The organism is Pseudoalteromonas sp. bablab_jr011 (assembly GCF_016464045.1).
GTDB lineage: Bacteria > Pseudomonadota > Gammaproteobacteria > Enterobacterales > Alteromonadaceae > Pseudoalteromonas > Pseudoalteromonas lipolytica.
Window position 1 is genome coordinate 57,672 of the sequence record NZ_JACDWU010000150.1, and the last position, 56,050, is coordinate 113,721.

Consider the following 56,050-nt stretch of genomic DNA (forward strand, 5'->3'; position numbering starts at 1 on the left):
GTCTTTGATAGCTACTCAATCCCCGAAAAGGTAGATGATGCCACCCACTTTACAACTCGCTATGAATACGGCGATTTTGAAGCGATAAGCCGCCGTAGTTCAATAGCAAAAAATAGCCTTAAAAGCACAGAAGATGATTACAGAGAATATTATCAAGACTCTTTCAAAGGTTTAAAAACAGCTAAACCCATGACCGTAGATACCCTTGATGACACAGGCCAACTAATTACAAATGAATACTACACAATTGATAATTTCTGGAAACCTGACAATAAAGGCTATCGCAACGATTTTTATGCCAGCGAAATTCAAAACAGCGTTTATAAACCAGAACAGCTAGAGCGTAATGCCCCCATGTGGTTTCGGTATCCAAATGATATTGAAACAACAATTCAAATCGCATTCTCAGAGCCTAATTGGGAATTTGAGGAAGAACAACTCAGTATCGACAATCCCTTTTTCCATCTGGAAAAACGCGTTACCTTCAAAGACTCTATACTTACCCTTTACTTTGATTACAGTGCGAAGCAAGACCATATTCCTGCAGACCAAATAGAGCAATACCTCAACGCGCGGAAAAAACTAATTAACGAAACACAATATGGCATTATCAAATATGGTACTAACACTGCGACTACCACGCAGGTAGATGAAGAAACCAATTGGTATAGCGTTTTTATTTTAAGCTACTTAGCGGCAATCATCTTTTTCATCGCGGCTTGGCGTTTTGAAGTTCGAAAACGTCCAGAATTTGAAGGTACGCAGTTCTACCCTGTCAGTAACAGTAAGTTTGTTATTTACAGCTTATTGAGCTTAGGAATATTCATTAACTACTGGAGCTATCGCAACTGGAAAGCGATAAAAGAGCAACAACAAAGCCATATAATGCCGATTGCCCGAGGTATATTTGCACCACTGTTTTTTATTCCGTTGTTACTTGAGCTTTGCAAGCACAGCGAACAAACCTTTGGCAAAAATAAGATCATGCCCGTTGCGGTTGGGTTCGTGTTATGGCTGGCGATTATCATTTCTGAAGTCGTAAGCTATAACTGGGAATATGGTACCTGGCTGTTTTTAGTTACGCCTATTTTATGGTTGCCTCTAGTTAATTACATTCAAAACCTCAAGCAACCTGAACAAGCTCTTGAGTACCATTCTCAATGGCGAGCGAGGCAGGTTATCATTTCGATATTCATGCTGCCTTGGCTATTTTATGGCTTAATTTATGAGCTATATTTGTTGCCAAATTCAACCATAGTAACCGGCGATAAGCTATGGTCGTATCAAGTTAACTTCTTAAAACGAAAAGAGATCATCCCAGCAAATGAGAATGTGCAATACTTTTATAGTGATGCCTTTGTTGATTTTAAAACTGATGGAAACGGCATAACTGAAAACACCATTTTTAGTTACTGGGAAAATGAGCACGGTGTGCTTGAGAAAGATCAGCGCCGCTTTAGTGACATTAAAAAGCTCAACGTTGATTATGCTAAAAGCGCCCTACTAACCACCACGCTAACGGTCATTGACCACAATGGTGATGAAATGCTGTTATTTTTGAGCCATGAAGATGACTTAGATAAGAAGTTTGTCGCTGAGGTAGAGCGCTTAATTAAAGCCAATACCCCAGCCACGGAGCAAAACGCAGATTAAGTCAGTCGCTTAATCATACGCTTTAATGCGGGCGCTTTCAGTGGCTTATAAAGCAACGGATAGCCCGCATCGAGCACTAACTCGCGTATACCCTCGTCATGGTTTGCGGTATTTACAATTGCAGGCAGTGTTGTTAAGCCTGCTTGCTCTATGACCTCAAGACCCGTAACACCATCATCAAGTTGATAATCAATGATCAGCAACTGCGGCAAGGGCTGCTCAGCTTTTAATTGTTCCAGCTCAGCTAAGTTAGTTGCCGTAGAGATTTCGCATCCCCAGTTTTCAAGTAACTGCTTTAATGCCTCTAATACATTGCTATCGTTATCCAGCAGCCAAATCCTTAATTGCCCAAGCTCTGTTTCTTGCGATATTTCAGCTCGTTGTGCCTGCTTTGGTGCAGCGCTAACCTTGCAAGGTAGGGTTAAAGTAAATTGTGTACCTTTGCCCAGCTCAGAGCCCATTACGAGCGGTATTTTTAATAAGTCGCAAATACGTTTTGTAATGGCAAGACCTAACCCAAGTCCTTCAGCACTCGGTTTAACACCCAACTGCTTAAACTCTTGGAATATGGTGTGTTGATCACCGGCAGCAATACCAATCCCTGTATCTTCAACAATAAACGATACATGGTCATCATCGTGATGCATTTTAAGGCGAACTTCGCCGTGCTCGGTGTAACGAATTGCATTGCTGAGTAAATTGCGAAGCACACGACGCAATAACGCTTTGTCTGTATGCAAACGGACATCACATGTTTCTAAAATGAACTTTAACCCTTTGTCACTTGCTAACGCTTCGTAATCATTGCGCAATGGTTCAACCAAACTACTGATGGCAAATTCACTCATTTGCACTTTAAATGATCCCGAATCAAGTTTAGTTAACTCTAAAATACTCGATAACAATTCTTCAGCACTGCCGAGCGAATTCTTAATATTCATTGCCAGTTCTTTAAGTTCTGTGTCTTGGGCTTTTTCATTCATTAAGGAACAAAATAAGCTCGCAGCATTAAATGGCTGTAATAAATCATGGCTGGCAGCTGCAAAAAAGCGCGTTTTACTGACGGTTGCTTGCTCAGCGACTTGTTTTGCCATTGATAGCTCTTGGTTCGCTTGAGTGAGTGCTAAGGTCCGTGCGGCCACTTTTTCTTCAAGGCTAACATTGGCCTCTGTGAGTGCTTTTTGTTGTTTTACAAATTCAGTAATATCTGTGTAAGTCGTTACAAAGCCACCACCTGGCAGCGGATTACCTTGCATTTCAAACACGCGGCCATCATTGTGTGAGCGCTGATATTTATACGCACTGCCTTGGCGCAAATACGCCAAGCGTTTTTCAACTTCACTGGTCATACTCTCACCGCTAAACAAGCCGCGCTCAGCATTAAAGCGAATAATATCGGCAACCGGACGACCGATATACAAGGCATCATCTGGGTAAGCAAACATGTTTTTGTAGCCTTGATTCCAAGCAACTAAACGCAGTTCACTGTCGACTACACTGATACCTTGTTGAATATTTTCTATGGTTGATTGCAACAGGTCACGATTAAATTTCAATACTTGGCTTGCTTCATCAACAAATTCAGCAACTTGCTCAAGAGGTTGGCGCTGCTCATTTTTGGCAACATCCAAAATAAGCCGTGCTGAAGCGCCCCCGATGACCGCCGACATTTCACGCTCTACGAGTAACTCAAGTTCAACATTTGCGGGCCGCTTCCATTTACTTTTATCTTCAGGAAAATAGTGATTTACCAGCGATTGCCCCGCTTCTTTTTCAGCAAAGCGCTGCAATAAAGCCCCTAAATCGTGATAACTTAAAGGCTGCAAATGGTTACTTACACGAGATTCATTTCCTTGAGCAACAAACTTATTACTTTGTAAACGCTCAGCCAGTGTTGCACGACTAAACAGAGGCACCAAAAAGTACACCAAACAATTCGCACCCAACGATAACAATAAAGCCTGACTGATACTTTCAAGACCCAGCGAAAATAAATCAGTCGGTGCAAGCCAGCTAATGTGCCAAGGGCCATCAACCAACCATTGGCTATCGTTACCTAATCCGCCCGCTAAATTGGGCAATAATAACGTGTAACCCCAAATAATAAAGCCACTCAAAATACCCAGTTGTGCACCCCGGCAAGACGCTTGTCGCCACCACAAACCAATGATCATGGCCGGTGAAAATTGGGCAACCAACGTAAACGACATCAAACCAACATTAGCTAAGGTAGTGCTTTCACCTAAAACCCGATGCGTGAAGTAACTTAATAATAAAATCAGTACGATAACGATTTTACGCGCATGCAAAAGGTTATTTTTATCCAAGCCTCGGCTACTCGACGTGAGTTGTGAGCGGCGTAAAATGAATTGGTTAATAAAGTCATTGGTGATCATCACCGAGAGTACAATTGCCGACACAATCACCATACTCGTCGCCGCTGAAAAGCCGCCTAAAAAGGCCAACAATGCAACAAAGGCATCGTCTGCGGCCATGGGTAATGCCAATACAAAGGTATCGTAGCCTACGTCTTGTCCTTGAAAATAAATAAGCCCGGCATACGCAATCGGCAAAATAAACAAGTTGATAAGTAATAAGTAAATAGGAAACAGCCAACGTGCTGAAGCCAGTTCTTTATCGTTATTTTTTTCAATAAAGCTCATATGAAACTGACGTGGTAAGCACAAGGTAGCCAAAATACCCAAGAGAGTATGTGCAACATACACATAGGTCGGACTCTTTGAAGCCGCAACTTGTTGGTCAATATTTAATTGTTGTGCCGTTTCAAAAAGAGCGATGGGACTGTCGAATAAAACGAAACATACGTATAAACCAACCGCTAAAAATGCCAGAAGTTTCACCACCGACTCAAAGGCAATACTGGCGATTAAACCGGGGTTATGTTCACTGGGTTTTAAGCGTCTTGCACCAAATAAAATTGCAAATAACGCCAACAAGAGCGTGATATAAAAAGTGCTGTCGGCCCATACCTCACTGCTTTGTGTCACTGCTCGGTCGGTTAGTAAATTAATACTTTGTGCGGTCGCACTGAGTTGCAACGAAATATACGGTACAATAGCAATCACAGAAATTAGCGATATTAAGCCCGACAAGCTTGATGATTGACCATAACGAGTCGCGATAAAGTCAGCCATGGAAGTGATTTTTTGCTGTCTACAAATATGGGCAATTCGGCAGTAAATCTGCCAGCCAAAAATAAACAGCAGAATCGTGCCAGCGTACGTTGGTGCTAACCACCAGCCGTTATAAGCTGCTTGCGCCGTAGTGCCAAAAAAAGCCCACGACGTACAATACACGCCCAACGACAAACCATAAGTTAAGCCTTTAAAAGGCAACACCTTTCTTTTATCAGCCCAGCCTGCAACAGCAAATAAAATTGCTAAATAAACAATCGCAAGTAGGCTTATTGACCAAATTGAAAACATCGCATGTGATTTTTTTAATTATTATGGCACCAGCATAGTTTTTATTGGCGCTAATTTACAGCCTAACTTTAGTGCTAATGCGTGTAATAGCTATACTTTGAAGAAAATAAAAATTAAATGAGAATTATTTGCAATAGAGTGTTGACAGACATCTAAATCTAATTGATAATCAATATCAACAAGACGAGAAAAGCATTACGGATTGTAATAGCTGTTCGCTTAATTACGTATTTTGGCGAATTGTTATCGGAATAAACTGATTTGTTTCTCGACCCTGAAACACGTGTGGCCCACGATAAAGCTAAGATCGCTTGTTGCTAACCGCAGCGCCCCTTGATGTTGGCAACAGGCGATCGCCCTACTTATTTTACTTGCTACATTGCTCATATCGGTGACGGTAGATATGAAACTAAAAAAGCCCTTACGGGCTTTTTTTATGTCTGCAAATAAAGTGTGATTAACGGCGGTTTTTACGAGCACGCGCTCGGCGCTGTTTTTTCTCTTCTTCTTTTGCTGCTTTTTTAGCTTCTGCCGCAGCGCGAAGCTCTGCCACCATGCGCTCTTCTTCTTCAAGCATTGCGGGGGTTTCCATGGTAATTCGACCAATAATGCCATCACGTAATTCATTTATCAGAATTTCTGACATTTTATAGGTATCAATTTGATTCCCACCACGGATACAGCCACGCTTTTTACCGGCCATTTCAACAAATTCCCAGTCAGACTCAGGTAATTCGTCAATCTTATAACGGCTTTTTAAAAGCTCAGGGTATGCGTGCAATAAATACTCCGCCGTGTAGCTTGCCACTTCCTCATAATCAATCGCAGTATCACGAATCGCACCTGTTGCACCTAAACGGTAACCTGAGTTTTCGTTTTCTACTTTTGGCCACAACATGCCTGGCGTGTCGTACAACATAATGCCATCATCAAGTTTAATGCGTTGCTGGGCTTTGGTTACAGCAGGCTCATTACCCGTTTTTGCAACAATTCGGCCAGCTAAAGTATTGATTAGCGTTGATTTACCTACGTTTGGAATGCCCATTATCATGGCTTTTATTTGCTTATCAGCACCCACTTTATGCGGCACTAACTTTTTACAAAGCTCATTAATACGATGCACTTCACCCGCTTTATCATTACCAAAATCAATTGCTTTAACACCGCTTTGTTGTTCAAAGTAGTCTTTCCACGCTTGCGTGAGTTTAGGATCAGCAAGGTCAGCTTTATTCATGATTTTAATAACGGGTTTATCACCGCGAAGCGCTGTAACCATCGGGTTTTCACTACTATAAGGAATACGGGCATCAAGCACCTCAATGATCACATCCATTTGTGGCATGATTTCTTTAATTTCGTTACGGGCTTTGTTCATGTGACCCGGGAACCACTGTATTCCTGCTCTACTCATTTGATTATTAAGCTCTTTAATTTTAAGGCAAATGCCATGGGGTACTTATGTAGGTACTAAAAGCAAAACGATGCAGTTGGTACTTCAGATATTTATCTAAGTTTACTAAAAATAGCGAATAAATTCTTGTTAATATAAATTCATACTTTCTTGACTCCAGCAAACCTGCTCACAGAAAGTAAAATAATTATAAAAATCATAAATACTGACCTTTCCCCAAAACTCTAAACACCTCGCTGGAGAGTTTAAATAACAACTCACACTCTTCAAGAGTTTGAGCGATAAACCTATAGATATCGGGTCCAAATCGGAGCATTGGCCTTCAAATGCCAGCCACTTACTGAACTACCAGCATCGCCAGAACCACAATCTTTCTGAAGTTGCCCTTGCGATAACGATTGTGTATTAACCTCTAAGCCTCCAGCACCTACAGATGTGATCGAGGGAATATTAGAACCGACAACTAACCCGCCATTGATGATCACTTTTGACCCTGCAGTTTTCACTGAACCACCAAGAGTTACATGACCTGTAATATTCCATCCTTCAACACCTAAATTGCTTTGTGACACTATCGATGAATTAGCAATTGGTAAACCAACCCCTTCATCACCCACTAGATCGCCTTCTAATGTACAAAGGTTTGTTGGCACGATATCACCTTGGCACAATGCTTCAGAATTAAAATTAGGAGCAATAAGCTCCCCATGCCCAGATGAGGTAAGCTCAACCCCCCCAATTGTTATAAATGTATTTAGTAGGTTTTTGTCGATACCATTAACTGCGTTATTACTTCCAACACCATTAATTTTTAAAGGACCATCAAACCATGCAACACCAGGCGGAAATGCAGAGATTCCATCTAATTCCCATAGTTGATTATTACGAAAGCAATGCCCGCTCCCCCAACCACATGAAAGAAAGCTTTTACCTCCTATAAAGCGAAGATCTTCTGTTAAAAGATCATAAACGCCATCAATTTGAGTTCCATCGGCTAGCTTTACATTTTGAATGGTTAATAGGCGTTGACCATCAACCACTTCAAAAATGTAATTAGCTGATGGTTTATAATCACTAGCGACCACTTTATTAACCCTGGTATCACAAAAGGGAATTCCCGGTAAACCAGGGCTCAGACCCGGTTTTTTTTGAGTTAGATTTTTTAAAGGAGGTGTTCCTGAATATCCATTGATGTAAAACTCACCAGCAATTTGGCTTGGGTTAAGTAGACTAGGCAAATTCGAACAATTTGAGTTACTGCTGCATCCCCCTTTATTCGCTATTAAGTTACTGCCTCCAATCAAAGAACCTATATTCCCTGTACCAATGCTGAAATTTCCATTTGAAAGAACCGTCGTATAATTAGCATCGTAGCCATCACTTAAAATTTCATGACCCCACAATTGCCCTACATTCAACGTATATATATCTATATTTCCACCTGTGACACCTGTGGCCACAAATTGTAATACTCTTGGTAGAGTAACATTCCCTTCTAGCGAGTCAGCTGCATAAGCTTCCACAAAGCCATTTGATTCATTGATAACAGCATCACTTAAATCAACAAGTACACGTCCACCGGAACTCGTTTCAATTACAAACGGAATATCCTTTGTTGGTACTAAAGTGCCTGTCGTCCATGGAATAGAAGAACCTGTTGTATCTTTAATCAGTTCACCACCCACATTTCCTGTCCCCACTACTCCACCGCTTTCATCTAATACCACTGTGGTAAATGCACCTGCTCTTAGAAAATCGTATGTTCCTTGCCCAGAATTGCCAATATTTATATCACGTGCCCAAACCCCAACATTAGTAGGTTTAGCCATACTCTCAACTTTAAAATTCCCACCCACATATAGACTGGAATGACTTTTTATTCCGCCGCCGTTCATATAAACATCACCACTAACACAACCGGAAATACCACTTTTGGAAGAGTTAGTAAGTTTCAAGCTCCCTTCAACAGCTATGTCCGTTAGCGCATCACCAGATAGAAAGTCAGTCCCGCCTCCCGTCAATTCAGTCGCCCCTCTGAGCACAACCGTTCTATCGATTGCACATGATTTAACGGGTTGCTTTCCTGTTTGTTGCAGTTCAAAAACAGCCTCTATCGCTGAAGTAGCATGCGCTTTCGTACCTTTAACCGCTTCTGCAGTAATTTCAGCATAAAGATATGTTTTATTTGTTAAGTCTTCTTTGTAAAACGAAAGCTGAAGTTCTGGATCACTGATGGTTGGGTTAAGCGTTTGTTGTGTTTTACCAGCTTCGGCTTCAACTTTAACTGGAATTGATTCTAAGAGCTCTGTTAACTCAGAGCTATCAAGAGCACTTAAGTATTTTTTTGTAATATCGACCCCAACCCACGCTTTGCGCTGTGCTTGAGTTTGAGCATGCATAGTCATAGTTTGGTTTTGTGAGCCTTGTATATATCTAAGGGATCCTAAAACTGCAATTGATATAGACACGCCAACAAAGAGCAAAATTGTAATGGTCGCAGCACCATACTGACGTGATTTTATGGTAATTCCGCTCATATAATCCTCTTTATAACGATGCAAAGTTCAGCAAACAAGTTGAGCTTTCAATTTGCCTTAAAACTGAATTTTGAACTCTTACTGTCAGCCTGATCTCGCCTGACACGTCGATGCCAAATGGTTGGCAAGAGGCTCTTGTGGCAATAAATTTAATGGCATCCACATTATCAGCACTATATTGAGAAGGTAGGATAAGTCTTGATGTCGAAGTAATATTCCCCATATTTTTGTCGCAAGATACTCGCCACAGACCCCCTTCTTTATCAGCCCACAAGCCGCTACATTGTTCGTTATCAGCAATATTACTTAACCACAAAACAGTATCACCAATTGCAGTTGAGCCTTGAGGAGCTCCTAATGGTACAAGTTCACTGTTATTTAATACACGTATGTGTGTGCCATAAATGGGCTCTTTGATCCCAAAGCCCGCATCTTGAAGCAACATATGCGCAGCTAATAAAGACGATACTCGCTCACCATCACTACGAGATGACTCTGTTGAAGGCACAACAACTTGAATCGTGTTTCTAAAAATCATCATCATTCCACTCAGTACGAATGAAGAAATTAATAGACCCACTAATAAACTGATGAGTGATAACCCCTGCTGTCGCCTCATTTTACAACCGAGCCTTCTGATATTCGAATGACCCCATCACCACCAAAAAAGTTAATTGATGCTTCATCCTTACTGGTAGATAAAGTAATGACTTTAGTTTTGACAGACGCACTGGAACCATCAACTGCAATAGTGACTTCAGATTCATCACAACTTGCAACCAACTTTACATTCCCCACCCAGTGTAAACTCCCGGGTTCAGTACAAAGAACAGACTCACTCTTTTCTTGAAAGCGCTCTCGCATTTCCAACAAAGCTAAATTATATGTATTCATATAGCGCTGACTCACTAAGCTCCTGCCTAAAACTTGTGCAATTCCAAGAAATAAAATTGCTAAAATCAGCATTGAGATCATAGCCTCTATCAAAGATGCGCCTCTTTGAGAAACCAGCCCTTTATTGTAACGTCCCATTATAACTAACGCCTCCTTTGCTTAGGGTGAAGGCTAGGTCATCACTAAACTGATTATTATTGGTGAGTATCGCTCCACGATTATTTATAGAAATAACCGTTAAATTAGCATTATTAAGAGTCAGTGAAACGCCCTGCGGCCAACTACTCTGCCAAACAATATTACCTGAACATACAGCACCAACGGGTTCGCGTACTTTTAAAGTCTTATCCGATAAATTCATGCACGCAGCCATACTTCCACTACCATACACTTTATCAGGGTTCCTCAATGCCAATGCTTTGGCTTGGCTATAAGCATGACTAAGTTTGCTTTTTGCATCATTGATCTGTGCTTCATATAACCATGATTGAGTAAAAGGCACTGTTACCAACGCCAAAATGCCTATAATACTTACCACCACCATCAGTTCGATAAGTGACAACCCTAATTGTTGTTTTACCAAGAGGTTAATCCTCCACAATGACCTGAGATAGTACGTATACCAGAATGAGATAACGTCAATGTACAATTCGTGCTTGATGCTTTAAGTGTATATGTGCTTGATGTCAGGCTCATAGTGATAGTGTAATTTTTAGAAGCCTGATGCCAATTGACATTATTTGTTGTCGCACCTGCATAGTTTAATTGGCGTTGAAAGCGATTCTCAAGTGCGACAGATAACGCAACTAAATCAGTTCCCGCCACCTTAGCATGACTGCGTTGAATGTAATTTTGATATGATGGAAATGCGATTGTTGCTAATATAGCTGTAATAGCGAGCACTATCATAAGCTCAATTAACGTAAAACCCGAACCACCTAAAAAACGCTTTCTGCCGTAAATAGAATTCATTATAAAACCAAGAAAAATTTTTAATTGCGAACGAGATGACACTTTGTGAAATCTGGTAAACACAATACATTTATAGAGTTAGATAAGTTATGACATTAATTGGTGAGTAAGACCTTTACGATAGCTTCGCATTAGACCTAACTCATTAGAATGATCATCCTTAACCAAATTTAAAACCGAACAACAACGATAAATAACCGTAACGTCTATGCTTTTATTCCATCCTGAATAACTCAGTCTAAAGTATAGTATTAATTTCCCAAATCAAATACAACTATTGCTATTATAATATTATTTCAAGTGTTTATCTTTCGCTTTCCTCAGCTGTATCGATGACTCACTTACGACTAAACTCTGGCCACGTGTTTAGTTACGCAGAATACTCAATTCGCGAAACTCCCTCCTGTGGTAAATTTATAAATGCTTAAAATGGTCTAATGATATTTTCTGCATAACGATATTAAAAATTCTTGTTTTTAACTGGCTCAGCAGTTAATTGCGCTATAATGACGCAAATTTTTTCAAGTAAGCAGTTATGGCTCTTAAATCAACCATTATAAAAGCACACATATCGCTGAGCGATATGGACCGACACCTGTATCAAGATTTCAATCTAACCCTTGCACAGCACCCATCAGAGACCGAGCAGCGCCTGATGATCCGCTTGCTGGCATTTGCACTCAATGCCCGTGAAGGGTTGGAGTTTACCAAAGGCTTGTGTGCTGATGATGAACCAGAGCTTTGGCACATAAACTACAGCGAAGAAATTGAGTTATGGATTGAGCTTGGTTTACCTGATGAAAAGCGTTTGAAAAAAGCCTCTAACAAAGCTAAACAGGTTATTTTGTATACTTACGGCGAAAATAACCAAACTATTTGGTGGCAAAAGCATCAACCTAAGTTGTATGATTTTAAAAACTTAAGTATTTTTAGCCTCGATTATGCTGCGACTCAAGCATTAGCCGCACTGGCAGACCGTAATATTAAGCTTACGATTACGATTCAAGACGGTGAGGTATGGGTGAGCTCAGACACAGCAAATATCGAAATTAAACCTCAGCAACTCATGTAAGGAATGCGATGGCAATTAGGCAGGTTGTAGTATTACACGGACTTTATATGTCGGGCTTTGTGATGCGCCCTCTGTGCGCACGTCTTGAGAAATCAGGGCTTAATATACTCAATTTGACCTACAATACGCTGTCGCCAAATAGAACGGCTATTTTTGACAAGATTGACCGCTTTATTAATGGCAAACCCACAGCAATGGTGTGTCATTCAATGGGCGGTTTAGTTGCCCGGGCCTACCTTGAAGCAAACTCGCTACAAAGCAAACATGTTGAAAAAGTCATTACCTTAGGCACGCCTCATAAAGGCAGCCATATTGCTAAGCAAATGCAGCAAAAAGGCTTCGATATGTTACTTAAAAATAGTGTCGAGTTTTTGTTGTCTGAAAATGGCGACTGGCCGTTTAATGCCAAGCTTTATAGTATTGCAGGCGACTTACCCATTGGATTAATGCCGCTCATTGCTAAAGGCAGTGCCTCCGATGGCACAGTGCTTATAGATGAAACCAAACTCAATGGCATGGCAGAGCACAAGGTGTTTCATTTAAGTCACACCAGTATGATCTACTCACGCCAAGTCATGGATTACATTATTAAGCTTATCAATCAACGTTAGCTGTATTTTATTTCTCAGCACTTGCGGCAACTTTGTAAGAAATTAATACAATAATCCCCAGGATCAGCGGCACCGGCGCAGCGATATAACCAAAGGTGTCAAAATTAGCAAAACTTGCCCCTGCAAGATGACCAACTAAACCGATTACAAACGCAAGTAATGCGATAACAACAACCACTATTTCTGCTTTGTTTTCTTTTACTGTTTTACCGTCCATTTTTGTTCTCCTAGCTAAATGCGGTAAAGGTATTATGCGCTTCTGTTGCGTTGATTTTTTGACCTAAATCAAGTTCTAAATCGGCATGTATATTAGCTAAAGCAAAACTTGTTTTAGATCATATTTTCACCTTCATTAAAAAATAATCACTTTTTATGGTGGTTTTTTGCGTCATTTGCCCCAAGTTTATAAAAGAGTACTTCGAGGTTATGCTGATAGTGGACGACTGATTCAACATGCGCATTGATAGCTAAAACCTATCACCTTGTTCGAATTAAACCATTTTACAGATTAATAAAAATGGCCAATACTTGATATCACGCACTAGCAAGTAACCTATTCACGATTATTTTTAAGGAGCTAATCTATGTCACAGGTAAATGCAATTGGTTTAAACAGCGCAAAAAGTGAAGATATCGTAAAATCTCTCAATACTTTATTAAGCTGCTACCAAATTCAATATATGAATGCACGTGGCTTTCATTGGAATATTAAAGGTCGTAACTTTTTTGAATTACACCTTAAATTTGAAGAAATTTATAACCTACTTCTTGAAAAAGTAGATGAAATTGCAGAGCGTATTTTGACACTTGGTGGCGCACCTGTTCATGCGTTTTCAGAATACCTCGAAGCAAGTAAGATTAATGAAGCGAAGAACATTACTGAAGGCACCGCAGCCGTTGAAAACCTATTAGCAGGTTACAGCACACTTATTCAAATGCAGCGCGAAATTTTAACAGAAGCTGGCGATGCTGATGACGAAGGGACTGCATCACTAATGAGTGATTACATTAAAGAACAAGAAAAACTTGTTTGGATGTTAAAAGCTTACTTAGGCTAGGCCCTTACTTTACATCACTTGAAAAGCCCTCTATGAGGGCTTTTTTATTTTAACCACTTTCTCAGGTGACTGTATTCTGGCCTGTCTTCAAAAAAGCTATCAGCATTGTGATGGAAGTTAATATCCATATCGACACCCGACCATATTGTCTCGAGTAAATTGCGCGCAATTATATTTGCTTTGATATAGTCAACGCGTTTGTAACCACGTGCTTTTATAGCTTGAAAATACGCCTTCGCGGTTTCAATACTATCTGCCGTTGCTAATTCAAATTGCGCTAAATTAACAACAGCATACTGAATTGAGTGCTCAGGGTATTTCATTATTTCTTGAGCAACTTCAACACTAAACGAAGCAACAGCTTCTTTATTAAAACTGCCACTTATTTCCACATAAATCACTGGCGGTTCAATAAAGTAACACCAATCACCGTGGGCTTTAAACATGCTCACCCCTTAAAATACAACTTAAGTTTTGCACTTATAGGTGTTATCTAAGCTTTAATTCGATAATAAAGCAATAAAAAATGCGATTTCAAGAGCCTTTTCTTCAAGGCTTTTAAAACGACCCGACGCACCACCATGACCTGCATCCATATCTGTTTTAAAGACAAGAATGTTGTCATCTGTTTTCATCTCGCGAAGTTTAGCCACCCATTTCATGGGCTCCCAATACTGTACTTGTGAATCATGAAAGCCCGTCGTCACTAAAATATTAGGGTACGCTTGCGCCTTAATATTGTCATACGGAGAATAGGCCTGAATCACATCATAATACGCGGGGTCGTTCGGGTTTCCCCACTCATCATACTCGTTAGTCGTAAGCGGAATGCTTTCATCTAACATGGTCGTCAAAACATCTAAAAATGGCACATGACAGCCAATGCCTAAATAAAGCTCGGGTGCTTGGTTAACGACGGCGCCCATTAATAGACCTCCAGCACTGCCACCCGACGCACAGACTTTTGCAGGGTGTGCGTACCCTTGCTTGGTTAACGCTCGCGTAATATCGATAAAGTCATTAAAGCTATTTTGCTTGTGCTGTTTTTTACCTTGTTCGTACCAACTACGCCCCAGCATTTCACCACCGCGAATATGAGCAATCGCATACACGAAGCCACGATCGAGTAAGCTCAATGAACTACTAGAAAAGCTCGGATCGATAGTAATGCCATACGCACCATACCCATATTGCAGCAATGGATTTGTGCCGTCTTTTTTAAACTTATCGATGCGGTAAACCAGTGATACAGGTACTTGTTCGCCATCTCTTGCCGTCACCATGATACGTTCTGAACGGTACTTTTCTGGTTTAAACTCACCCAATACCTGTTGTTGTTTTAATAAGGTTTTTTGCCCTGTATTTAAATCAACATCATACAGTGATCCCGGTGTCGTCAGACTCGAATAATAAATACGCGCAGAGCGTACGTTGGGTTCTGGGTTCATTGCAATTGCAGCGTAATAACAGGGATCATCAAACTCTAAAGTGAGTCGCTCACCGTGCTTATTCACCACAACAAATCGTGTTTGTCCTAGCTCTCGCTCAGTTAAAATTAAATAATCATCAAATATCTCTACACCTTCTAGTAACACATTGTCGCGGTGTGGAGTGTGTTCTTGCCAAAGTGATTTATCTGCGATTGTACTTAACGTAGCCGTCATTAAACGAAAGTTTTTTGCCTGCCAGTTAGTCACGATATAAAACGTATCACCTAGCTTATCTACATCAAACTCATGGCCTTCTTCACGTGGTGTTAACGCACTAAATTCACCACATGGATTGTTGGCATCAAGCACCCATGTATCACTGGTTTCTGTGGTCGCAAGATCAATGATAATAAGGCTTTCATCACGGCTTTTGCCAAGTCCCATAAAAAAGCTTTTATCTTGCTCTTCATACACCAATACATCGTCGGCCTGAGGCGTGCCTAACACATGGCGAAAAACCTGAAAACCAAGCAAGGTTTGCAGATCTTTTTTCACGTAAAATACGGTGTTACTGTCGTTTGCCCACACGACTTGCCCTTCGGTGTTTTCGAGTACATCAGTAAACATGTCACCTGTGGCAAGGTGTTTAAATCGTACCGTATAAACACGTCGGCCTTCAGTATCCTCTGAGTAAGCAAGCAACTGCTCATTTGGACTAATGGCCACTTCGCCCAGCTCGTAAAACTCAAACTCACCGGCTAATTGGTTTACGTCTAATAGTAACTGCTTATCATGGGCGTCAATTGAGCTACTGCGGTAGTGGCGGGCATATTCATCATCGCCACGTACTTCTGAATGATACCAATACGTTCCATCTTTTACGGGTACGGTATTATCGTCTTTTACAATACGCCCTTTTAGCTCATCAAATAGCTGCTCACGAAGTGGCTTTATACCTGCAAGCTGCTTTTCACAATAATCATTCTCGGCATGCAAATGAGTTAATACTTCGGTATTTTGTCGTTCATCATCGCGCATCCAATAGTAATTATCGATGCGAGTAAACTGATGAGTGCTTAAGGAATGAGGCTGTTTTTTAGCAACCGGCGGATGCGCTAATAATGACAATGAATACGAACTTGATGACACAAAGAAACCACAATTAAAAAACGAATTAAACCGAGTTTACCATAGAAGCTTGGCCAATTCGCTTAACAAATGGGTATAAAAAAGCCCACTCAAATTGAGTGGGCTAAGCAATGCTAAAATAGCATTTAGGGGGAAAACGGTTAATGCGATATCTGCTGCCATGCCATGGCCCAACTTTTGCCAACTCCCGGTTCAAACAACGGGTTATGTGAATCTTTAACACGACAAAATTCACTAAATGGCCAAGGCTTACACCTATAAATGTGGCCTGTTTTAGGCTGTAGCACTTTTACACCAGCACTGTAATCACTGCATGCCTGTGGGTAAACATAATCATAATATTGTGGATTATCGACCGCGCGTTCTTTACATTTCGCGATGCAGTTAAACGCCACTTTTGCATGTGTTATGCCCGAACCTTCAAGGGCATAAATTTGGTTTGAGCGGTATGCAACCACCAAACCTTGTTCGGTCATTTTTCCGGCCTCAACCAGTGGAATGTGCACGTTTATATGCTCGGCAACTAAACGTGGCCAATTATGAGGCTCACCTTCATCCGTACTGGTGATCCGGTAATTGAATGATAAATCGACTAGCTCTCCTTGCATGTCATAAAAGGTTACGACCACCGTGTCCCCAACAAAAAGCTGAGTATGATGGTTCAAGCAACCAATCGGTAACCACTTTCCAGAGGCCAATGACGAATGCATAAACAAAGTAACACCCTAAGAACAACTAATAGGTACTATCCAACAATAACCGAACAAAATAAATACATTTTTTAGTTTGAGGCAAAAGATCCAAAGCCCGAAGAATATGCGCTTATCGGCGGCCCCGCTATCATAGTTTTGTTAACAAAACCTTAGACCGGAAACTTTGCGTCCTAACTTTTCAGTTAGTTTGCCAAAAACTGAGTTGAGTATAATCGCGACCGGAAAACAAATCAAACAAAAGAATGTAACCAAAACATACATATAACTATTAAGTACTAGCAAATGCAGATACAAAAAAGCCAACCCGGAGGTTGGCTTTTAAACATTATCTTAACTTAATCTCTTACTGGCTTAGCGCTTGGAAATAACTCACGCACCGAGCGAAAGAAACGTAAGAATACGTGCCCAACGTCACTCATCACAATGTATAAGCAAGGGACAAGCACTAGGGTAATCAACGTTGCAAACATCACAGCAAAACCCAGTGCGACCGCCATCGGAATAACAAACTTCGCTTGTAGGCTTGTTTCAAACATGATCGGCAACACACCGGCAAACGTTGTAATTGAGGTTAGGGTTATAGCCCTAAAACGTGCACACCCCGCCTCGATAACGGCTTGACGAGTTGAAATGCCTTCTCGTCTCGCTTGGTTTACAAAGTCTGTCATTACTAAGGAGTCATTAATAACCACCCCAGCAGCTGCAATTAAACCAAAGCCCGACATTAAACTAATATCTAGGCCAAACCAAAAATGACCCCATATAGCGCCTGTTAAACTAAATGGAATAACTGACATCACAATCAACGGCTGTGAATAGCTCTTAAGTGGGACTGCAAGCAAAATATACACAAGTATCATACCGCCAATGAAGAACATTAATTGCTCGTTTGCTTGCGCTTGTTGCTCTTCAATTGAGCCTCCTAACTCAGTTTTCACTGATGGGTACTCTTCTTTTAATTGTGGTAATAAAGTGTCTTCAACTTGTTTAACAACGGCACCCGGCTCAATGGCTTCTTCATCAATACTGCCGTAAATATAAACCGTACGATAACCGCCTTCGCGGCGAATATAGCTGATGCCCGGTTTTTCGGTTAGTTCAACCACGTCACCTAGCATAACTTCTTTACCCGCAGGGGTTGTGATTACAGCATGCTTTAAAGAGGCAAACGCTTCACGTGTGAGCTTAGGGTAACGCACCATTACACGCACCTCTTCACCACGACGAATAACACGTTGTGCTTCACCACCATAGAAGCTTGCGCCGACTTGATTAGCAATATTTGCTAAGTCTAACCCTAAGTCATACGCCACAGGTTTTAAGCTGAGCTGTACTTCTTTACTGGCTGGGTCGATAGTCGAGCTAATATCAAAAAGCCCTTTTTGCTGTTGTAATAACTGAATAAAGCGACGGCCTGCATCATTTAAGGTATCAATGTCTGGGCCATAAAGTAGATAACCAAACTCGCCATCACTGCCACCGCCATTCACGTCATCGTAAATTTGCAAAGACTTAACCCCCGCAATGCTTGGCATTTGTTCACGCCAGCGGCGTGATAGCTCAAAGGCATTATATGGACGAAGGTCTTCATCAACCAACGGCGCTAAAATTTGTGCTTCCGTTCGGCCTTGATTAAATACCAAAATATCGCGGATCAGTTTTTGGCCAAACTCACGCTCAGTTTCCTGATCAACTCTTAACACCATGGCTTCAATTTCACGAACCGCATCAATTGTTTGAATGTCCGACGCATTTTCGTTCATCTCTAAACGAATTTGTGGGAAATCATGAGGTACCTTTGGTGTTGGCACCACGCGCACTTGATTAGAAGAAATCAGGCCAAAGGTTAAAATTAATAGGCCAATGAATGAAAACAACACAAACCAGCGCCACTCTACACAACGTACGATAAATGCTTTATATGGGCCGTTTACAAATTTGAAAAAACGCTTATTAAAACGGGCACGCCAGCTATTTGGGTTAATAGGTGGAAACTTCGTGTGCGCAATGTGAGCCGGTAGAATCAGTTTAGATTCAATTAAGCTGAATATTAAACACAGTATAACCACCACTGCGATACCAAAGAAAAACGCACTTTCGGGGCCACTTGATAATGTAAACGGTGCAAACACCGCGATGGTCGTTAATACGCCAAAGGTTGCTGGTGTTGCAACTCGCTTAGCACCATTCACCACATTAACAACGCCTCCCCCTTTTTTCTCAATTTCGGTGTAGGCGCTTTCCCCTATGACGATGGCATCGTCGACCACGATCCCCAGTACCATAATGAAGGCAAATAACGACACAATATTAATACTGATCCCAAAGAGCGGCATCATCATCATCGCCCCTAAGAAACACACGGGTAAACCAATCATTACCCACAGTGCTAACTTAAAGCGTAAGAAAATCGACAACATAATGGCAACCAAAATCGCCCCTTGGATCAGGTTGGTTTTCATCATGTCTAAACGCGCATTAAGATAGTATGTCATATCCATGAGCGGCTCTAGGCGCAAACCAACTGGCAGCTCTTTATTTTTCTTTTCTATAAAGGCTTTAACAGAGTCTGCAACGGGGATCATGTTCTGCTCTTTCGTTGCTTTTACCGATAAATAAACCGCATTCTCGCCATTAAATTTAAAGTAGCGTTCACCTTCGATAAATTGATCTTTAATTACGGCAATATCTTGCAACAGGACTTTCGCACCATTTTCACCAATTTTAACGGGAATTTGGCGGAATTCGTCACCGCTGTAATATTGATTTTCAACACGCACAGAAATAATACCTGCATCTGTGCGTAATTGACCCGCCGAAATGTTAGCCGAGTAACGACGCACCGCATTAGCAACATCGCTTAATGTCAGGTTGTATTGACGCAACGAATCAGGGTCTATTTCAATCGCAATCTCATCAAGTGGCACATCGTTTTGTACCAAGGACACATTCGATAATTGCAGTAGCTCATCTTCAATTTGATTAGCAACCGGTTTTAACTCAGTCAGCGGAATATCACCGACCAAGGTCATACCAATGACGTCTTGACGAAACTCGACCTGACTAATGGTAACGGGTTCCATACCTGCAGGAAATGTTGCAATACCGTCAACACGCAGCTTTACTTTATCAAGTACATCTGTGAGTTCTGCATCGGTATTAATCTCTAAACTTGCTCGTCCATTGTTGCGAAACGCACGATACACACCTCGTTTGATTTCGGTGATGTCTTTTAACGATTCTTCTATCTTGATCAGAATACTTTCTTCAATTTCTTGCGGTGATGCACCCGGATAATTGGCTTGTATCTCAATGTAGTTAATTTCGACATTCGGGAACATCTGACGCTGAATCGTAAAATAACTAATAATCCCCATGATAACGATAAAGACCATCATGAGGTTCGCAGCAACCGAGTTATTGGCAAAGTAGGCAATAATGCCAGACTGTTTTTCTGTGTTTTCGTCTGTCATAGCGCCACCTTAAAGCTTTTCAACCGCTGCAGTATTCTCTGCATCGCTCGTCATTTCTTTCATGCCTGCAATTTTCACTTCCATACCCGCTTGCGGGTATTCCGGTAATGTAAGCACCAATTGATCATTAACTTGTAAGCCGTCACTGATATAGAAAAACTCACCTTCTTCACGCACTACCGTGACTTTACGAGGCTCAAGTTTTTGCTCGTCATTTACAACCCAAACCGTTTGATTATTAACAAGTGATTGCGGTAAACGGTAAATATTTTGCAGTGTTTCACCCGCGAAGCTAACTTGCACATAAGCACCAAACTTAATCGGCTGTACGTCATGCTTGAGACCATATGGATCGTTCACTCGTATCACCAAATTACTCATACGCGTCGCATTATCAACAACCCCTAGATCGCGGTCTATCACCGCTTCACGTGTAAAGCTGTTTAAACCTTTATTAATAATCGTCGCCTTAACACCTTTAAGGCGTTTCGGTAAAAACACACTATCAAAACCAGCAATAGGAACAATGATTTCGGCACTTTCAATGTTATTAAGTTCAGCAACTTGGCTTCCCACGTTAATGTATTGACCTACACCAATCTCACGGTTAATGACCAATGCATCGTAAGGTGCTCTCACTTCACAGCGAGCAAGGTCACGCTCAGCGCGTTTCAATGCAGCTTGTGCTGATTTTACAGCCGCTTGGGCACTTAATACTTGCGGTTTACGAAGGAATAAGTCTGTGCGTTCACGCTCTGGGTAACGTTTTGCTTCATCCTGTGCAACCTTTGCTTGTGCTTGCTCTTCAATCAATGCCGCTTGCGCACTTGCAAGCGAAGCCTCTGCTTGTAATACAGCAGCTTCGTAGTTATCTTTTTCAATAGTAAATAACACTTCACCACGCGCGACGATTCCGCCCGCAACAAAATTTGGATGCCAACTGGTCACTTCACCTGCAACTTGCGATGCAATCAGGGTACTTTCAAGTGGCTTCACTTCACCGTAACTGTTAATAATCACTTGGTGATCATCACTAGAAACAGCTTCAACTTTCACGAGAGGACGCACATCAACTTCATCCTTATCTTGTGGCTCTTGGGCAATCGCATTGATCCCCATAAAACCAGCAATACCAATGAATAAAGCGATAATAGGTAACGTCCATTTTAATAAATTCGTGCGCATAACTTACACCTTTAATATTTTAACTGGTCCTATCATACCAAAGCTGACAGAAACATTAATGTGACATTTGTAAGTAACTGTTACAAACAGACATAGAATGACACCGTTCAGATTAAAGTGACGTATAAAACAATTTGTTACAAAGAAAACCATTTTAATTTCAGCTGGTTAAAAACACAATTTCACATTTGTTAACATATCACCTTTTATCAAGACATTATTTCATTAAACTGCTCTATGACATAGTTTAAGGACATTCTAACAGTGAAAATAACAAATATTGCGCTAGCGTTAAGCCTAGCATTGACAGTCAATGGCCACGCCATTGCAGCAAAAAAAGAAGAAAAAAAGCCAGAAACACTGGCTGAGATGATCAAAGATAAAACCGAATTTGTCGGTATTTTTACACTTTACCAAGATGCCAAAACGGGTAAAAACTTAATGGTCATCAATGAGTCACAGCTTAATACCCCGTTTGTGTATTTTGCGCATACCGTTGATGGCGTGACAGATGCAGGCCACTTTCGAGGCTCATACCGAGAGACCAAACTCATAGAGTTTAGAAAGCATTTTGATCGTATTGATATTGTAAGCAAAACACCACGCTATAAGTTTGACGAGAACTCAGCGCTTGCCCGCTCTGCAGATGCCAATATCAGTGAAGCCGTTCTCGCAAGTATCAAAATAGACAAAGAAGAAGACGGCAAAATAGCCTTTGACGTTGATAAGCTATTTTTAAGCGAAGCACTGCATAAAGTGTCTCCATGGGTTAACCCTGACGATAAAAACGCTAAAAAACGCTTCAAGCTAGGTAAACTAGATGACAAAAAATCGCGTATTGTTAACCAGCGCCCTTACGCAAATAACCTAGATGTTATTGTTGATTATGTATTCAGCAACGCCAACCCAAGTGTGCGTGGCTCTGCCGCTATAAGCGACCCTCGTAACGTATCAATAAAAGTACAGCACTCATTTGTTGCTTTACCTAAAAATGACTACCAACCTCGTCAAGATGATGCGCGAATTGGTTATTTTACTAACCAGTTCGATAATATGACCTCTGCCGACTGGGCCCCTTATGAAGACGTGATCAAACGCTGGGATTTACAAAAGAAAGATCCATCCGCAGCCTTATCTGAACCTGTAAAACCAATTACGTGGTGGATTGAAAATACCACACCTGTTGAGTGGCGCGATACCATCCGCGATGCGGTACTGGCATGGAACACCTCGTTTGAAAAAGCAGGTTTCAAAAATGCGATTGAAGTAAAAATACAACCAGACGATGCAGACTGGGATGCAGGCGACATAAATTACAACGTATTACGTTGGACCGCATCTCCACGTCCACCATTTGGTGGCTATGGTCCTGCACTTGCTAATCCATTAACGGGTGAGATCTTAGGCTCAGACATCATGCTTGAGTATGTCTTCATGAAAAACCGTTGGATGTACGACACCCTATATACACAGGGTGCGGCGACACTCACTGAACATATGAGTGACTCAGAACTACACTGCTCTTTGGGCCACAGTATTCAAGAAAACATGTTACTTGCAAAAGGCCTAGGTACTGGTGCAAACATCGAAGACAAAGAAATTTTACGCCAAGGTTTAACACAACTTGTCTTGCATGAGGTCGGTCATACCTTAGGCTTAAACCACAATATGAAATCTTCTATTTTGTGGAACGAAAAAGACGTACACGACAAGCGTAAAACGCAAGGGATTGTTACAGGCTCTGTTATGGACTATGCGCCGGCAAATATCGCTCCAATTGGCATGCAGCAAGGCGATATTTTCCAAACGAAACCAGGTCCTTATGACGACTGGGCTATTGAATATGGTTACAGTCAAGCTTTGGCAGACACCGATGCCGAGCAACAACGTTTAGAAAAAATTCTTGCTCGCTCATCTGAGCATGCGCTTGCATTTGGTAACGACGCTGATGATATGCGAGCACCAGGACGCCACATTGATCCACGTATCATGATTGGTGATATGTCATCAAACCCAGCGGCCTACGCCTCAGACCGTATGGCCTTAATCAATAAACTATTTACTGAACTAAAAGACAAAGCCACGGTTGAAGGTGAGTCATATCAGCAACTAGTTACTTCTGCCAACATCCTATTCGGTAGTTACAGAACACAGGCTGGCGTAGTATCTCGTCAAATTGGTGGGGTATATGTTGAGCGCAACGTCGTGGGTGATGATAAAAATGGCGCACCATTTACGCCAGTGCCATTAGAGCGCCAGCAACAGGCTATGCAAATTCTGGCCAAAAATGTGTTTGCACCTGATGTGTTAGTCAGCATGCAACCGCTATATAACTACTTACAACAGCAACGTCGTGGTTTTAATCATTACGGTAAGAACGAAGATCCAAAACCACATAACATGATTTTAGGCATGCAAAAGCTTGTGCTTGCGCAATTGTTGCACCCTGCAGTCATGCTGCGTATTTCAGACAGCGCAATGTACGGTAATGAGTATTCACTAAGCCAATTCATGGATGACCTAACAGCCAGCATTTTTGTCGATAGTAAAAAAGCGAACTCATTAAGTCATAACTTACAAATTGAGTATGTGAACCAGCTGATTGCGATTGCAGGCTTAGGTAAAGCGAGCAAGCACGACAACCTAGCCAAAGCTGCTGCGCTTTATCAGCTAAACAAAATTGCTGATATCAGTACGCCATGGGGTGCCGACACTGCTGCAAAAGCACATAAGCAGTATATCGATCGCTTAATTAGCAAAGCGCTCGAAGCTTAATTAATAAGCACAAAAGGCTGCCAACGGGCAGCCTTTTATTATTTCAACGTTATCATCAAGCCATCGCTGGACGTGACTTGTAATATTGAATACAACCAAGTTGGGCGGCATTAGTTAGCAATATCATCACAAAAGTTAGAACATGTGACACACTCGGTGAAGCCATCGCCAGTTCTGCGCCTAAACCACAGGCTCCCGCTACAAACTGTAAACTAAAATAACGTGCACTTAAGTTACTAATATCACCGCTTTTAATTGTTTTGTAGGTTTGCGGCATAACACGGATAGAACTCATCGCTAAGCCAACATATGTCAGCCAATTAAGGACTGTGGCAGTGTCCAGTGACGGGCTAAGCAATAACAAAAAAGGCGTCACCGACACAATTAATAGCCCAGCTAATTGCAACCGTTGCTGGCGCGCTGCATTGTAACGCACGAAGTAATAAAGAATTAAACCACTTAACACACCCGTCACGATAAACGGTAAGACCATGTAAATGCGCTGAAAGTACACATTGTAGGTAATGAAATAAAGACTTTGTGCCACCCCAAAGCTCATCATTAGCAACGACACGCCCGACACACTGCGATTTTTACGAATTTTATTTAATAGCGGATAAAAGCTAAACGCCAAAATAAAGCATGAAATAATCGGCAAATAGTGCGCCAAAACAGACCTCTCTCGTTACAATTTAGTTAATACGTTAGCAGTTTATAAACAGCCCATACACAACAAGTAAATCATTGTTTTTTAAGCCATTTAAAAGAGCGCGGCATTCTAATGAGATGCTCATAAAATGCAATGAAGATGAAAAAATAGCCAGCGAGGACTTGGCAAGATTTCCGTACAGTGTGTTTACAGCTTAGAGACAGCATTCATAACTTGAATACAACGAATAACATAGGTACATTGAATAAAAAACAAGCTTAGAGGTAGATGATGAAGCAACTCTTCTGCATCTTACTTATCAGTATGTTACTGCTCGGATGTGCCAGTAAAAGTAACCAACCTGTTATGCCACCTCGTGTTGCAGACCTCCTTAATAGCACACTTTTTCAGCCTGTTACTTTAAAAGACACTGAGCTATTTGCTCTGCCCATCGACGAGCAACAACAATTCCTTGATTACTTTACACAAAGACAAGGTGGCTATCTCAGAGATGATCAAATTCTCTATCACTATTTAGAAAATAAACTCACTAATTTTAACTATTACAGTGAAACACTCACTGCCTCTGAGACAATTCAAAAACAGAAAGGTAATTGTATTAGCCTTGCTATTTTAACTCAGGCGTATGCTCAGTTAGCTGGGCTAAAAACAGGGTTTCAATCAGTGTCGAGTGAACCGGTATACAGCAAAGAAAGTAATATTGTGTATGTATCGGGTCATTTTAGGACCAAAGTCTATGCCCCACTTGATGATGAGGTGACTTACTTAATCACACCGGGAAGTATTATTGATTATTTTCCGAGCCGCGGCAGTTTTTATACCGGCAAAGCCCATTTAAACGATTTAATAAGTCGCTACTACAGTAATTTAGCAGCCGAGGCTTTAGCCGCTAAACAATTTAATTTAAGTTACAGCTATATTCTTAAAGCTGGCGATTACACCCCTTACGATCCTGCACTGTATAATCTTGCAGCGGTATTACACCGTCAAGCTGGTGACTTAGTGGGAGCAAAACATATTTATCAAACCGCATTACAGCACAACATTGAAAACACCAATTTACTTCATAACTACGCTGTGCTGGCCGAACAGCTCGACGACCAAGTACTTCTAACTAAACTCAACTCACAGCTTGCTCTAGCAAAGCAAGATCCGTTCGAATTATTAGCAACGGCAATAAATGCACGCAACAATGGTCAGTATTTTAAAGCCCGAAAGCAGCTCGAAGACGCCATAGCCTTAGCACCTTATTTGTCTGAACCCTATCTAGAGTTGGCTATTATTAACTACCAACAAGGCAATGAGCAATCGAGCAAAGAGTGGCTCGAAAAAGCCATTGAGCTTGAAAGGGAAGACGAAAAGCGGGCGCTCTATCACGCCAAACTATTCGCCTTAAATACCAAGCAGTAACGGTTATAAAGAATAGTAAAAACTAAGCCAAGCACGTAAATCGTTTTCAAAGTCGTCGCCTTCAACACGGGCGACGCCCAAATCAATATTCACATCATTCAGCCCGGCAGGCCCTAGGCCAAAGCTAAACTCGCCTTGCCATTTTAATCCATAGCTTTGTGCATATACTCGGTTATCTACTTGATGCTGTTGATAGTAAAGCCATGGGAGCGAATCTTTATAACTAATCCCGCCGCCATAACCTTTATAGCGGTTACCAAGCTGGCTAATAAACGGTAATTCGGGTGCCACCACTAAACCACTTTGAGTCTCGTTGTTAATTAAGTTAGAAGCAAAACCACCTAACGCAAGCGTATTATTGTCACGATAATGCTGAGCAAAGTTAACATAAACAGAAATATTAAACGCATGCGCACCAAACTCAGTAGCAAAGTCGTAACCTTGCCAATTATACGTTTTGCTATCACCTTTCAGTAAAGCTATCTTTGCTGACTGAGAAAACCCCACTGTTTGTCTATCATATTGCCACTTTTGTTTTAGCCCCAGCTTTAACCATTGATCATCGCCGTGAACAAAGTCGCTGTAGTTATAACTCACAGAAGGAATGATACTTAATTGTTGAAACTGCATTGGATAACTTGTTGCCAAGTGTATACCCGTGTTTTCAATTTTTTCAGCATGGTATCCGTGGTACTGTTTATCTGTATCTAACTGATAATCGAATAACAAAGCTTTAAAGTGTAAATCAAAGGCTGAATATTTGGCAGCGGCAAACGCCCCCTCTAATGCGCTATCTTGTAAATCAATACTGTAGCCTGCTTGCAAATCAAGCTGTTTTAAAAAGTCACTGCTTTTAACACCCAAGGTTAATATTGACGATGATGCGGAGTAATACTGAGAACCCAACGATAAAGTCGGCTTTTGCTGAAATACATCATAGTCAGTTTGTTGACCTGTCGCTTGTTGATAAATAGCCGCTTTAGGGAGTACTTCGCTTTCGGTCACACCACGCGGTGGTGTGGGATTTACAGCAAGTTCAGTCACTTTTTCGCGCTGAGTTAAGTCTGTAAAGTGCTTAATATTTGGGCCATCCGGTGTGACTGATAAATACAATAACTCACCATTATTCATCGCCATGGGATGAGCGATAACTTCTTGGCCTTGGCTTAGTTGATAAAGTTCATTTTTATCAAAGTCATAGTGGTACAAATCAACTGCTGCATTTTTACCAGCCACAAAATAAAGGCCTTTCCCATCAGCTTGCCAATTAGGTTGCGATACATATTGATACCCTGCAGGCATAGGCACACGATATGATTTTGTCGTGTTTAAATCTTGTATATACAACTGCCAATTCTGATTCAATGTGGTTTTCAAATAGGCCAGCCGCGACTTATCAGGGCTTAATACGGGGTAGTCATAAATAGTTTCAAGGCTTTTTGTAAACAAGGGAGTGACGTCACCATGAGTAAGGTCTACTTTCACTAACGCTGAGAAACCATGCTGATTTTGTTCTGCATAAACAGTTTCGCCATTTTCGCTAATGCTAAAACGACGCAAGCCCGCGTGATGCGTCAATGCTGTGACCTCACCCGTTGTAATATCGTAACGGTATAAATCAGAAATCCCAAGAACAGACCCTTTGCCCACGGTGGTTGTTGCTGTAAAAAACAGCGTATTTTCATCCAGCCATTGTGGATTTTTAATCCCTTGTCTATTTATTTGCTGCAATACATGCTTCTGCTCACGCTTAAATACTGCGGGAGCTTTATCGACAATATCCAGAGGATCATCGTTTAAAAGCGCATTTTGCTGTGTTGCAAATTCTTCTGCAGCCTGAGTATTTTGCTCTGTACTGTAAATAACTAAACGTGTATCACCCTCTTTATTACGCTCAACAATAACCAGTTTAGAGTTGTCTGGACTAAGTGCTGGATTTGATGCGTAGAGATCAAGCTCCAACCAAAGCTTACTTGTAAGTGGTTGTTCACTTACCTCTTTAGCCATTGCTTTGTATGTATACTCAGCAACAAAGCGGCGATACAACTTGGCTGGAGAATCAGCAAATACACCTGTAAATGCCTCATCGAAATCACGGTCTTTTACTGCCTGCATTCGTGTCCAAACAGCATCAAGCGTTTGTTCTGAATAGTTTTCTTCAAGCCAAGCCAAAAAACGCGAACCGACCAAATACGCCATCGACCCCGCCAAAAAGCCGCCTTTTGTATTGCTTAGTTGCTTATAACCTGGCAATGCACCTTGCTGAGCAAACTCAATTAAAATCGCTTCAGACAAATTGTCAAACACTCGACCACGGCCTGTCATTTTTGATTCTAATAATGTTGCGTAACCCTCTGCGGCCCAGCGTGGCATGTCTTTTTCTGCTAAGTCATACAGATCCCAGCTATTTTTAATTGCTTGACGAAAATCACTGCGAGTCGGCTGAGCTAAATGCACCAAGTGAATATATTCGTGCAAGATTAATAATTGTTGCCAACCATCGGTATTAGAAATCACCGTATCGGATTGCGGTGGCGTGGTAAAAAGTGCCATCAAGGGTTTATTAGAGACAGGTAGAGCAAAGCCATTTGCGGCATTCAGAGGGTCAAACACGACTACATCAACGACTTCATCCAAAGCACGATGCTGTTGCTTAAGCACTTTATCACGCACAATTTCAAGCTCTGTGGCAGCCGATTGCGCCCACTGTTGGTTTTCAACGCTAAAGTGTACATTAAAATGCTCAGTGTGAATTGTTTGCCATATTTCTTGGCCAGACGCCTCGCCTGCAACAAGCAGCGCAACGCTCAATAGTGCTTTTTTCATCATAATCCTTGATCCCCAGCTTGGGTATATTGATTTTAAATATTCACACTAGTATGCGTTGCTTTTTTGCGCGGTTGTAGTTAAAAAATGTAAGAAATTAATCGATTTTGATAGGTTTTACTAACCCCAAAAGTTGATAAATAATAAAAATAGTTACTGCAAACATCATACTGCTTCTGAGCGCACCAAGGCCTACGAGCATCATTGCACTGGTTACCAATAACGCGATACAAGTAATTGCGCAACTAATACAAAAGCCTTTACACTCATTTTTAAAGCGCGCGTACCACAGTAAAGCAACTAAGCCTGAAATAGCGATAATTGGAAGTAAATAAATCATCTGAATACCTGCATCCCTCACTTTTGGACAGTATACCCAAAAACGAAACCGAATCAACGGTATTGATAATCATTTTCATTTAAAACCAATTGCGTGGCTCTGATTCTATTTCATAAAGCACAAAATCAATTAACTGTTCTGCATCAACTGATTTTAAATACGGCATTGATACAGAACCCGATGCAAGTTGTATATACAGGCTTTTTAAACCTGATTTTCGCATTAAATATGTACTAATAGTCGTGGCACTTTGTGCTTTATAAATTTCAAACAAACGATACTGAGTCCCTATCATTCCCGTTCTAAACACGGCAAATGAGCGGCCTTCATGTTGATACAGCGCCATGCCTGTTTTTTGATAACGTAAAAATACGGCAGCCATCAATATACTCGCAGGTAATAAACCCCAAAGCATTGATAACGTTTCAAATAGTTGATCAATAACGACAACGCTAATCACACTCGGCAAAAATACATACAACACAGTGTTTTTATACAGCAGTGCCCGTTCGGGTTTAATAAAATTAAGCTCATTTAAATTAATAAACCACGGAAACAACCAACGGCACACTTGCTGAACATGCGCTGCGGTTAACACGGGCATCACCAGTGTTTGTTTGTTTTTATGCGCCGCAACACCTGGGGCTGTATTACCACTGCTCACTTGTGGACATATCAATGTATAACGCTTTAATAATCGTGCAATGATATTTTGCTTAATTTGTACACTTTGTATTTTCTCTGAGCTTATTGATAACTGCTGGCGCTCAAAGAGCCCCGCTACACGTTTAAACTTATTATCTTGAAAATATAAATGAAAATTAAAAAACCTAATTAAAGCCATAGTAACCGACAACAACACAGCGCACAGCACGATAACAACAATAACGGTCACCACAGCCAATGCTGCCGCACTGCCAACAAAGGCAGCCTGCTCGTTAAACATGGCTTCTAGACGCGCAATCAATGAAGTTTCAAGGTAATCAAAAATGGCATTCATAAAAGGGGCAAGCGCCGCTAACGCTAAAATAGCCATATTCGACATCAAACCAAACTTCGCTATTTCGGCGTTACTAAGCGTGAGTGTGTGTTGTGCTGATGGTTGTGCTGCATGTTCCGCTTTTTCAGGCGTGTCACTTTGCTGCAACTGCGCTTTAAATGCCATCACTTGTTCGCGTACATGCTCGGCATAACTGAGCTTTACACCTGGGATCACGGCTTCTTGAGCGCTACTGCCTGCAGCATCAAAAATACAGTTAACCAAATTTACGGGCTGGAAATAAAAGGGCTCAGCGATATTCACATTTTGCACTCTGGCAAACTTCAGTGTTAAGCGCTCTTTCTTAAATACCCCTTTGTTTAACAGGATTTCATTTTCGCTACTGATGCGATAAGAAAAATTTCTATAATATGCAAATGCATAAACAACTAACATGACAATAGCGATGCTTGCTGCGACTTGCCCCCAAAACCATTTTTGCTCAACCTGAGTCACAAAAATAACTAAAATAGGCAGTAAATTTAGTAAGCCATCTTTAACAAATCGAATAGCAAAATGCACAATAAAATATAAAAGTGCCCACGGCGACACGCGTTGCCAATCATTGTTATTCATCGACTAGCTCATCAACTGTTGCATGATTGTCATAACCATAGCTTTGTACAAACTGCCTAATGTCATTGCATTGTTTATCTGTTAAACCACTGATATGAAGATCCGCACTCATGCCACCAGCACTGTAGAGTCTGAGTGTTGCTAAGCCAAGTTTCCGCTCAATGGGTCCTCGATGTATCTCAGTATGTTGAACTCGAGAAATAGGTAACAGAGTCACTTGTTGCCAAATTAAACCACGCTTATAAGCAATATCATGCTCACGTAATGCAATCCCTTTTACACGAACACTGTAAAGGTTATACAGCATTGAAAGCACAACGAGCACGGGCAGCAGTAGCAACCAAGGTGCAGATACCGCATCAGCAAACGGTTGATTAAAATACCGAACAGCCACAATGACCGTCATGAGTGGAATATAAAAAAGCAGCCAATTAATTTGTACATGCCAAATAGCGTTATCTGCAAGCGGCTGAAATTTAATAGTATGGTGGCGAGGCAGAGTGTCGATTTGTTGATTACTAAACACGATTATTCCTTGTAAAGGCCAGTGTCACTGGCCTTACGTGCTAACGTTGAGTGTGGTAAATTAAACCCAGCGAAGTGTCGTTGCAAGCGTATGGCTGGCACCTGGCGCAAGCTCTACACTGTCATCAAGTACATTTGCTGCTTCTAAGCAGAGCATCACATGATACTCATCGTCGGCAAAGTTCGACAAGCGTTTTGACTTCTCAATCCACGGATTCCACAGCACACATGATGTTGAGTTTTCACGACCTACTTCAATAATGCCGTCTGGGGTAATTATACGCTGTGTAGCCTCTGCTTCGGTGTACACCATGTCGGTTTCGCGCGCAAAAGCAACCAAGTCATGCTGCTCAAAAGGGCCTTCGCCAAACTCAATGTATTTTGCCCCTTGCAAACCATCAACTTTGGTTTCTTCAATCGCAGGTGTTGGGAAATACGTGTGTAGCGCTTGAGTAAAGTGAATGGTTTCATTATCCATGTTCGTGGTCGTTAAGCGTAACTCAAGACTCGACGTTAAAATAAATTCAGCAAGTAGCTTAGTTTTGTGAGGCCAATATTTATCATCAACCTGAGTCATCGGTAACGAAAGGCTGATATAGATTGAATCTTCTTGTTCTTTCACTTCTTCAGCGCGCCAAAGACCTGTACGAGCCACACCATGCGCAGGCCAACCTTCATGCTGACTTACACCAAACCATGGCCAACAAATAGGGATACCGCCACGTACACCTTTCCCCTCTTGATAGTCTTCTAACTCAGACACCCACAACAACGGCTTTTTGCCTGCAGGCGTGAACTCAGTAATTTGCGCACCTTGCAGAAAAATAGTTGCTTCACACAACTCACTCGCAACCTTAATAAACTCAAGTCCGGTGTCACTTTGTTCAATCGTAACTGATGGCGATAACTTCATAATTCGTCCCATTTAATGAAAGAAAAATCCACCTTACCCAAAGCGGTGGCAATTAGTAAATAATATTTAGTTATTTGATGAAAATGTTTTACAACCAAATGCTAAGTCACCCCATATTAGCATTTTCAGTGTTAACAACAATTACCCTATCTAAACGACAAAATAGAGCATTTAATTTCTGCTCTAACTAAATACAAATCAAAACCATGCCATTATTAGCTTTAATCTATGGCTGATATAGGTGTAATTTATTTGAACTCAATTTATTAGATGTGTAATATTTCGCGATTGCGGTCGCCAGATACCGCCTTTTTAAAGAGACACAACTATGCAAAAGTATGACGAGCTATTGGTATCGTTACGTAAAGTTATCAGGGCTATCGACCTTCATTCAAAACAACTCAACAAAACATCGGGATTAACAGGCCCACAATTACTTATAATGAACGAAGTCGCGCACACCGATGGCATTACGGCCAGCCGCATCGCACAAAACGTTAATTTAAGTCCCGCAACTGTCACCAATATTTTAGACCGCATTGAAAACCGTGAGCTAGTTACACGTGTTCGCAGTCAACTAGATAAGCGCCGTGTCAGTCTATACCTTACCGAGCGCGGCAAAGAAATTTTGAATAAAGCGCCACAGCCTTTACAAGAGCACTTTATTGAAAAGTTTTCAGCCCTTGAAGAGTGGGAACAAAGTCTATTGTTGTCATCTATGCAACGTATTGCAGCCATGATGGATGCAGACCAACTTGATGCCTCCCCCTTACTTGAAGTAGGTGCGCTTACGCGAACCATTGAGTCTCAATAATAAACCCGTTGATTAATATTAAATTTATGTGGCTACCCTTGGGTTCAGTGTGAATATCATCTATGCTAAATAGTACCCATTCTTACATTAGCGATAATTCATGCTTAAACTTTCAAAGTTAGCCCTAGCGATAGCGTTGGGCACTACTTCAAGTCTTAGTCAGGCATCAGAAATCGATGACCTTCAAAAGCAGCTGCAATTACTAAAGCAACAGATGCAGCAACTTCAAACTCAGCTCGAAAAAGCAGAGCAACAAGCAAAACAACAAGCGGCGCAGCAAGAACAAATTGATGCCCAAGTTGCTAAACAGCAAAAGCAGCTTGAGCAGCAAACGGCTGCTGTTGATTCAGAGCTCGAAAAGAAAGAATCTGGGATTCGAGTTGGCGGTGCTGTACGTACCAATTTTAGTCACACATCTTATGATGACGGCAATAAGAACCGCGGTGGCGACTTCGATTTTGATATTTTCAGATTGAATTTTGCAGGCGATGTTGGTGACGTGCAATTAAATGCAGAAATTCGTTTTTTCGATTACATGACTGCAGTTAAATATGCCTATGCAGCCTATGACTTTGCCGAAGATTGGCAAGTGCAAGCAGGGATCACCAAAGTCCCCTTTGGTAACTGGCCTTATAACTCTCATAACTACTTTTTTGGCACCACTTATTACGTTGGCTTAGAAGATGACCACGATTTAGGTGTGTTATTTAAGCGTAAAATAGCCGATAACTGGCAAATTGACCTTGGCTTTTTTAAAAATGATGAATTAGGTGGTGTTGACGGTTACGTTGATAATCGCAGCGATCGTTATTCGTATGATGTCGTTGGTTTTCGTGATGCCGACGAAGGCGTTTACGCAGAACCCACCAATGCGATAGGTGAATACAATACATTCTCTGGACGTTATGGTTACCACTTCGAGCATGATGGTGGCACCACTGAGTTAGGTGTTTCTGCGTTATCAGGCGGCCTACACGACGGTGAAGACAAAGCAGGCGACTACATGGCTTGGGCTGTGCACCTTAACAGCACCATTGGCCCGTGGAACTTCCAACTGCAACATGGTGAATACGATTACGACATTGATAACGTAAATCGTATGGCTGTCGGTGCCTACTCTTTTTATGACAGTATCGCCGCCGAAGCCACCATGACTAATGCCAACATTGCTTACAGTTTACCTGTTGAGTGGGGGCCAGTAACCAACCTGCAATTTTATAATGACTACGGCATTATTTACGATAAGTCAGATAACAGTGCAGACACGTGGATGAATGTAACGGGTGTGTCGGTCGCCGCAGGTGGCTTATTTACCTACTTTGATCTTGTAAAAGCGAAAAACCAACCGTTTGTTGGTGGCTCAATAGCTGGCGACAGCGACGAGACCGAAACGCGCTTCAATATCAATATCGGTTACTACTTTTAAAACGATTAGCCCAGCTATTGCTGGGCTTTTTTAAACTTTCTATGCCCCCATCCCTCGTTTACCTCTAAATAACACAGCAATTTTTTAACCCCTTAAACGTTCTTCATGCAACATTAGGTAAAAAACGTTAGCTGAGCTACAGTTAAAAGTAACGCAGAATAAATGTATGATTTTGCAAAATATGCATCACCGCATTTTCAGTTTTATCAGGCTCAATTATATTGATGAATGTAAGAACGGTATTTACCGCCTATAAAAATGGCTGCTATCAATTACTTGGATTATTGATGGTTGGCTTAGGTATCATAGGTATTGCACTCCCTGTGATGCCCACAACTATTTTCTTTATTCTTGCTTTGGGCTGTTTTACACGCTCTTCTCCCGCTTTGTCTGCTTGGCTATTAAATCATCCTCGGTATGGTGAATCACTTCGATATTGGCAGCTCTATAAAGTGGTTCCGCTAAGAGCAAAGTTTTTAGCTGGCCTTGGCATGGCCGTGGGCTATTTCTTCTTACTGCAAAGCGCAGCACCGATTTGGGTTATGTATCTTGTAGCTGTTATCGAGGTGTGCGTGTTGGGCTATTTAATCAATCGTCCCTCAAAGCCTAATCATCCGACGCTGATCCAACTTAACATATCCACTCGGCTGCAATTAATGCTACTTGCTAGCCTGTTTACCTCACAACTCGCCATTATTGCGTACCTCGCTATTCAGTATTAACTGCTCGAATGTAAAGAACGTAAACGCACTTGTTATTAATAATACGAACTATTATCATGTGAGCATCAATAACAAGTACCTTACATTATGTTCTCTTTCAATAAACGCATGTTTTATAGCGTTAGCCGTGCCTTACATATTTATTTATCAACCGCGCTATTTTTTCTACTGATCTTATTTTGTATCAGCGGCATCATCCTCAATCACGTAAGTTGGCTTGAAAATGACAAACATAATGGTCAAACCCACGTGCTCATTTCTGCACAGCTCTTCGAAAAAGCACAGCAGAACCTTAATGCATTACCCACTCTTTACCCTGAAATTGAACGCTATATGGCAGATCAGTTTTCTCTGCAGAATGTAAAAAGCATTGAATGGGAAAAACAAGACGCACTAGTCATGCTCGACTACCCGTTGCCTGCAGGGTTTGCTTATGCCGAAATCGACTTTCAAACGGGAGAGCTCAATCTTGACTACCAAACAGGTGGGGTTATGAGCCTTATTGGTGATTTGCACAAAGGCCGTCATACAGGCGAGGCATGGAGCTGGGTAATTGATATCTCAGCAGTATTAATGATCATCTTCGCTATAACTGGCTTATTTATTTTATTTCAAAACCGTAAAAAGCGTACCTCAGGGCTTTGGCTAACACTGTTTGGTGTCGTCACACCTCTGGTTATTTATCTAGTTTGGGTGCCTCAACTTAAAGGAGTATCTTAATGAAACAAGCCCACTTACTACTTGCTCTACTGTTCAGCTGTTTATTCAGCCCACTTAGCTTTGCCAAAGACGCCAACCTCACCGTTGAGTTCACTTTGCCTGAGCTTGATGTATCCCCTTATCACCGTCCATATGTTGCGCTTTGGCTTGAAACCCCAGAACGTAAACATGTAACCACAGTGGCACTTTGGGTTGAAAAAGCAGAGTGGTTTAAAGACTTACGTCAGTGGTGGCGTAAAGCAGGTCGCAGTAACGATAACTTCGACGGCGTAACAGGTGCCACAAAACGTCCTGGTACTTACACCATTGAGTGGCACGGTAAGGATTTAAAAGGTAACCCCGTTAAACCCGGTAAATATTTACTCAATGTGGAAGTTGTACGTGAAGAAGGTGGCCGTGATTACAGCCGTGTTGAAATCGACTTAACAAAAGATGGCAAAGTCACTCTCGCTGGCGAAAAAGAATTCGCGACTAGCTTCGTTACTATTACTAGCAATTAAGGATAAACAATGAAATTAAAATTATTAAAAACGGCCCTAATCGGTGCCGTTACGTTCACCGCACTTGCATCAAGTTACGCACAGGCACACGCTCGTTGGTTAATGCCATCGCACACCTCTTTATCGGGTGAAAAAACACATTATGTGATGATTGATGCCAGTATTTCAAACGAGTTGTTTAGCCCAGACAAAGCCTACCGCCCAAATGAACAAGGCGCAGAATATGATGACAACTTATTAATCGCCCTTGCGCCAAACGGTAAGCCTGTAGAAGAGAAGATTCGCGCGTACTACCTAAAACGTAAAAACTCAGCGGCCGTTAGCTTATCGCAAGATGGGACGTACCATATTGCGATGCAGCAAAAGCCCCTGCTAATGACATTCTACAAAGATAAAGACGGCAACCGTGGTCGTGTATTTACAGGTAAAAAAGACGCTGATCTTCCTGCTGGTGCAACCGAAGTACGCACGATTAAGTCAATCGCAACCGTTGATACCTTTGTAAGCCGTAACGGCACTTCTAAACCCACATTACTTGGCCAAGGCTTAGAGATTTCGGGCCCAACGCATCCAAACGATTTATTTGCAGGTGAAGAGGCTAAATTCCAATTATTAATGGATGGAAAACCTGCCGCTAACGTTGAGCTAGCGATTGTACGCGGCAGTGCTCGTTACCGTAATGCGCGTGATGAAGTAAAACTTACTACCGATAGTGAAGGTTTCTTCACCGTGACATTCGAACACGCTGATATGTATCTGATTGAAGCATCTGTTGATCAAAAACCAACAGAAGCAGATATCGATAACGTGCGTTACTCATTATTTACCACCCTTGAAGTCGCGCCTGAATAAGTCACTTAATGAGGCCTTATAAGAGGCCTTATTCGACTTTCGAGGAAGACTGTAGTCAACGGTGTGATCACAGCTGCCGTCTTTCTCGCAATCATTGGCCCACCTCCATCGACATCCCAGCTTGGGTGCATCCCATTTAATGGGCTTTTGATAACGCTAATATCTTCTGTAAATTTACTATGCTCATCACGGCCTGCGGCATTGCGCATCAAAAATACCCAAATCACATAATTGCCATCATCAGGAATTTTAAGCTCAGCATGATCACCTTTTGCCGGGCCAACATACAAAGCGGTTGGGTTACCTTTCGGTAAAATATTAAAGTAGTTACTAGAGTTTGAAGGAGCAAAATCAACCTTTAATGTATTGCCTTTATTAAGGTTTATTTGATATTCCCACATCTCATAACCTTTAATTATGTCTTTAACTTGCCAGCTTTGCTGCACCGCTATATCTGAAACTAATAACTCATAATGACGACTATTGGGTAAGTTTTGATTAGCAAACACCACGCTGCTTGCAGCCATAGAAAAACAAAATCCTATTGATAACAATAACTTCACATTGAATCTTCTTTAAGATTCTTTTTTAAAGAATAATAAGCGCTAATTTTACTATTTTTAATTCTTTTAAAGTGAATTTATAGTTACTTCATCGCAGACACACAGCTTAACTAAACAGGATACCTACTATGAAACTTTTTACTTTAATCTCAGCTCAACCACAATTACAAAATATTAGCACTTTATTGGCACGTATTGGTTTATCGGCCATCTTTTTACTCACCAGCTTTAGTAAAATCGAGTTTTTCGATGCAACAGCACAGTACATGGCATCCGTTGGTTTACCAGAGTTCTTACTGCCATTTGTCATTGCTTTTGAAATGGTTGGCGGGTTATTTATTTTACTCGGCTTCTTAACACAACTAACCGCTGTCGCTTTTGCTGGTTTCAGCCTGGCCAGTGCTTTGTTATTCCACTTTCAACTTGATGATCAAATGCAATTTTTAATGTTCTACAAAAACATTGCAATGGCAGGTGGCTTTTTAGCATTAGCCAGTGTTGGTGCAGGCAAAATCAGCCTAGATCAACTAATGTTAAAACGTAGTCAGGCATAACATTTCTCCCAGCCAATAACCTAGGTTGTTGGCTGGGTTTGTTTTTAAGGAGCGCAAATATGGCAAAGTTATTAACAGCAACCAGCCACGATATTGGTGGGCTCGATGTAAAACGCATCTTGCCGCATTTTGACAAAAAAATGGTTGGGCCATTTATCTTTTTTGACCACATGGGGCCGAATCACTTTCCTCGCGGTGAAGGCATAAATGTGGGGCCTCATCCTCATATTGGCCTTTCAACGCTCACTTATTTGTTTACTGGCAGTATTTACCATCGCGATTCACTAGGCAATAGCCTGCAAATAGAACCTGGCGATGTTAACTGGATGACCGCAGGTCGCGGTATAGTGCACTCAGAAAGAGAAAGCCTTGAAGTGCGTGCAAGCGAGCACGACATTAATGGTCTGCAATGCTGGGTTGCTTTGCCTGAGAGCATGACCGAAATAGCACCGCGATTTGAACATATCAAAAAACAGCAACTGCCTGAAAAAATAGAAAAAGGAGTGCTGATGCGACTAATCGTGGGTGATGCCTATGGCTTGAGCTCCCCGGTGAAAAGCTACTCACCTATGTTTTATTTAGATACAGTAGCAGAGCAAGGCAGTTATATTACTAAACCGCATCCTCATCATGAAACCGCTGTGTATGTAATTTATGGTGAAGTTAGTATTGGTGATACTCGCTATACTCAAGACAATTTTGTTCTACTCGATGACAGCGAACACGAAATTACGACCCATGTGCATAGCCGCTTTATTTTACTCGGTGGCAGTAAATTCAATAAAGTTCCTTATTTACACTGGAACTTTGTTGCATACAGCAAAGAGCGTATCGAGCAAGCAAAACAAGATTGGCAAGCACAGCGCTTTGCTAAAATCCCCGGTGATGAGCTTGAATATATTGAGTTGCCCTTTGCTAAAAAGTAAACTTTTTTGCAATTTATAGGTACTATCCATTTACAGGCACTAATTAGTAAGTAACCACGTTAGCAAAGGAATACCATGCTAAGAATCACCCTAGAGCAATGGCGCATGTTTCGTGCTGTTGTTGAGTTTGGTGGCTTTAATCAAGCCGCACAAAGCATTCATAAAAGCCAGTCGAGTATTCATAATGCCGTGGGCAAAATTGAATCGGCACTCAATGTAAAATTATTTACTATTCAAGGGCGTAAAACGGTGCTCACAGAAGCCGGTGAAATGATGCTACGCCGTGCCAATTATTTACTCGATGAAGCTGCCAAAGTCGAAGCGATTGGCCAAACCCTCGGCGAAGGTATCGAAAGCAAGCTGCGCATTGCAGTTGATGCCATTTTTCCACAGCAATTACTTTATAAAGTGCTTAACGACACGTCTTCGCAATACCCACAACTGCGTATCGAATTGCATGAATCTGTGCTGATGGGTGGCAATGAATTACTTGTAAATGATCAGGTCGATATTGCCATTACAGGTTTTCCGATAGCGGCTGGCTTTCATGAAGAGTTATGCAATATTGAATTTATTGCCGTGGCGCATCCAGATCACCCTTTGCATGCGATTGACCGCGAAATAACATTAGAAGATTTAAAATCACACCGACAAATTGTAGTGCGTGACTCAGCGAATAAACACAAACAAGATGGCGGCTGGCTAGGTGCCGATCAACGTTGGACGGTAACGCATTTACGCACCTCTATTGATATGATCAGTAATGGTCTAGGCTTTGCGTGGTTACCAAAAATAGCGATTGAAAAACAACTCGCAGCAGGGCAAATGAAAGCGCTCAATTTAACGCATAACAGTAGCCGCAGTGCTAAGTTACATTTGCTCTTCAAAGACGGTGACAAACTGGGTCCCGCAGCACGGGCATTTCTTGGCGAATTACGCTACCAAGTAATGGAAAATCTATAGTTTAAGCGGTGTTTCAGCGATGCCTTTAACACCCGGCTTTAAAATAAACACGCCCCCGCTGTGCGGGTAATCAGCAAGTACCGACTCATCCAACCCGACTGCTGCGGTAGTAATTGCCACATGCTCAAGTGCCTCTCCGACAAATGCAACACTGGTAACACGTGGTGCGGGAATACGTAAAAATTGCACTTGCTCGCCGCGTGGCGAAAAACGATAAACACCATAACCATTCCATGCTGCGACCCATAAGTGGTCGTCATTATCAACCGTCATGCCATCTGGGTAACCCATGCTATCGGTAAAACGGATAAACGCATGCTTATTACTAAGCTCGCCCTGTGCACTTAATGAGAAGCGATAGATAGTTTGTTTTTCAGAGTCTGTTGAGTATAAAAACTGCCCGCATTTACTTACCGCCGGTCCATTACTAATGGTGTAGTGTTGGTCAACGACTTCAGGAGCCTTTCCATGACCAACGCGGTATAACTTTCCACTCGGAGCTTGTTCTTGAGAGTCCATCGAGCCAAAAAAACCAAAACCTTGCCGTGATGTTTTACCATCGTTTAATCGGTTTTGCTGTGGCTCATTGTCGATTGAGTAAAGCAGTTCGCGGCTAAAGTCTTCGCTATTAAGTTTATAGATGCCCTTCGCAAACCCAGCAACAAGTTCACCTTGCTCCGTTTCCATTACCCAACAAATGGGTTCTGGCATGGCAAACTGACTTACCCGCATACTTTGGCAGTGCAAACGAAATAAACGCTGACCCAAAATATCAACCCAAAATACACAGTTGTGGGCTTTTGCAAAGTAAGCACCTTCGCCTAATTGGCATTGGCTTGAAATAATTATTTTTAAGGTGGCATCGAGCATAAATTTCATTAAATAAACAGCTGAACTTTTACCATTCTATCTGTGTATAAAAATAAGTGCTAGGCCAGATAAGCCTGCGACCAGCAGTATGATGCTGCGAATTGCTCTTTCGTTTAAGTTGTTATTAATTACAAAAGACAGTCCCCAGCCAATTAAGATTGCTGGCAGACAAAAGAAAAACAGTTTTACATCCCCCATATCAGCAGAGCCAGTAAGCATCAGCACAATAATGCCAAATAGGTTAATGAAAACAAAGAATGCACTAAGGTTGGCCTTTATTTTATCTTTATCCTCAGCTTGATAGAGCAGCCCCATCGGCGCGCCCCCAGCGGAGGTGGTGGTTCCTAAAAACCCCGACGACATAGAGGCTAATAAACTCGTTATGGTCGATATTTTAGGTTTCATACCTATGATAGATAATGCGACGACGACTAATATACTCACTCCGAGCAATAACTGGTACTGCTTAGCATTCACATACCACATCACTGCCGCTGCGAATATTACGCCCATTGCACCACCGACTATTGAGATCCCCGTCTGTTTCATATCGATTGACCCTCGGTGCTTTATCATTAACACCGAAGTTAAAAAGAGTGCATTCAAAATCATAGGGCCAGGCACCAGTTCAGGCATTAACCAATATAAAACTGGCACACACAGCATGCCAAGGCCAAAGCCAATAACACTTTGCAAGCAAGCACCAATGATCAGAATTACATACACGAGTACAAAGTCGGTCAAACTTTCTTACCACCTTAGAAAAATAGGGGAGATGGTAACAATACCAACCCATATTTTATTATTATAGTATCATTTGTTTTATTGAAAAAATTTTATCGCAAGTCAGTCATTTTGCAATGTATAAATGCAATTAAGTCCAACCTGCGTCTACGATTAATGATTGTGCTGTCATCATCCGACTATCATCAGCAGCCAGAAATAATGCTGCATTAACAACATGGTCGGGTTGTATTGTTTCGTTTATACACTGGCTTAAACGAACGTCTTCAACCATCTCTGGGGTTAACCAATGAGTAATTTGACGCTCTGTCATTACCCATCCAGGAACCAAGGTATTAACCCGAATATTGTCTTTGCCATACGAGGCTGCTAAAGAACGCGTCAGACCCTCAATACCCGCTTTAGCAGTGGTGTAAGCAGGCATTCCTGTTTGCTTAATGCGCCAACTTACCGACCCCATATTGATAATACTTCCCCCACCTAAACGCTGCATATGCGCCACAACAGCCTGTGAAGAAAAGAAACAAGGGCGTAAGTTAACAGCAAACTTGTCTTCCCAATATTTTACATCCATGTTTTCTGCTGCATGGCGAGTGTCATCGGCTGCATTATTAATTAATACCCCAATATCGCCCTGTTGCTGGCGGGTTTGCTCTATAGCGGCTTGCAATGCTTCAACATCACGAATATCACAATAGATAAACTGCGGATCAAACTCATATTTACCCGCAAGCTTTGCGCACAAAGCCTCGCTTTGCTGCTTTGCAATATCAACAAAGGTGACTTTTGCGCCTTGCTCACAGAAGCGCGTTACCATTACTTCACCAATTCCCGTCGCTCCGCCTGTAATAAATACACTTTTACCGGCAAGGCTGGCGTAAACTGTTTTAAGCTCATTTGAATTTGGCATGATAACCTTTTGTTTTTACAGTATTTACAACGTTGAGTAGCGAAACTTATTGAGCTGCAGCTTCTTTGTCTGCAATTTCTTTTTCGATAAACGCCATCGCTTCATCAATCATGTACGTCATCATATTTTTCGCACGCTCAGGGTCACCATTGGCAATCGCGTTATACACTTTAAAGTGCTCTTCAGCGATGGCTTGTTTATTACCTTTAGCGGGTGTTGTGTGCTGAATACTGACATGCAATGCAGTACGAATAAAGTCACGTAATTGATAGAAAAAACGGTTACCACTGGCGTGCAAAATTGCCGTGTGGAACGCAAGGTCTGGCTCGTGCATTACGCCTTCAGGTTCATCGGCAGCCGCTTGCATTTTATCGAGCGCCATTTTAATTTCAGCGATCGCAGCTTGGTCACCTTTTCGTGCTGCCAACGCCGCTGCTTGTGGCTCAATAGCTAAGCGTACTTGCAAGAACTCTTTCAGTACGTAAAGTGACGGACTGCTCTCAAGTAACCATTTTAATACGCTGGTGTCGTATAAGTTCCAGTTATCCGCCGGTTCAACACGGATCCCTTGTCGTGGACGAGAAGAAATTAATCCCTTTGCAGCCAACATTTTAACTGCTTCACGAACAGCTGTGCGGCTTATACCATACACTTCGCACAACTGTGCTTCGGTTGGTAACCCCGTCTCAGTATTATAATCACCAACAATAATTGCTTTACCAAGTTCATTGGTAACTTGTTGTGATAAGTTCAAATTCTCTAAACGCGCCATGTGTGTTCCTCTAAAGATCTAGGTAATATAATACATCTATAAAGCTATTCCGTCATCCTGCAAATAGTTGATTAAAATCAATAACAAAACATTAAAAAGACAGAACCTCTTATTATAACCGCGCGTAATCGTCACTTTTTTATATATCCAGTGTCACCTTATTTTAACAAATCACTTTCACTCATCCAATTTATAATATAATATTTTTAACTGACAATTAAAAAGCAACATTCTCTTTCATAATTAGGTGGAACACACAATGGTCGAACTAAGTACCTTAGACTGGGCAGTGCTGGCAGGATTTTTTGTCCTGTTATTAGGCGTTGTCGTCATGTCTATGCGACAAAAAGAAGAAGACACCGCTGACTACTTTTTGGCGGGTCGTAATGCAAGCTGGTTAGTAATTGGTGCCTCTATTTTCGCATCAAACATCGGCTCAGAACATTTAGTCGGATTATCTGGTTCTGGCGCTCAATCAGGTATGGCACTCGCCCATTGGGAAATGCAGTCGTGGATTATTCTATTACTCGGTTGGATTTTTGTGCCTTTCTATTGGAGTAGCAAGGTCTACACCATGCCTGAGTTTCTAGAACGTCGCTTTAATTCTAAGTCGCGAACTTTCTTATCTGTTATCTCATTAATCAGCTACGTATTAACAAAAGTCGCCGTGACCGTGTATGCCGGTGGTATCGCCTTTAAAACCATTTTAGGAATTGAGAGTATTTGGGGTATCGATTTCTTTTGGATTTCTGCCATTGGTTTAGTGGTGATCACCGGGATTTATACTGTTCTAGGGGGCATGAAAGCTATTATGTGGACCTCGGTGCTGCAAACGCCAGTGTTGATCATTGGTTCACTGGTCATTTTAGTTGTTGGTCTTGATAAAGTCGGCGGCTGGGCAGAAGTTGAACGCTTAAATGACGTTAATATGCACCTTATTCGCAGCGCATCAGACACTGAATTCCCTTGGCCTGGGATTATCTTTGGCTCGTTTATTATCGGTTTTTGGTATTGGTGTACCGATCAGTATATTGTGCAACGCGTACTCTCTGCGAAAGGGATTAAAGAAGCACGTCGCGGGACGATGTTTGCGGGTTATTTAAAACTCCTCCCTGTGTTTATTTTCTTAGTGCCGGGCATGATTGCTTACGCTCTGAATGCAAAAGGAATTATTAGTTACGAAAGCGCTGACCAAGCATTTCCTACGTTAGTCGCTGAGCTGTTACCTGCGGGTGTGAAAGGAATTGTGATTGGTGGCTTAGTCGCAGCACTGATGAGCTCGCTCGCTTCGCTATTCAATTCATCAGCCACTTTATTTACGATCGACTTTTATAAAAAGTTTAAGCCAGAATCAAGCGAAAAACACCTTCTAAAAGTAGGCAGAATGGCCACTATCGTTATCGTTGTACTCGGACTGTTGTGGATACCCGTCATGAGCTTAATTGCCGATGTACTTTATGAATATCTACAGAGTGTTCAATCATTAATTGCACCAGGCATCGCGGCTGTATTCTTACTCGGCTTATGTAGTAAGCGCATAACGCCAACAGCGGGGTTTGTTGGTCTTGTGTCTGGTTTCGTACTGGGTATGATCCGCTTAGTATTATTACCCTTTAAAGATGATTTAACGGGTTCATCGTTTGCATGGATAACGACAATGAACTGGTTGTACTACTGTATCCTGCTGTTTGTTGTGGTTGTCGTAATTATGATTGTGGTGAGTATTTTCACTAAACAAGCAGATGAAGAGCAATTAAAAGGCCTTACTTTCTCAAGCCTAGACAAAGCAACACTCAAAGAGGTCGCCGAGGGTTTAGATAAGTGGGATTACATCCATACAGCGGGCATTTTAGGCATAACTGCCTTTATATATTACCGCTTTTGGTAAACATTTCGTTCCCAAAGTTGTAGGGCGCCAATTGGCGCCCTTTTTTTAAAAATTTTTTAATCAGCTAGCTGTGGTGAAAACACAGGAAACCCATCTTTATCCCATGTAATAATGCGTGCTCGCGCATGGCGATTTGGATCCGTCAATGGCGTGCCTTTCAGCTCTTTATAATCGCGGCTATGGTAAATTAGCAAATCTGTCACGCCATCTTCCGCTTTTACAAAGCTGTTATGACCCGGACCAAAGCGACCAACTTCAGCGTGGGTAGTAAAAACAGGCTCTGGCTTTTTATGCCAACTTTTAGGGTCAAGTAAATCATCATTTACATTTGCCCATAGCAAGCCCATCGCATAACGATGATCGGTGGCACTGGCCGAGTAGGTCACAAAAATTTTATCTCCACGCGTTATTACAGCAGCCCCCTCATTCACTTTATAGCCTTGTACTTCCCACTCAAGAGTCGGCTCAGTAATCGCGATAACAGGCTCTTTAATTGACGTTGGTGAGTCCATTTCTGCTAACCACAAGGCCGAGTTGTATGTGGCAGGCTGGTTTTGCTGTGCCCAAATCATGTAGCGTTTGCCTTTATGAGTAAAACTGGTCGCATCAAGAGAGAAGCTATCTAGGTGACTCATAACCTGCCCCATTTCTTGCCAGTCGCCTTGCATAGGATCAACGTGGTCATTTTTAAGTGCATACATACGAATGCTAAAAGGCTTTTCAATGTCACCGGCCGCAAAGTAAATGTACCAACTGCCATCAATGTGGTGCAGCTCAGGCGCCCAAATGTTAACGCTCATAGGGCCTTTATCATGCTTTTGCCAAATAACTTTTGGCTCGGCTAGTTTTAAGTCATTTAAGCGACATGCTTGGCGTAGTTCAATTTCATCAAACATCGGTGAACTACCAATAAAGGTATAACATCCGGTTTTTTCATCACGCACTAACCAAGGATCGGCACGCTTAAGTACAATAGGGTTATCAATTGGCGCGACGGTCTTGCTACTATTAGCATCAGCAAAAGCTGGCACTGACGAAGCGCTTAACACGGTAAGTAACGTAAGCCGCGATAATTTTTTGAGCATAATGTGTCCTGTATTTCGCTTTTATTTTATTGTTAATATTGTATTACATATTATATAGTAGACGAATGAACAGAAAAGTTAAAACAACAAAAAGGTATTCGATCATGAGACCCGCACACCAAGTGACACGAGCAATGAAGTGGCTTTCAACTGGACTACTTATCTCAGCAGCTGCAGTGTCTGCAAAACAGGTAGAAGTACACGATCCGGTTATGGCCAAAGAAGGCGGCACGTATTATGTATTTAGTACAGGCCCTGGCATTACCTATTATGAATCAAAAGATTTAACTAACTGGAAACTCACTGGCCGCGTCTTTAAAGACGAGCCTAGCTGGGCAAAACGCGTGTCACCTAATTTCGGTGGCCATCTGTGGGCACCGGATGTGTACGAGAAAAATGGCAAGTTTTATCTGTATTACTCTGTTTCTGCATTTGGTAAAAACACCTCAGCAATTGGTGTAACGGTAAACGACACTCTTGACCCATCATCACCTGACTACAAGTGGATTGATTACGGTATTGTGGTTGAGTCAGTGCCTGAGCGTGATGATTGGAACGCTATCGACCCAGCTATCATCGAAGATGACAATGGCACACCTTGGATGAGCTTTGGTTCGTTTTGGGGTGGTTTAAAATTAGTGCAACTAGATGATGACATGGTGCGCTTAGCACAGCCTGAAAAGTGGCATCACATTGCCAGCCGTCCAAACACGGAGCATGGCCCAATTGAAGCGCCTTATATCTTTAAAAAGAATGGCTATTACTATCTGTTTGTGTCATTTGATAAATGCTGTCAAGGTATTGAAAGTACTTACAATGTTCGCGTTGGTCGCAGTAAAAACGTTGAAGGTCCTTATTTAGATCAGCAAGGTCGCTCTCTGGTTGATGGCGGTGGTAGCTTAGTGATTGAAGGTAACAAGGAGTGGGCAGCCCTTGGTCACAATGCCGCTTACACGTTTGATGGTAAAGACTACCTCGTGTTGCACGCCTATGAAACAGCCGATAACGGCGTACAAAAGCTACGAATTTTACCGATGAGCTGGAAAAACGATTGGCCGATTGTAAACCCAGCCGACCTAAACAAGCTTAAAACCACGCTTATAAAGTAATTATTCAAACACAAAAAACCTGCAATTTTGCAGGTTTTTTATTTACTCAAGTGATCTATTTTGAGATTTTAAGTTGGTATTATTAATTAAAATCAAGCAGGGTGATATCAACTCGCATCGGGCTTTGGCAATCCTGTTCATGCTTTGTAGCAATAAATGTACTGTACACATCTCGCGCAAGATGAGGGGGTATTAATACTTCAAAACGACTGCCTTTACTCATCAGTTGCAATGCTTCTTGCAAGCCCACAATCGCCTCGGCAATTTCATACTCAACAGGTACACCCTCTGCACGGGTGTCAAATAACACCCGACCGTTATTAAGTACTACACGTTGATGCACAGTGACTGTTGCATCCCAGTGGGGCTTATCACCTGCTCCCTGCTCAATAACACGATAACCAAGGCCCGTAGGAGTTTGGTAAACGCTTTGCTGCTCTTTTAAGCATGACGAAAATACCGGCTTCACCGCTTTATCAAACACATTATTGCTTAACATAGCCCACTCTTTATTGCTCGTTGATCAATCGAATGCCATAGATACCACCCGCAACAGAATCTGGGTTGGCTGTGAAACGCAAGGTCAGCATTTCTGACTGCTTCATCGCCTCTGTTAATGGGTAATCAATGGTGTAAAACTCATCGCTTGGGTTGCCAACAGGCAAACTTACCGCGGCCAGTTTCTCCCTATTAAGGGTGATTGAGAAATGACGATTCACATCACCGATAAAATAACGAATACGTACTGCTGCAGCGTTTTTATTGGGGTTACGAAGCTGATATTCAAACCAACCTGTTGCATCGCGCCAATGGTGGCCATTATTGACACCTGCACGGGTTCCTTCACCTTTAAAGCTATGCTCTACTTCTGGTTGCTGTTCACCCGGCGTAATGTGATCAACGGTTAATAATCGAAGCTGCTCTTTTGCTTGCTCAGCCGCTTTGGCGTCAGCTACAAATTGTGTGAATTCAGCTTTGCTTTGCTGTGGCCAATACACTTGATAGCGGCTGTCGTGTAAGCGGAAAAATGGGATAAGTTCCGTGCGTTCAGTCTGTCCAATGCCTTGCTTTGCAATCGCTACATTTTTGTCTGCGATGAATGCCAACGCTTGGCCCGGTTTACGAGTTAAATCAGCAACAAATTGCGCAGGTTCACTGAGCATAATGGGTAATGCTTCTGGTGGGCACGTCGGTCCAGCAGCGATGTGACCCATACGGCTGTTATCAGCAACAAAGCTTAACTGCTCATTCGCAAAAGCCTGTACTTTGGTGGCCATAACCACGGGGCCATACATGACAGAATAATAATCTTGGCCATCCGGTAACTGCTCGGTATAAAGCTTAGGCGCTAATTCAAAGGCAAGCTTATCGCCACTTTGCCATGCATGGCTGATACTGTAGTAACCGTCTTTTTCGCTCGCGGTCACGGCTTTTCCATTTAACGTAAAGCGCAGTTCACCTTGTTGCCAAGACGGTTTACGAATATGAATGACAGACTCTGAGCTTTGTCCCTCAGACAACCGGTTCACCGTGAGTGAAACCTTGGTATCATCAGGGAATTGGCTGTCTTGGGTGATCTGTAAGCCTTGCTGTTGCCAATTTAACGTACTGGGAATAAATAAATTCACCCATAGCTCTTTACCCGTATTGCTATAAATTAACTCACCATACTTGCTGTGATTCTCAATACCCGAGCCCACACAACACCACATAGAGTCTTGCACTGACGAGTACATACGGTAATGTCCTGGTCGCATTGAGGTAAAGTAAACAAGGCCACCATGTTCTGGGTGCTGTGACGATAAAATATGGTTATATGTGGCGCGCTCATAATAGTCTAAATAACGCGTATCAGCGGTTTTCAAAAACAGTAACTTGCTGAGTTTCATCATATTGTAGGTATTGCAGGTTTCTGGGCCTTCAACATCTTCAACCATTGGCGTAAAGTCACTTTTATCATGAAAATGTTCACGTACTGAATTACCACCAATGGACACCGAGCGCTCTTGGCTCACTGTTTTCCAGAAAAAGTCAGCGCCTTGCTGCCATGCTTTATCATCGCTGGCATTCGCCACTTTCAACATACCAATAATTTTGGGAATTTGCGTATTGGCATGCAGGCCTGTTAACTTATCTTCTGTGTGTAATAGTGGTTCAATAATGATGTTATGAGAGAACTGGCGCGCTAGTTTTAAGTAACGCTCATCGTCACTAATAACATACATATCCGCAAACACATCATTTAAGCCACCATGCTCTGAGTACAGCATCTGCTGAACTTGTTCATCAGTTAGCTTCGCTGTGGTTGCTAAGAACCATTCGCCTAGCTTAAATAACATGTGCTTTGCTTGGCTACTTCCTGCAACTTCGTAGGCATCACGAAGGCCATGGAAGATTTTATCTATATTGTAAAGTGGTACCCAACGGTCGTTTAAACTGAATAAATCAGCCTTAATTTCACCGTTTTCAATCTGCTGCCACATTTCATCGCCATTAGGAATACCGCCTAAGTAACCACCTGTGGCTTGTTGAGCACGATTAAGCTCGCTTAGCATGTAATCTAAACGCTGCTTTAATTCTTCATCCCCTGTTGCTGCCCAAGCAAGGCTCAATGCTGATAAATAATGACCCCCAATATGACCATCAAGACCGGTATTTTCCCAGTTACCATAGTTGGGCGCTTTTGGTGTCAGGCCCGCCTCACGCAGGTAAGGAGCAAGCAGCTGATCAGGATGAAGTGCTAATAAATAACGCACATTAGTTTGCTGCGCATGTAAAAACGGGCTGGCGCTTAAGCTTACTTGGTTTAGCGCAAATAAATGTTGTTCGCTGGCATGTTCAGCATGCGCAACAGAGGCGGCTTGTTTGCTGTCAATTGGCAACTCACTGCATGCAGTCACCGTTAATATTGCAGCACACAGACTTGCTAAATAACTCACTTTGAATGTGTTCATGCTTGTTGTCTCCCAGCGAACTGTTATTTTAAAGAGCAAAGCGCACACTGTGTTAGCATGCGCGTTTTAAGAGAAGGTTACTTTGGTAGGCGTTTTTGAATGACCATGTCCGTATAGTATTGATCGGTAATCTTGTATTTTTTAAGAATAAGACCAAGTAACGCGTGGAATACACCTGGGATAATAGTAAGCATGAGTGCTAAGCCCATTAAGGTAAACTCCGTTTGCTCAACGTTGGGTTTGTACTCGAAAAATGCCAGTAATAATCCCCCTGCTAAACCAGCTAAACCACCTCCAGCTTTTTGGCAGAATGAAATACCACCAAATGATAAGCCCGATGCGCGCACACCGTCTTTAATTTCACCGTAATCCACAGCTTCTGCAATCGCAGACCAGAACACAGGCGCATGTAAATCAACCACAAATGACAAGATGATATAAAGCACGAATGCCATCATTACATCACCCGGTTGGACCACAAAATACATAAGCAATGAAATAAATAACACCGCAATTTGTGATTGACGGAACAGTTTCATTTTACAGTAACGCTGCGTGATCCACGTACTTGCCACCATCGATACGATTGACGCCGCAATACCCGCACTGGTGAATGCCCCTGCTAAATCGGGCACCCCTAAATAATAGGTTGCATAGTACATTGCCACACTACCGCGAATTGCATACCCTAAGGTACCAAGTACACACGCTGCACACAGTAACAACCACTGGTCGTTTTTAAGCAGCACTTTTAATTGTGTAAGCACACTCTCTGTTTGTGGCTCGTGAGTAATACGTTCGCGTGTAGTAAAAAAACAAAATAAGAACAGTGCCACGGCACACGCAGAGACCAGTGCCATTGCGAGTTTATAACCGTACGACAAGCTGCCATTTCCCCAGTAAGACGCAAGTAGCGGTACTGAGAATACAATCACTACATTGGCAATTTTTGCGAAAAACATACGGTAACCATTAGCAGATAAACGCTCTTTAGGATCCGCAGTGAGTACACCAATATAAGAGATATAAGGGATTGCTACACCGGTAAACATCAACGTAGCAAACAGGTAAGTTGCATAGGCCCACGCCAGCTTCATGTTGTAATCAAGATCTGGCGTAGTAAATAGTAATATAACCGACAAACCATACGGTACAGACAAGAATAAGAACCAGTGGCGGAACTGACCCCAGCGGGTTTTCACTTTATCGGTGATGACCCCCATTAATGGATCGGTAAAGGCATCAACAAAACGCGCCACTAAAAACAACACACCCATATCAACCGGATCCAGTCCGTAGATATCGGTGTAGAAAAAAGACATAAAATAAAATAACGCTGCAACCATGACATTCACTGCCATGTCGCCGGCACCAAAGCCAACTTTTTCTACAACGGATAACTTTTGAGATTCCATACCACACCCTAATTGGAAAATATTAAGCCAATACTCAATATTTTAAGCAATGAACACCTTTCAATACTGTGTATCAACTATGTGATACTACACAGCTTGGCCACTGCATTCGTTATTTTTGTAAATTTAATGCTAACCCGAATGATAGTATTATCATACTAATTAAATCGCAACTCTTTTCGTTTAATAACAAACACGCCCACTTTCTAGCAAATCTGAAAAATAAAAAACCCCAGCAAAGCCGGGGTTTTTGGGTCTATTCAAGAATTTTAGAAAGAATAACGGATACCTAGTGCAAAGGTACGGCTAAATAATGCGCTATTTGAGTTATGAGTTGTTGGGTACTCATAATAAGATTGCGCTATTTCTTCTGTTAAATTAGTACCATCAAACGTGACCATGAAGTCTTCGTTGATATCGTAACTTAACTGAAAGTCTAAGCTTTGCTCTGGACGACGATAAACACCTAGCGGATTCGCAAATTGAGCGGCCTCGTAGTTATTTAAGAAATCATCACGCCACACATAAGCTAAGCGCATATCAAAATCGTCACGCTCATAAATAAGCACGGTTGAATATGATGATTTTGAAACCCCAAACATGTCTCGCGTATCATACCCAGAAAGCTGACCATCTGCGTACACAGGAAGCTCTTGCTCTGAATCAAGGAACGTTGCACTTGCCTGAAGACCCGCACCTGTTAACCAATCCGGTAAATTGTCAGGGAAATAAACTAAACCTAACTCAACACCATCTAATGTACCATTTGATGAGTTATCCGGTTGATTTAGAATGTACGGATAAGGCGCTTCATCATCAGGTCCTTGATATTGAACGATACGGTTCGAGCCATACACAAACCCCTCTATTTCACGTTTAAATAGCGTGCCATAAAGAGAACTATCATCCGCAAAATACCACTCTAATGTTAAATCGTAGTTTTTAGATTCAACAGGCTTTAAGTTTGGGTTACCGCCACTTGCTGTACCATAGCCAATATTCGTCACATCTTCAGTGTAGTATATGAAAGAATTTAATTGAGAAAAATCAGGTCGACGAATCGTTTCTGTATAAGCGGCTCTCGCGATTACATCCTCAGTTAAATGATAGCGCACTACAATGCTTGGCAATAAAGCCGAAGAACTATTTTCTGCAGAGCTAACAGCTGTTGGGTTTTGGTCTATATCAAAAAAGGTCATCTCCGCTTTTGCGTTTTCGTATCGTAAACCTAGCTGACCATCGAACTCACGACCAAATAAAGTTGTTGAAAAATCACCTTGAATATAAGCAGCATAAGATTTTTCATCAATATCAAAGGTCTTTTCCAACATCACATCATCTGCACCGATGTTATAAAGATCACGGAATGACTGACGGTTGTTGTATATGTAATGCCCATTTGGCACGACCCAACTTGATGGCCAATTCGCATTACCATCAAAAAAGCCTTCATTAATTGATGCAAGGCCTTCATCTAATGAACCTAAAGGTTGCCCTAAAATCCCGCCGTCAGCCTCACGACTTGAGTCACTCGCTCCACGGCTATCGTAGCGCACACCAAACGAAACAGTATCAAAACCAAAGCTATCAACAAATAAGTCACCATCTAATGTGAATGTTAGTGCATCACCTTTAGATGAGCCCCCATTGTCGTATAGTTGGGCAACATTCCACTGAGATGTATCAGCTAAATCAGCTTCATTCACTGCAGTGTCGGGGTTGTCAGCATAAACCAAAGAAGGAATTCCGTCTTTGTCATTAAAATCTACATTTAAGCCATACGCAACGCGCTCACTTCGCATAGCAAGAAAGTCAGTCTCATATTGGCTGTCTTGATAGTAGATTTCTGAAGCAAGATTAAAAGTATCGGTGATTGTCCACTCACCGCCTAAAGCAAATACATAACTATCTGTCTTGCTAACCGTTAAATCACCACTATTAAATCCATAAGGTGCATCAACATAACGCTCTTTTATAATATTGGTGCCATCAAAGGTAACTGGCGGATTTTGTGTGTCAACATTGCCCCACCAATCTACAAACGTGAAGCTTAAAGCGTTAAATGATTCATTACGAAAGCCATTATAAAACGCTTCAAAGGTATATTGTGAATCATCATTTGGTCGCCATTGAAAAGCAACATTTGCAGCTGGGCGCTCTCGCTTACCCGTGAAATCACTCGCAAACACCGCATCACGAGATAAGTAATATTCTGTAGGAACACCATTGATATTTAAAGTAGAGCCAGCTTGAAATGGTAAGCCTTTTTCTAAGCCAGGCTGCCATATAAGTTCTTCACTGGCACGGCCATCCGTTGTTTGAATTCGTTCTAGCGGGCCAAAACCAGCTGCAGGATTCAGTGTCATAAATGGCACCATCGCACCCGCTGCAATGTTTTGGTCACGGTAACTGGTTTCACCATATGAAACGTTTACAAGCGCACCAAATTCACCAATCCCAGATTCCCAGCGATTACTTGCCAACAACGATACATTTGGATCAAGCTCTTCAGCTTGCTCTTGATAAATACCACGTGCAGAAACAACCACTTTCGAACCATCGAAGTTAAATGGACGCTGTGTTTTAATGTCGATTTGACCAGCGATACCACTCCCTACCTGTGATGCTGAACGCGTTTTATAAACATCGACACTTTCTAATAACGCAGCAGGAATATCAGCTAACGCCACATTCCTACCTGCCGCTGTAAAAATTTGACGACCATTCACCGTTGTAGTCACATCCGTTAGACCACGAATAGATACGGTATTAACCTCACCGGCTCCCCGGTCAGTAACTTGTACGCCAGTCACACGCTGAAGGGCTTCAACTACATTGTTATCGGGAAACTTACCAATATCTTCAGCGACAATAGCATCAACAACTTGGAATGATTGACGCTTAATGTTTAAGCCTTTATTTAAACTACCGCGGATACCTGACACCTGAATAACTTCAATTTCGTCATTCTCTTGTTTTGTATCCTGCTGTTCTGCATAAGCAAATTGACATGAAACTGCCATTAAAATCGCGCTTGCTATGTGTGTTTTTTTGAACATGTGTGCTGCTCTCCAATTTTGATTTACCCAGAAGGTGCGCCTTCTGCCTTCCCCATATTTACGATGCTTGTTGTCAGTGCATATATAGGGTTATTTTAGTTATGTTAAGTATTTGCTGTCTTTTATTAATAGTATTGTATGATTAATTAACAGTCAACTTACATTGTAAAAATAATAATCAAGAAAATAACGAAGAAACAACGGTTCACAAGAAACAAAAAACTCTTAAGTAACATAACCTTAAAGATATAAAATTCGAAAATCCCACTCTTTTGATGATTCACTCACCGAAAATAAATATTATATTAATATTAAATATCTTCCGTTATAGAAATATTTTTTGCCCTGGACAATCTTTAGCGCAATAAAAAACCCCGAGCTAAGTCGTAATGCAGATCAGTTAAGGAAAAACCAATAAAATAAAGGGTTACAGCGATGATTTATAAAAATCTTACTGAAGCCCTTTTGCTATATGGTCTTTAGCTAATTTTGTCCCCACCTGCTTTAAGCAGCTTTAACTGAATAA

General features: G+C 41.8%; 45 protein-coding genes, 1 pseudogene and 1 riboswitch (1 of these 47 running past the window's edge). Of the genes and pseudogenes, 17 read left to right on the top strand and 29 right to left on the bottom strand.

Going from position 1 to position 56,050, the window contains the following annotated elements; all coding sequences use genetic code 11:
* Window positions 1-1,653, top strand: the 3' portion of a protein-coding gene (locus tag JIG41_RS07170; protein ID WP_199524491.1) for a DUF3857 domain-containing transglutaminase family protein. It extends 1,317 nt beyond the left edge of the window; only the last 1,653 of its 2,970 coding nucleotides appear in the window; the start codon falls outside the window, past its left edge; its stop codon occupies window positions 1,651-1,653.
* Here the strand turns inward: JIG41_RS07170 and JIG41_RS07175 are convergent.
* The 7 genes from JIG41_RS07175 to JIG41_RS23040 all read right to left on the bottom strand — a co-directional run bounded on the left by JIG41_RS07175 (window position 1,650) and on the right by JIG41_RS23040 (window position 10,913).
* The gene (locus tag JIG41_RS07175) at window positions 1,650-5,099 is read right to left on the bottom strand and encodes a PAS-domain containing protein (RefSeq protein WP_199524492.1); all 3,450 of its coding nucleotides are present in this window, start codon (window positions 5,097-5,099) and stop codon (window positions 1,650-1,652) included. The two genes, JIG41_RS07170 and JIG41_RS07175, sit on opposite strands and share 4 nt — an antisense overlap.
* 457 nt (window positions 5,100-5,556) lie before the next feature.
* A complete protein-coding gene (ylqF, locus tag JIG41_RS07180) occupies window positions 5,557-6,510 on the bottom strand; it encodes a ribosome biogenesis GTPase YlqF (RefSeq protein ID WP_199524493.1) in 954 nt (317 codons plus the stop codon).
* A 287-nt stretch (window positions 6,511-6,797) separates the two neighbouring features.
* Window positions 6,798-9,047, bottom strand: a complete 2,250-nt coding sequence (locus JIG41_RS07185; RefSeq protein WP_199524494.1) for a hypothetical protein — start codon at window positions 9,045-9,047, stop codon at window positions 6,798-6,800.
* A gap of 10 nt (window positions 9,048-9,057) precedes the next feature.
* A complete protein-coding gene (locus JIG41_RS07190) occupies window positions 9,058-9,666 on the bottom strand; it encodes a PilW family protein (protein ID WP_199524495.1) in 609 nt (202 codons plus the stop codon).
* Entirely contained in the window at window positions 9,663-10,079 is a 417-nt protein-coding gene (locus JIG41_RS07195; RefSeq protein WP_199524496.1) for a prepilin-type N-terminal cleavage/methylation domain-containing protein, read from the bottom strand. The genes JIG41_RS07190 and JIG41_RS07195 overlap by 4 nt, the downstream gene beginning before the upstream one ends.
* Window positions 10,063-10,524 carry a Tfp pilus assembly protein FimT/FimU gene (locus tag JIG41_RS07200; protein ID WP_199524497.1) on the bottom strand — a complete coding sequence of 154 codons (462 nt, stop codon included), beginning with the start codon at window positions 10,522-10,524 and terminating at the stop codon, window positions 10,063-10,065. The genes JIG41_RS07195 and JIG41_RS07200 overlap by 17 nt, the downstream gene beginning before the upstream one ends.
* Window positions 10,518-10,913 (bottom strand): type IV pilin protein, encoded by a 396-nt coding sequence (locus JIG41_RS23040; protein WP_199524498.1) that lies wholly within the window; start codon window positions 10,911-10,913, stop codon window positions 10,518-10,520. Before JIG41_RS23040 ends, JIG41_RS07200 begins: the two co-directional genes overlap by 7 nt.
* Before the next feature lie 535 nt (window positions 10,914-11,448).
* Between JIG41_RS23040 and JIG41_RS07210 the strand changes: the two genes are divergently transcribed.
* Both JIG41_RS07210 and JIG41_RS07215 read left to right on the top strand, forming a co-directional pair.
* A complete protein-coding gene (locus JIG41_RS07210) occupies window positions 11,449-11,985 on the top strand; it encodes a YaeQ family protein (RefSeq protein ID WP_199524499.1) in 537 nt (178 codons plus the stop codon).
* A gap of 8 nt (window positions 11,986-11,993) precedes the next feature.
* The gene (locus JIG41_RS07215; protein ID WP_065979470.1) at window positions 11,994-12,596 is read left to right on the top strand and encodes an alpha/beta hydrolase; all 603 of its coding nucleotides are present in this window, start codon (window positions 11,994-11,996) and stop codon (window positions 12,594-12,596) included.
* Window positions 12,597-12,603: 7 nt separating this feature from the next.
* Here the strand turns inward: JIG41_RS07215 and JIG41_RS07220 are convergent, their stop codons facing one another.
* Window positions 12,604-12,813: a hypothetical protein gene (locus tag JIG41_RS07220; RefSeq protein ID WP_036973582.1), complete on the bottom strand. Its 210-nt coding sequence runs from the start codon at window positions 12,811-12,813 to the stop codon at window positions 12,604-12,606.
* A 367-nt stretch (window positions 12,814-13,180) separates the two neighbouring features.
* On the opposite strand from JIG41_RS07220, the gene JIG41_RS07225 reads away from it, so the two are divergent.
* Window positions 13,181-13,654 (top strand): Dps family protein, encoded by a 474-nt coding sequence (locus tag JIG41_RS07225; protein WP_065979471.1) that lies wholly within the window; start codon window positions 13,181-13,183, stop codon window positions 13,652-13,654.
* A gap of 44 nt (window positions 13,655-13,698) precedes the next feature.
* Here JIG41_RS07225 and JIG41_RS07230 read toward each other — a convergent pair whose 3' ends face one another.
* From JIG41_RS07230 to JIG41_RS07250, 5 genes are all read right to left on the bottom strand, one after another.
* Window positions 13,699-14,100 carry a hypothetical protein gene (locus JIG41_RS07230; RefSeq protein ID WP_036973584.1) on the bottom strand — a complete coding sequence of 134 codons (402 nt, stop codon included), beginning with the start codon at window positions 14,098-14,100 and terminating at the stop codon, window positions 13,699-13,701.
* Window positions 14,101-14,154: 54 nt separating this feature from the next.
* Window positions 14,155-16,233, bottom strand: coding sequence for a S9 family peptidase (locus JIG41_RS07235; RefSeq protein ID WP_036973585.1), 2,079 nt, complete (start codon window positions 16,231-16,233; stop codon window positions 14,155-14,157).
* 140 nt (window positions 16,234-16,373) lie between these two features.
* A complete protein-coding gene (locus JIG41_RS07240) occupies window positions 16,374-16,943 on the bottom strand; it encodes a chitin-binding protein (protein ID WP_199524500.1) in 570 nt (189 codons plus the stop codon).
* A 114-nt stretch (window positions 16,944-17,057) separates the two neighbouring features.
* Window positions 17,058-17,148: riboswitch (cyclic di-GMP riboswitch) on the bottom strand.
* Between the two features lie 133 nt (window positions 17,149-17,281).
* The gene (locus tag JIG41_RS07245) at window positions 17,282-20,419 is read right to left on the bottom strand and encodes an efflux RND transporter permease subunit (RefSeq protein WP_036973587.1); all 3,138 of its coding nucleotides are present in this window, start codon (window positions 20,417-20,419) and stop codon (window positions 17,282-17,284) included.
* Window positions 20,420-20,428: 9 nt separating this feature from the next.
* On the bottom strand, window positions 20,429-21,604 hold the full coding sequence (locus JIG41_RS07250) for an efflux RND transporter periplasmic adaptor subunit (protein ID WP_036973588.1): 1,176 nt from the start codon (window positions 21,602-21,604) through the stop codon (window positions 20,429-20,431).
* 264 nt (window positions 21,605-21,868) lie between these two features.
* On the opposite strand from JIG41_RS07250, the gene JIG41_RS07255 reads away from it, so the two are divergent.
* Window positions 21,869-24,379 (top strand): zinc-dependent metalloprotease, encoded by a 2,511-nt coding sequence (locus tag JIG41_RS07255; RefSeq protein WP_199524501.1) that lies wholly within the window; start codon window positions 21,869-21,871, stop codon window positions 24,377-24,379.
* A gap of 55 nt (window positions 24,380-24,434) precedes the next feature.
* Here the strand turns inward: JIG41_RS07255 and JIG41_RS07260 are convergent, their stop codons facing one another.
* Entirely contained in the window at window positions 24,435-25,049 is a 615-nt protein-coding gene (locus tag JIG41_RS07260; RefSeq protein WP_036973591.1) for a membrane protein, read from the bottom strand.
* 267 nt (window positions 25,050-25,316) lie between these two features.
* Between JIG41_RS07260 and JIG41_RS07265 the strand changes: the two genes are divergently transcribed.
* Window positions 25,317-26,459, top strand: a complete 1,143-nt coding sequence (locus JIG41_RS07265; protein ID WP_231387293.1) for a lipopolysaccharide assembly protein LapB — start codon at window positions 25,317-25,319, stop codon at window positions 26,457-26,459.
* Window positions 26,460-26,462: 3 nt separating this feature from the next.
* Here the strand turns inward: JIG41_RS07265 and JIG41_RS07270 are convergent, their stop codons facing one another.
* The 5 genes from JIG41_RS07270 to JIG41_RS07290 all read right to left on the bottom strand — a co-directional run bounded on the left by JIG41_RS07270 (window position 26,463) and on the right by JIG41_RS07290 (window position 32,678).
* Window positions 26,463-29,285 (bottom strand): hypothetical protein, encoded by a 2,823-nt coding sequence (locus tag JIG41_RS07270; RefSeq protein WP_199524508.1) that lies wholly within the window; start codon window positions 29,283-29,285, stop codon window positions 26,463-26,465.
* Between the two features lie 97 nt (window positions 29,286-29,382).
* Entirely contained in the window at window positions 29,383-29,625 is a 243-nt protein-coding gene (locus tag JIG41_RS07275; protein ID WP_182395845.1) for a hypothetical protein, read from the bottom strand.
* A 79-nt stretch (window positions 29,626-29,704) separates the two neighbouring features.
* Window positions 29,705-31,240, bottom strand: a complete 1,536-nt coding sequence (locus tag JIG41_RS07280) for a PH domain-containing protein (protein WP_074989514.1) — start codon at window positions 31,238-31,240, stop codon at window positions 29,705-29,707.
* Window positions 31,233-31,766 (bottom strand): PH domain-containing protein, encoded by a 534-nt coding sequence (locus JIG41_RS07285; protein ID WP_036973596.1) that lies wholly within the window; start codon window positions 31,764-31,766, stop codon window positions 31,233-31,235. Before JIG41_RS07285 ends, JIG41_RS07280 begins: the two co-directional genes overlap by 8 nt.
* A gap of 60 nt (window positions 31,767-31,826) precedes the next feature.
* Window positions 31,827-32,678, bottom strand: a complete 852-nt coding sequence (locus JIG41_RS07290) for a D-hexose-6-phosphate mutarotase (protein ID WP_118844755.1) — start codon at window positions 32,676-32,678, stop codon at window positions 31,827-31,829.
* Between the two features lie 328 nt (window positions 32,679-33,006).
* Here JIG41_RS07290 and JIG41_RS07295 point away from each other — a divergent pair, with 328 nt between their 5' ends.
* From JIG41_RS07295 to JIG41_RS07320, 6 genes and pseudogenes are all read left to right on the top strand, one after another.
* The gene (locus JIG41_RS07295; RefSeq protein WP_036973598.1) at window positions 33,007-33,492 is read left to right on the top strand and encodes a MarR family winged helix-turn-helix transcriptional regulator; all 486 of its coding nucleotides are present in this window, start codon (window positions 33,007-33,009) and stop codon (window positions 33,490-33,492) included.
* A 100-nt stretch (window positions 33,493-33,592) separates the two neighbouring features.
* Window positions 33,593-34,918 carry a porin gene (locus JIG41_RS07300; protein ID WP_199524502.1) on the top strand — a complete coding sequence of 442 codons (1,326 nt, stop codon included), beginning with the start codon at window positions 33,593-33,595 and terminating at the stop codon, window positions 34,916-34,918.
* 224 nt (window positions 34,919-35,142) lie between these two features.
* Window positions 35,143-35,526 (top strand): annotated as a pseudogene (locus JIG41_RS07305) (YbaN family protein); the annotation flags it as partial.
* Between the two features lie 201 nt (window positions 35,527-35,727).
* Window positions 35,728-36,360 (top strand): PepSY-associated TM helix domain-containing protein, encoded by a 633-nt coding sequence (locus tag JIG41_RS07310; RefSeq protein ID WP_065979485.1) that lies wholly within the window; start codon window positions 35,728-35,730, stop codon window positions 36,358-36,360.
* The gene (locus tag JIG41_RS07315) at window positions 36,360-36,860 is read left to right on the top strand and encodes a DUF2271 domain-containing protein (protein WP_036973601.1); all 501 of its coding nucleotides are present in this window, start codon (window positions 36,360-36,362) and stop codon (window positions 36,858-36,860) included. The genes JIG41_RS07310 and JIG41_RS07315 overlap by 1 nt, the downstream gene beginning before the upstream one ends.
* A gap of 9 nt (window positions 36,861-36,869) precedes the next feature.
* Window positions 36,870-37,712, top strand: coding sequence for a DUF4198 domain-containing protein (locus tag JIG41_RS07320; RefSeq protein WP_036973602.1), 843 nt, complete (start codon window positions 36,870-36,872; stop codon window positions 37,710-37,712).
* A 5-nt stretch (window positions 37,713-37,717) separates the two neighbouring features.
* On the opposite strand, the gene JIG41_RS07325 is transcribed toward JIG41_RS07320, so the two are convergent.
* The gene (locus JIG41_RS07325) at window positions 37,718-38,239 is read right to left on the bottom strand and encodes a hypothetical protein (RefSeq protein ID WP_199524503.1); all 522 of its coding nucleotides are present in this window, start codon (window positions 38,237-38,239) and stop codon (window positions 37,718-37,720) included.
* 164 nt (window positions 38,240-38,403) lie between these two features.
* On the opposite strand from JIG41_RS07325, the gene JIG41_RS07330 reads away from it, so the two are divergent.
* From JIG41_RS07330 to JIG41_RS07340, 3 genes are all read left to right on the top strand, one after another.
* The gene (locus JIG41_RS07330) at window positions 38,404-38,829 is read left to right on the top strand and encodes a DoxX family protein (protein ID WP_036973603.1); all 426 of its coding nucleotides are present in this window, start codon (window positions 38,404-38,406) and stop codon (window positions 38,827-38,829) included.
* Window positions 38,830-38,888: 59 nt separating this feature from the next.
* Window positions 38,889-39,755, top strand: a complete 867-nt coding sequence (locus JIG41_RS07335) for a pirin family protein (RefSeq protein ID WP_036973604.1) — start codon at window positions 38,889-38,891, stop codon at window positions 39,753-39,755.
* A gap of 75 nt (window positions 39,756-39,830) precedes the next feature.
* Complete coding sequence (locus tag JIG41_RS07340; protein ID WP_036973605.1) at window positions 39,831-40,718, top strand: LysR family transcriptional regulator; 888 nt, start codon at window positions 39,831-39,833, stop codon at window positions 40,716-40,718.
* Here the strand turns inward: JIG41_RS07340 and JIG41_RS07345 are convergent.
* From JIG41_RS07345 to JIG41_RS07360, 4 genes are all read right to left on the bottom strand, one after another.
* Entirely contained in the window at window positions 40,713-41,597 is an 885-nt protein-coding gene (locus JIG41_RS07345; RefSeq protein WP_227006793.1) for an SMP-30/gluconolactonase/LRE family protein, read from the bottom strand. The two genes, JIG41_RS07340 and JIG41_RS07345, sit on opposite strands and share 6 nt — an antisense overlap.
* A gap of 27 nt (window positions 41,598-41,624) precedes the next feature.
* Window positions 41,625-42,332: a sulfite exporter TauE/SafE family protein gene (locus tag JIG41_RS07350; RefSeq protein WP_074989520.1), complete on the bottom strand. Its 708-nt coding sequence runs from the start codon at window positions 42,330-42,332 to the stop codon at window positions 41,625-41,627.
* A 130-nt stretch (window positions 42,333-42,462) separates the two neighbouring features.
* Window positions 42,463-43,242, bottom strand: coding sequence for an SDR family NAD(P)-dependent oxidoreductase (locus JIG41_RS07355; protein ID WP_065979488.1), 780 nt, complete (start codon window positions 43,240-43,242; stop codon window positions 42,463-42,465).
* 46 nt (window positions 43,243-43,288) lie between these two features.
* Window positions 43,289-44,014: a FadR/GntR family transcriptional regulator gene (locus JIG41_RS07360; RefSeq protein ID WP_065979489.1), complete on the bottom strand. Its 726-nt coding sequence runs from the start codon at window positions 44,012-44,014 to the stop codon at window positions 43,289-43,291.
* A gap of 259 nt (window positions 44,015-44,273) precedes the next feature.
* Between JIG41_RS07360 and JIG41_RS07365 the strand changes: the two genes are divergently transcribed.
* Entirely contained in the window at window positions 44,274-45,902 is a 1,629-nt protein-coding gene (locus JIG41_RS07365; protein ID WP_036973612.1) for a sodium:solute symporter, read from the top strand.
* A 56-nt stretch (window positions 45,903-45,958) separates the two neighbouring features.
* Here the strand turns inward: JIG41_RS07365 and JIG41_RS07370 are convergent, their stop codons facing one another.
* Window positions 45,959-46,987, bottom strand: a complete 1,029-nt coding sequence (locus JIG41_RS07370; RefSeq protein WP_036973613.1) for a family 43 glycosylhydrolase — start codon at window positions 46,985-46,987, stop codon at window positions 45,959-45,961.
* A 104-nt stretch (window positions 46,988-47,091) separates the two neighbouring features.
* Here JIG41_RS07370 and JIG41_RS07375 point away from each other — a divergent pair, with 104 nt between their 5' ends.
* Window positions 47,092-48,096, top strand: a complete 1,005-nt coding sequence (locus tag JIG41_RS07375) for an arabinan endo-1,5-alpha-L-arabinosidase (RefSeq protein ID WP_199524504.1) — start codon at window positions 47,092-47,094, stop codon at window positions 48,094-48,096.
* Window positions 48,097-48,178: 82 nt separating this feature from the next.
* On the opposite strand, the gene JIG41_RS07380 is transcribed toward JIG41_RS07375, so the two are convergent.
* From JIG41_RS07380 to JIG41_RS07395, 4 genes are all read right to left on the bottom strand, one after another.
* Window positions 48,179-48,595: an FKBP-type peptidyl-prolyl cis-trans isomerase gene (locus JIG41_RS07380; RefSeq protein WP_051501946.1), complete on the bottom strand. Its 417-nt coding sequence runs from the start codon at window positions 48,593-48,595 to the stop codon at window positions 48,179-48,181.
* A gap of 10 nt (window positions 48,596-48,605) precedes the next feature.
* A complete protein-coding gene (locus JIG41_RS07385) occupies window positions 48,606-51,050 on the bottom strand; it encodes a glycoside hydrolase family 127 protein (protein ID WP_199524505.1) in 2,445 nt (814 codons plus the stop codon).
* Window positions 51,051-51,127: 77 nt separating this feature from the next.
* Window positions 51,128-52,465 (bottom strand): MFS transporter, encoded by a 1,338-nt coding sequence (locus JIG41_RS07390; RefSeq protein WP_199524506.1) that lies wholly within the window; start codon window positions 52,463-52,465, stop codon window positions 51,128-51,130.
* A 269-nt stretch (window positions 52,466-52,734) separates the two neighbouring features.
* Entirely contained in the window at window positions 52,735-55,524 is a 2,790-nt protein-coding gene (locus tag JIG41_RS07395; protein WP_199524507.1) for a TonB-dependent receptor, read from the bottom strand.
* Between the last annotated feature and the right edge of the window lie 526 nt (window positions 55,525-56,050).

What these genes read in the sequence shown, in the direction of transcription:
- JIG41_RS07250 (WP_036973588.1), bottom strand. Translation starts at nt 21,604, where the DNA reads ATGCGCACGAATTTATTAAAATGGACGTTACCTATTATCGCTTTATTC.
- JIG41_RS07220 (WP_036973582.1), bottom strand. Translation starts at nt 12,813, where the DNA reads ATGGACGGTAAAACAGTAAAAGAAAACAAAGCAGAAATAGTGGTTGTT.
- JIG41_RS07365 (WP_036973612.1), top strand. Translation starts at nt 44,274, where the DNA reads ATGGTCGAACTAAGTACCTTAGACTGGGCAGTGCTGGCAGGATTTTTT.
- JIG41_RS07310 (WP_065979485.1), top strand. Translation starts at nt 35,728, where the DNA reads ATGTTCTCTTTCAATAAACGCATGTTTTATAGCGTTAGCCGTGCCTTA.
- JIG41_RS07270 (WP_199524508.1), bottom strand. Translation starts at nt 29,285, where the DNA reads ATGAAAAAAGCACTATTGAGCGTTGCGCTGCTTGTTGCAGGCGAGGCG.
- JIG41_RS07390 (WP_199524506.1), bottom strand. Translation starts at nt 52,465, where the DNA reads ATGGAATCTCAAAAGTTATCCGTTGTAGAAAAAGTTGGCTTTGGTGCC.
- JIG41_RS07185 (WP_199524494.1), bottom strand. Translation starts at nt 9,047, where the DNA reads ATGAGCGGAATTACCATAAAATCACGTCAGTATGGTGCTGCGACCATT.
- ylqF (WP_199524493.1), bottom strand. Translation starts at nt 6,510, where the DNA reads ATGAGTAGAGCAGGAATACAGTGGTTCCCGGGTCACATGAACAAAGCC.
- JIG41_RS07315 (WP_036973601.1), top strand. Translation starts at nt 36,360, where the DNA reads ATGAAACAAGCCCACTTACTACTTGCTCTACTGTTCAGCTGTTTATTC.
- JIG41_RS07320 (WP_036973602.1), top strand. Translation starts at nt 36,870, where the DNA reads ATGAAATTAAAATTATTAAAAACGGCCCTAATCGGTGCCGTTACGTTC.
- JIG41_RS07195 (WP_199524496.1), bottom strand. Translation starts at nt 10,079, where the DNA reads ATGGGACGTTACAATAAAGGGCTGGTTTCTCAAAGAGGCGCATCTTTG.
- JIG41_RS07275 (WP_182395845.1), bottom strand. Translation starts at nt 29,625, where the DNA reads ATGATTTATTTACTTCCAATTATCGCTATTTCAGGCTTAGTTGCTTTA.
- JIG41_RS07335 (WP_036973604.1), top strand. Translation starts at nt 38,889, where the DNA reads ATGGCAAAGTTATTAACAGCAACCAGCCACGATATTGGTGGGCTCGAT.
- JIG41_RS07385 (WP_199524505.1), bottom strand. Translation starts at nt 51,050, where the DNA reads ATGAACACATTCAAAGTGAGTTATTTAGCAAGTCTGTGTGCTGCAATA.
- JIG41_RS07355 (WP_065979488.1), bottom strand. Translation starts at nt 43,242, where the DNA reads ATGCCAAATTCAAATGAGCTTAAAACAGTTTACGCCAGCCTTGCCGGT.
- JIG41_RS07345 (WP_227006793.1), bottom strand. Translation starts at nt 41,597, where the DNA reads ATGAAATTTATGCTCGATGCCACCTTAAAAATAATTATTTCAAGCCAA.
- JIG41_RS07360 (WP_065979489.1), bottom strand. Translation starts at nt 44,014, where the DNA reads ATGGCGCGTTTAGAGAATTTGAACTTATCACAACAAGTTACCAATGAA.
- JIG41_RS07265 (WP_231387293.1), top strand. Translation starts at nt 25,317, where the DNA reads ATGATGAAGCAACTCTTCTGCATCTTACTTATCAGTATGTTACTGCTC.
- JIG41_RS07210 (WP_199524499.1), top strand. Translation starts at nt 11,449, where the DNA reads ATGGCTCTTAAATCAACCATTATAAAAGCACACATATCGCTGAGCGAT.
- JIG41_RS07370 (WP_036973613.1), bottom strand. Translation starts at nt 46,987, where the DNA reads ATGCTCAAAAAATTATCGCGGCTTACGTTACTTACCGTGTTAAGCGCT.
- JIG41_RS07230 (WP_036973584.1), bottom strand. Translation starts at nt 14,100, where the DNA reads ATGTTTAAAGCCCACGGTGATTGGTGTTACTTTATTGAACCGCCAGTG.
- JIG41_RS07340 (WP_036973605.1), top strand. Translation starts at nt 39,831, where the DNA reads ATGCTAAGAATCACCCTAGAGCAATGGCGCATGTTTCGTGCTGTTGTT.
- JIG41_RS07300 (WP_199524502.1), top strand. Translation starts at nt 33,593, where the DNA reads ATGCTTAAACTTTCAAAGTTAGCCCTAGCGATAGCGTTGGGCACTACT.
- JIG41_RS07240 (WP_199524500.1), bottom strand. Translation starts at nt 16,943, where the DNA reads ATGCATTCGTCATTGGCCTCTGGAAAGTGGTTACCGATTGGTTGCTTG.
- JIG41_RS07215 (WP_065979470.1), top strand. Translation starts at nt 11,994, where the DNA reads ATGGCAATTAGGCAGGTTGTAGTATTACACGGACTTTATATGTCGGGC.
- JIG41_RS07325 (WP_199524503.1), bottom strand. Translation starts at nt 38,239, where the DNA reads ATGGCTGCAAGCAGCGTGGTGTTTGCTAATCAAAACTTACCCAATAGT.
- JIG41_RS07245 (WP_036973587.1), bottom strand. Translation starts at nt 20,419, where the DNA reads ATGACAGACGAAAACACAGAAAAACAGTCTGGCATTATTGCCTACTTT.
- JIG41_RS07375 (WP_199524504.1), top strand. Translation starts at nt 47,092, where the DNA reads ATGAGACCCGCACACCAAGTGACACGAGCAATGAAGTGGCTTTCAACT.
- JIG41_RS07225 (WP_065979471.1), top strand. Translation starts at nt 13,181, where the DNA reads ATGTCACAGGTAAATGCAATTGGTTTAAACAGCGCAAAAAGTGAAGAT.
- JIG41_RS07175 (WP_199524492.1), bottom strand. Translation starts at nt 5,099, where the DNA reads ATGTTTTCAATTTGGTCAATAAGCCTACTTGCGATTGTTTATTTAGCA.
- JIG41_RS07395 (WP_199524507.1), bottom strand. Translation starts at nt 55,524, where the DNA reads ATGTTCAAAAAAACACACATAGCAAGCGCGATTTTAATGGCAGTTTCA.
- JIG41_RS07295 (WP_036973598.1), top strand. Translation starts at nt 33,007, where the DNA reads ATGCAAAAGTATGACGAGCTATTGGTATCGTTACGTAAAGTTATCAGG.
- JIG41_RS07380 (WP_051501946.1), bottom strand. Translation starts at nt 48,595, where the DNA reads ATGTTAAGCAATAATGTGTTTGATAAAGCGGTGAAGCCGGTATTTTCG.
- JIG41_RS07330 (WP_036973603.1), top strand. Translation starts at nt 38,404, where the DNA reads ATGAAACTTTTTACTTTAATCTCAGCTCAACCACAATTACAAAATATT.
- JIG41_RS23040 (WP_199524498.1), bottom strand. Translation starts at nt 10,913, where the DNA reads ATGAATTCTATTTACGGCAGAAAGCGTTTTTTAGGTGGTTCGGGTTTT.
- JIG41_RS07190 (WP_199524495.1), bottom strand. Translation starts at nt 9,666, where the DNA reads ATGAGGCGACAGCAGGGGTTATCACTCATCAGTTTATTAGTGGGTCTA.
- JIG41_RS07280 (WP_074989514.1), bottom strand. Translation starts at nt 31,240, where the DNA reads ATGAATAACAATGATTGGCAACGCGTGTCGCCGTGGGCACTTTTATAT.
- JIG41_RS07290 (WP_118844755.1), bottom strand. Translation starts at nt 32,678, where the DNA reads ATGAAGTTATCGCCATCAGTTACGATTGAACAAAGTGACACCGGACTT.